Genomic DNA, 57,446 nt, shown 5'->3' with positions numbered 1-57,446 from the left:
CTCCTCTTTCAGATTCCATTTGCCGGCGTCGCCGCCTTCCTTTTGCCCCCACCGAAAGCCGATTGATCCGATTGGCGTCACGAGCCTGCCGCTCAATTCGTCGAACGCCACGGTTTTCCAGGCGGCGTTGTTCCCCTGACCGGACGGATCATCGAGTTCGTCCGCTCTCAAGAGTCTTTCGGGCACGTAGTGCTCGCCCTGTCTGACGATCCGCACGAGCAGCGGCATGTCCGTATAACGCCGGCAGTAGTCCGCGAAATATTCGCTCTTGCCTTCGACGTGAAACTCTTTGAGCACGACGTGACCCATCGCCAGACCGAGCGCCGCATCAGTGCCTTGCTTGGGGTGCAGCCAGATGTCGCCGAACTTCGCGCCTTCGGCATAATCGGGAAAGATCGATACGACCTTTGTGCCGCGATAGCGCACCTCGGTCATGAAGTGAGCATCGGGGGTGCGTGTTTGAGGTACGTTCGACCCCCACAACATAATGAAAGTGGAGTTGTACCAGTCGGCCGATTCCGGAACGTCCGTTTGTTCGCCCCATGTTTGTGGGGAAGCGGGCGGCAGGTCGCAGTACCAGTCGTAGAAACTCAGGCTGACGCCGCCGATCAATGACAGATAGCGGCTACCTGCTGCATAGGACACCATCGACATTGCGGGTATCGGTGAGAACCCGATGATCCGGTCCGGGCCGTGTCGTTTGATGGTGTGGATGTTTGCGGCGGCAATGATCTCGTTGACTTCATCCCAACTGGAGCGAACGAAGCCACCGAGTCCGCGCCGGCGCATATACGAGGCGCGTGCTTCCCGGTCATCCATGATCGCGCTCCACGCTTGCACCGGGGCGAGCGTTAGGCGCTTTTCGCGCCACTGCCTCGCCAGTGCGCTGCGAATCAGCGGATATTTAAGGCGATTTGCGCTATAGAGATACCACGAATAGGACGCGCCGCGAGCGCAGCCACGGGGCTCGTGATTCGGCATATCGGGACGGGTGCGAGGGTAATCGGTCTGTTGGGTTTCCCATGTGACGATCCCGCTCTTGACATAAATCTTCCACGAACATGAGCCGGTGCAGTTGACGCCGTGAGTCGAGCGCGCAATCTTGTCGTGCTGCCATCGTTGCCGATACGCGTCCTCCCATCCACGGTCTTCATGGGTTGTCATCCCATGGCCTTCGGAGAACGTTGGCCTCGACGTGGAAAAGTATTTCAGGCGGTCGGCAAAATGGCTCATCTGATCGACTCCCTCGCACTCGATGCAGGGAGTCTACGCTTCTTGTCCGAACTTGTGCACGTGTCGATTTGCTCGACAGCACGGGCAAAATATTGCGTTTGAAAGCCCGCCGAGGGGAACTCTCAATCGAAAAAAATCATTTCCGCCACGGCGCTGGGTTGAGGGCTGCTTTTGCGGCTTCCAAAAACACGCGCTGACGAATCGTCAGGCCCTGGCGCGTGGGCGTGAGGGCGATTACCGGTGCAGGTTCGAGGCGCCATGTCGGCAACACGCGCCTCAGCACCCCTTGTTTGATCAGCCGCGCGCAATCCCATTCCGATCGCGCGACAACGCCGAGGCCGTCGACCGCCCAGTCTCTGACCACGGTGCCGTCGTTGGAAGACAAAGCGCTGTTCAACCGAACCGTTACGGCTTTGCTTACGCGTTTGCCCGCGGCATCGTGTTGAGTGAAACGCAGACGGCTCACGTCATCATCGTTTTCTCGCAAGGTCACGTACGGGTGCCGAGTGAGTTCGGACGGATGCTTGAGCTTCGCCAGGCTGCGCGCCAAGGCCGGACTCGCACAAAGGAAGCGGTCGTTGTGCGCCAGAAAATGTCCCACCCAGGAGGACCCCTTGATGTGACCGATAGAAATCGCCACGTCTGCGCCCGCCACGGCAGCGAGGGGACTTTCGACCAAGATGAGCGAAATCGCTAGATTCGGATGCGACCGGTGCAGGTCCCGAATCAGCGGCGCAACGTATTCGCGGCCGAACCCGAACGGGGCCACGACGCGCAAATGGCCGCTTACGCCACTCGACTCCCCGGAGATGCGCGACGCAATGGACTCGATTCGCTCGAGGATATCGATCGCTTCCTGAACCAGGCGCTGGCCCTCGTCAGTGAGGGAAATCCCTCGAGCCGCACGCGTGGCAAGACGTACCCCAACACGCTCTTCGATGCGCTGAAGCCGGACCGTGACTGCGGGCGGGGTTAGATCCAATAGTCTTGCGGCAGCCGCAAGCGATTGTGATCCGCCGAGCGCACGCAGCAGCTGCATGTCTTCCAACTGAAGCATTAAGGCCTCGTTAACGATGGATTCATTAGATATTAAACACGACATAGACATTATTTCCTATAGTCGGTTGCGTGAGCTTCACCCCCTTTCTACTTAAAGTGGTCTTCGTGGATCAGCATGAACACGGTGCGCAGTATCCCCAGACGGTGAATCCCGCAGGACTGGCGACGCCGGGTGGTCACTACAGTCACGTTTCGATTGCCAATGGGATGATTTTTGTGTCGGGTCAACTTCCGATCGACGCGTGCGGACGAAAACTCACGGACTGTCCGTTTGAAGTCCAGGCCGAGCAGGTGTTGGCCAATCTGGCTTCCGCGCTTGCCGGTGCGGGGAGCGACGTCACGAAACTGGTTCAGGTCCGTGCCTATATCGTCGATGTCGGGCATTGGGCGAGTTTCAATGAGATCTATGCGCGTTGGGCTGCAGATGCGAGACCCTCTCGCACCGTGGTCCCGGTTCCCGCGCTGCACTTCGGTTTAAAGATTGAGGTGGAAGCGGTGGCAGTGGTGTAGCCAGCTCGAGTGTCGATGGTGCCAGGGAACACCGGTCCGCCAGCTTTGGAGTGTGTGATGCATTTCAGTTCTTATTGGCTGGATACGTCCGAGCCATTCGTTAGCGTTTCACCTGACATGCACGGCGGAAGTTGCGACGTGGTCGTGGTGGGTGGGGGGATCACAGGCGCGGCGGCTGCATTGGCGCTGGCAAAGAAAGGCGCGCGCGTCATGGTCTGCGAGGCAGGAACCGTGGGGCAGGCGGCGTCGGGCCGCAACGGTGGCATGTGTAACAACGGCTTCGCGCAGGATTATGCTTCGCTGTCGCAGCGAATCGGCACGGAATTGGCCAACCGGCTGTATCTTGCGTTCGACGCGGGTGTCGACACGGTCGAGCGGCTGGTCAGGGAAGAGTCGATCGATTGCGATTTCGTTCGCAGGGGAAAGCTCAAGCTCGCGGCGAAGCCCGACCATTTCGATAAGCTTGCGCGAAGCCAGGCGTTGCTTGCCGCGAGTGTGGATCCTGATACGCGCCTTGTGACGAAGGCAGAGCTTCGTGATGAGATCGGCTCGGACCGTTATCACGGCGGATTGATCTTTAAGAAGAGTGCCGGGATGCACGTCGGTCGCTATGTGCGTGGTCTCGCGAAAGCTGCGCAAGCACGTGGCGCGCATATTCTGGAGCACGTGCCGGTCCTGGGATTACAGCGGGAATCACGCGGCGTCTATGTGGTGCGAACGCCGCGTGGAGAGATCCGCGCACCGCAGGTGCTTCTGGCGAGCGGCATCTCGCAGGTGGGACCGTTCGGCTGGATTCGGCGCAGAATCGTGCCGGTTGGGGCTTTCATCATCGTCACCGAGCCTTTGCCGTTGGAACTGCTCGACCAGTTGCTGCCGACGCGCCGGATGGCCACCGACACCAAAAACTTCGTCAATTTCTTTCGTGTCACGCCCGACAATCGGATGCTTTTTGGGGGGCGTGCGCGTTTCGCGACGTCGAACCCCCGTTCGGACGAAAAAAGCGGGCTGATTTTGCGACAGCAGATGGCCACTGTGTTTCCCGAATTGGCCAACGTGCGCATCGACTATTGCTGGGGCGGCATGGTCGATATGACGGCCAACCGCCTGCCGCGCGCGGGCCAGCGAGACGGCGTGCACTACTCGATGGGCTATAGCGGCCACGGCACGCACATGGCCACCCTGATGGGCACATTGATGGCGGAGATCATGGACGGGCGTGCCGATCTCAACCCGTGGAAAGACTTCGACTGGCCCGCTATCCCCGGCCACTTCGGCAAGCCATGGTTTTTGCCGTTCGTGGGCGCATGGTACCGACTCAAGGACACGCTGCAATGACTTCACCTGTTCATCGCTTGATGCAAGCGGGAAGGCTGGATCGGTTCTTTATCGACGGCGAATGGGTCGCCCCCGAGGGCGCCGATCGAATCGCCGTCGTCTCTCCTTCAACTGAAGCCTCGCTCTGCGAGATCGCGCTCGGCAACGAACGCGACGCCGAGCGAGCGATTCGCGCCGCGAGCAGGGCTTTCGTGGGTTGGTCGAGAACGTCGCCGCAAGAGCGTGCGGCCTTGCTCGACCGCGTTCATACCTTGATGCTCGAGCGGGCCGAACTCATCGCCGTGGCGCTGGCGACGGAAATGGGCGCCCCCATCGCCTACGCACGGGCTGCTCACGTGCCGCTTGCGGCGGAACATATTCGAGTCGCGCGCGACAATCTGACGAGCTACGCATTTCGGACTCAGCGGGGCACGACTGCGATCGTGCGCGAGCCGATCGGCGTGTGTGCGCTCATTACGCCCTGGAACTGGCCCATCTATCAGATCACGGCGAAGGTAGGGCCGGCCCTTGCGGCCGGCTGCACGGTGGTGCTGAAACCTAGCGAGCTCTCGCCGCTCAGTGCCTTGCTGTTTGCGGATGTAATTGCCGATGCGGGCATTCCCGCAGGCGTATTCAACCTCGTGAGCGGCACGGGCGCGGAGGTCGGGACGGCACTTGCGTCGCACCCGCAAGTCGATATGGTGTCGATCACCGGTTCGACGCGCGCCGGCGTGCTGGTCGCGCAAGCGGCTGCGCCAACGGTTAAGCGCGTCGCGCAGGAGCTAGGCGGCAAATCCCCCAACGTCGTGCTGCCCGATGCCGATTTGTCCCGGGCCGTTTCGTTCGGCGTTGCCGCCGCGTTCCGGAACATGGGCCAGTCGTGCAGCGCGCCGACGCGCATGATCGTACCGCGCAGCCTCCTGGGGCAGGTCGAAGCGCTGGCCGTCGCCGCAACGGAGCAGATGATCGTTGGCGATCCATTCGACGAACGTACGACGCATGGCCCGTTGGCGAATCGTGCGCAGTATCGTCGGGTGCAGGAGATGATCGAGGCCGGCATCGACGAGCGAGCAAAGTTGATCGTGGGCGGGCCCGGAAGGCCAGCGGGATTCAGCAACGGTTTCTATGCACGGCCGACCATTTTTTCCGCCGTCCGCACCGAGATGAGGATCGCTCAGGAGGAAATCTTCGGCCCGGTTCTCGCCATTCTGCCTTACGACTCCGTCGAGGAAGCCATCGCCATCGCGAACGATACGGTTTATGGCCTCGGTGCGCATGTTCAAGGCGCGGATAAGACGCTCGCGCGTGCTGTTGCCGCGCGCATCCAGTCGGGCCAGGTTCATCTGAATTATCCGGCCTGGGATCCGCAGGCACCGTTCGGCGGGTACAAGCAGTCGGGGAATGGCCGAGAGTATGGGGTGGAGGGAATGGAAGAATACATGGAGGTGAAGTCGATCCTCGGCTTCTACGATTGAAGCAGTCGCCGCGTATGACGCGGCAATGCTGAGAATTTGACGTTCCGAACGGCGTGCGGCCCCTCTCTAAAAATCCGCGACCTTGCCCCATGCAGAGTGGGCGAATCGGCCAGGACGATACGGAGCGGGGTCTACGATCGGGTTCGCACCGGTGGCGAGATCCGCGACCAAGTGACCCGCGCCGGGCCCGATGCCGAAACCGTGGCCGGAAAAGCCCGCAGCCAGGATCAATCCGGGCACGCCGGGCACCTCGCCGACACCCGGAACGCCGTCGGGCGTGCTGTCGACGAAACCGGCCCACGCGTGCGTGATTTTCGCTTCGCGAAGTTCGGGCAGCAGCTCGACGGCGCGGCGCAGGGTTTCGGTAATCGTCGGCTGATCGGGCTTCGGATCGAGAATCCGCACCCGCTCCATCGGAGTCGGCGCATCGAGCCGCCACCGCTTCAGCGTTTCATGGCCGCCGCGAACGCCTTCCAGGCCGCCCGGAAGAAGACTGCGCCAGCGCTTGGCGAACATGGGCAGGAAATGCGGAGCGAACCGCAGGAATTGGGGTGTCACATCTACGCGCGCCCGCCCGCTGATGGCCAGCGCGTAGCGTCCGTCGTTGCGGCGAGTGATGGACACGCCGGACGTGAATAGCGCGTCCGGCAAGCGATGTTCCACAGGAGACACACTCAGAATCGATTGGCGGATCGAGGCTTGAGGAAAACGGATGCCGAGCTGACGGCAGAACGCGGACGCCCATGCGCCACCCGCGAGCACGACGGTCCGGGTCTTGATGACCCCGGCTTCCGTGACGACGCCGCAGACCCGTCCTCCCTCGAGTTCGATGCCGCGCGCCGCGCAGTTTTGGATGACGCTGCCGCCGAGCTTCATGAGTGCAGTTGCCACGGCCGGCGCGGCCTTCGCGGGGTCCGCCGTGCCGTCGCTGGGCGAGAACACGCCGCCTTTCCAGGCCCGGCCGGTCGCCTTCCCTCGCTCGGCGGCTTGACGGCTATCGAGCATGTAGGTTGTGACGCCTGCGGTCTTTGCGAACTCGCCCCAACTGGCCCACTGGGATAGCTCGGCGTCGTCGTTGCTGAGATACAGCAGCCCGCAGCGACGGAAACCCGTGTCTTCGCCGGATTCGACGGCAAATCGTTCCCACAGATCGAGGCTCTTGCTTGCCATCGGCAATTCGCGCGCGTCGCGGTTTTGCTGCCGGCACCAGCCCCAGTTGCGGCTCGACTGCTCGGCGCCGATCCGCCCTTTCTCGACCAGGGCGACTGAAACGCCACGCTGGGCCATGTAGTAGGCGGCAAAGACGCCGATGATGCCGCCTCCGATCACGACCACGTCGGCGGCGGCAGGCAACGTGGGCGAAGTTTGAATCTGAATCAGCGGAGGGGACATGATCAATCTCGTACGGTTTGCGTAACGTAAAACTTCGCCACTCGATCGCTGCTTTCCCAGCCGATCGCCGCACCCTTGGGCACGAAGAGCGCGTCGCCGGCGCCGAGCGAGAGCACGCTGCCGTCAGGCGCGCCGAACCGCGCGCTACCTGCCAGAAGATGCATGAGCTCGTTCGCGCGATGCGGGCGAACGATGCGATGGTAGGGCGTCGAGTCCCACGTACCCGAGTGAAACTCCGTACCGTCATCGGTGAAGACATCGTGCAAGCACCGATGGCAAGGCCGGTAGATGAAATTTAAGCGGGAACGACTTCGCGACTGCACTGAATTGATTGGTCTTAAAGACAAATTTTCACGCGTTTTTGTGGGGGTTGGCGGCAGTTTATGCCGTGTCGAATGGTGCGATGCGTGAGGCCGTGACCACCGCATCTCGTGACGCGCGCCGAGTCGAGCGGATTGGGTCGCTTTACCAGCCATAGAAGCGCGGCCAGGTTTCGACGCTACCGTCGGGACTGAGCGCCTGATAGGCCGGGTGTTGCGCGCCAGTCGCACATGCATGGTTGGGCAGGATGCGCAGGCGCGTCCCAATGGGAAACCGCTGCTCGATCTCGCGATCTGGTGTGCCGGATCGAGACACGATGCCGTGCTCCTGGTTCGCGCTGCTCATCAGATACTCGCCCAGCACCTCCCCGCTTTCGAGGCAGACGAGCCCGTAACCAAAATCGCGTTTTTGACGCTGGGTGCCGCGATCGCGGCTCATTGCCATCCAGCCTGCATCGACGATGGCCCAGCCTTTCTCACTCTGGTGGCCGATTACCGTAGTCAATACGCTCAACGCAATCTCGGACGTGTCGTTGACGCCGACGTTGTGCATGACGAGATCGAACATGACGTAGACGCCCGCGCGAACTTCGGTCACGCCTTCCAGATGTTCGGCGGCCAGTGCTGTCGGTGTCGATCCGATGCTGACGACGTCGCATTGCAGGCCAGCCGCCCGAATGCGCTCGGCGGCGCGCACGCAGCCCGAACGTTCCTGTTCGGCGATGCGTACGAGTTCCTCGTGGGTATCGTAGTCGTAGCTGGAGCCTGCATGGGCCAATACGCCGCCGAGATGCATGCCGCCGTTGGAAAGGGCCGTTGCCACGGCTAGCAGCGTGTCGTCGCCGGGCGCGATGCCAGAACGATGGCCATCCACGTCGATCTCGATCCAGACCTCGAAGCGTTCATTGTGTTCCCGGCCGAAAGCGACGATGGCCTCGGCGCATGTGACGCTATCGGCAACGATCTTCAGGTCGCAGCCTTGCCGGCGCAACGTGAGTGCCCGCGAGAGTTTCGGCGGGGCCATGCCCACCGCGTAGACGATGTCGCGGATCCCGCTTGCGAAAAAATGTTCGGCTTCTTTGAGTGTGGACACGGTGATGCCGCGTGCGCCGGCTTTCATTTGCGCCCTGACTATCTGCTCGCATTTTGTTGTCTTGACGTGCGGCCTGAAACTCACGCCGAGCGCGTTCATGCGTTGTTGCATCCGCTCGATGTTGCGGTTCATGAGTGCGACATCGATCAAGGCTGCTGGCGTGTTCAACGACTCAAAAGTCATCTATGGCTCCTCGCAATTCATCGCGCGATCGGCGGCGGGTGCCGACGTCGCGCGTGCGGAGAGACCACTATAGGAGTTCATCGAGAACTTGTGCTTAACGTCGAATAAAGCTGACGTTAAGTCAGATTGAATGCTGGTTCGCCCAGGGCGACGGTAGACGCTACGGCAGCCGGCGGGTCTTTAACGTCGGCGTCGGCTGCCCGGGCGAGACCGCGAAGTTCAATCGGCGAAGAACTGCCGATCAGCGAACGACGCTCATTAGGGATTCACGATCTGCTGCAGATAGTTGGTAATGATCGATTGCGTGAACCCGCACATCTGATCCACCTCCCCGACGCCTTGTGACGAACTGACATACGCCCGGCCATAGCTATCGGTGTGGCCCGCCACCATCTGCGCCATGTCTTCGCCGAACACCGTCGCGCTGACGATCACGCCGGGCTGGTTGTATGCCCATTGCTGTTGATAGCTTCCATCGAGGCCGATTTGAGTCTGCGGCACGAAGAGTTGCGTGTAGTACTGCTGCTTCGTGAAAGGGCCGGCCCAACCGCCTGACGTCACGCCGAAACCGTCGTCGGAGAACAGGTTGTAGACGAGCGAAGTGGGCGGAAACGAGGGATTGCCGCTCGTGAGGGTCTGCATCCACCATTCGTTGAGCGTCACGTAATCGCCCACTTGCTGTGCGCCGTTGTACCACACGGATAGATCGTCGTCCCGATCGGCGACGTATTGCGAACAATCTCCGCCGGGCCCTGTCACCGATGCAATCGTCCCATCCCACCATTGCTTATCGGGCGCGCGATTCGGATAGGTACGCGACTGGATTCCATAAAGCTGCGAGCTGATCTGGATCTTGAGATTGTCCGTATAGCTCTTGACGAGCTGTTGCGACAACAGCGCCCAGTACTCGTCACCGTTGACGACCGTCTGCGGCGTATAGGCCAGCATACCGAGCGCCACGCTGCGTCCGGAGAGCGGATCGGCGTACGGTGATTGCCAGAGGTTCTGTAGATCGTCTCCGCTCGCTTGTTGGAGATTGTCGTGCATCTGCGTGACGTAATCGATCGTCGCGTTGGTCGCATCGACGAGCATGTTTTGATATTGCTCGAGCGAGAACGTCCCGCCGCTGCTCTTGGTAGCGTCGATCGCCACCTGTACCCCGGTCGACACGAGTGCAGCCAGTACGCCGCCCACGCCCGGGATGGCGTTGAGGCAGGCCTGCACGGCGCCGAACAAGCAGTCGACGAGGATCTGCATGGTCGGATCGGCGATCGGCGCGGCGGTGAAATCGACGAATACGCCCGCCGTCAACGACGATGCAACGTTCTCGCAGTTTTGCAGTGCCAGATACGTCTGGTGCAGGACCGCGACTACCGTATCGACGTTATCCGGGCTCGCCTCCGGCAACGGCCCAAGATCGTATTCGGGAATGCCGATCAGCCCGCGCGTGGTGGCCCATTCCCATGTCGGCCAGCCTGCCGCGTACCCGAGGTTCTGCGCAACACGCATCACGGCGTTGGCCCACACGGCGGGGTCCGTGAGATCGACGAGCTTCGCCGGCTGCCCCAGTGAGAAATACAGCTGCGTGTTCGGCGCGTCATAGAAGGACAGCGGCGGATAGCTCTGCGTGAAGACGAGGGCCGATGCATTGACGCCGTCGCTGACGTAGGTCGGAATGGCGAGTTGATTCGCGCCGTTCGCTTGCGCGGTTGCCCAACGCATGATGGCTTGCCCGCAGGCTTGGGGATTGTTCGAGTCGTATCCGGGCAGGCTGGCGATCGGAATCTGCACGACGCTGAGCCCCGGACGGCTGACAAAGCAAATGACGCCCCACGTGCCGTCGCCGACCTCCCAAGTTGGAACGGCGCCCGCAAAACCTTGTGCTTGCGCCCACTGCATGACGGTGTAGACGGCGTATTGGCCCATCGGCACGGAGGCATTGGGCGGCGCATACGGTGCGAGATCGACGGTGCTGACGTCCTGCCATTGGACGAGCTGCGTGGCTTGTGAGGGAGGCGGGATTTCCCTGAAGGCGGAACGAAGGGCTTTCGATGCGGCGGTCACGATAGGTCTCCTACGCGAAACGTCGGTGAAGTTAGCCGCCGCGGATTTCACGGCGGCCGGGGGATGCGCCGGATGGCGCGAAATCGTTTTCTTTTTTTGCGACTGTTTCGTTCGGCTTTTTGTGCATTAACACAGCATGCGCGTGTTCGTTATTGCCAACGCCCGGTTTTTCGTTCTGCCGATGGATATATGGTGCGAAAGTCCTGTGCGCGCCAGGCGCATTGGGCGAGGTTATCGTCGGTAATTGAAGCAGGTATGCGTGGGGAATGCAATCTGCCTCACTCTGACGCATCGGTGATGCAGCGACGTGCCAATCAAGATTGGCCAATTGAACATTTAGTAATTTGGTGTTTAGTCGACGGGATTGCGGCATCGAATTAGCGCGCAAGAGCACCTCTGCGTTCATCTTCGAAGCCACGTCGCCGGATCTGGCGATAGAATGCGCCGATGACTACCTATGTTGCTCTCTTGCGAGCCGTGAACGTCGGCGGCACAGGCAAACTCCCTATGTCAGAACTGCGGGCGATGTGCGAGTCCCTTGGCTTTGCCAAGGTACGCACGTATATCGCAAGCGGCAACGTCGTCTTCGAAAGCAAGCTCTCTGAAACTTCGGTGAAGAGCAGGCTGGAGCGTTGCCTGGAGACACACACCGGCATGCAGGTAGGCGTTCTGATCCGAACCGGTGCGGAACTGGCCGCGGTTCTCGCGGAAAATCCTTTTCGGTCCGCTGCACCGAATCGGACAGTCGCTATATTCCTCGATGCGCCTCCGCCACCTGATACCCTCGCCGACGTGAGCGGCCAACAGACGGAAGAGATCGCGCTCGGAAAGCGGGAGATCTACGTGCATTATGGAGACGGAATGGCGAAATCGAAACTGAAGATTCGGGCCGCCAAGTCCGGAACCGCCCGCAACATGAACACAGTGGCAAAGCTTGCCGAGTGGGCGGCAGCGTAGATCGATCGTCCTCAGGTGTCGTCGTTCGTCGAGGGGCTCGTCACGCATCAAAACCCGTTAGGCCGCGTTCGACCAGCCGGCATTCGGCCGCATCCAGGCGCCTTGCGGCCGTTCACGATCCCCCGTGCGCGAGCCCGCCGCCGTGCCGTGGCGCCAAGGCGCCAAATCTGGCTCAGGCGCCTCAAGTACCGCGCCGTCAGGCCGTATACGCGTTTAATCCCCGCTGTTCTGACAACCTTTCATTTGTGAAAGCTTAATTCGTCCTCGGAGCCGCAACGCATGAACGACGTGGTGTTTTTTGATGAATCGACTGCGACAGATGAAGGCCGGGCTCCGCCCTGGGTCGTGGCGATCATCGACGACGACAAGTCGGTTCATGATTCGACTCGGCTTGCTTTGCACGGTCTGGAGTTCGAAGGGAGAGGGTTTCACTTCCTGTCGGCCTATTCCGCAGTGGAGGGGCGTGTCTTGCTGGAAAACACCCCCGACATCGCCTGCGTTCTGCTCGACGTGGTGATGGAAAACAGCCAGGCCGGCCTCGATCTCGCCGACGAGATCAGAGGGCGGATGCGCAATCGGGCGATTCGAATCATCCTACGCACGGGGCAACCGGGTTACGCACCGCCAATGGAGGTCCTGGCGCATTCTGATATAAACGATTACCGAGAAAAGACGGAATTGACGCGCTCGCGGCTATGGGCGTCAGTCGTTTGTGCCTTGAGAGGCTATAGACACATCCGGGCCCTGGAAAGAAATCAGGAAGGTCTGGAAATGATGATCCGCTCCTCCTCGCGGCTCATGCAACGGCGCCCCGTCGAGGAATTGGCGCAAGAGGTCGTCACCTGTCTCGCGGCCCACCTCGGTGTCGAACCGGAAGGCCTCGTTTGCGTACAGCACAAGTCCGAGCGCCGCGCGGCAACCATCGTGGGCGGAGCCGGGCAGTACGCGGAACTCACCGGACAACGTCTCGATGCGTTGCGCGATGACGATCTGCGCGCATCGATCGGCGAAGTGTTGAAACGGAAGGTCGACGTCATCGGCGACGATTCGACGGCGTTCAGTATCGACACGCCGGATTGGAGCGGCGTGATTTATCTGCGGGGACGAATCGAACCCGACGACGAACAGAAGCGCATTCTCAGCCTGTTCTGCCGCAACGTTAGTTTGAGTTTCGAGAATATTAGGCTGTTCGACGTTATCGCCGGTATTGCCTTCACCGACAGCGTCACCGGCCTCTCGAGTCGGGCTCGCCTTGATGAAACGGTTCGGCCATTGGTCGAAGCAGGCAAGCGACCGCTAGCGCTAGTCATCGATATCGATCATTTTCACTTCTACAATCAATACTTTGGTCGCGCGTTCGGCGACGCGATCTTGGCGGGCTTCGCCGATCGGCTACGCGGCTTGTGCCCCAACGCATCTCGCATTGGCCGCCTATATGGTGATATCTTTTGCCTGATTCTGCCCGAGCAGGAGTTCTCTTCCGAGGTCATCGCACGACTGTCCGGTCCGCTCTTGATCAACGGCAATCCGATGCGTTTGGGTTTTACCTTCGGGCAAGCTCGTTATACGCACGAACACGACGATGCCGGCGGCGCGGGAGAACTGATCCAAAAGGCCGAGATCGCCCTGAAGGTCGCCAAGGCGCGTTGCCGGGGTACGGTCGTTCAGTTCTCCGACGATCTGGAACGTGCCGAGCAAGACCGTGTGGCGCTCGCCAACGAGCTTCGCGAGGCCCTCGTGGAAGAGCGCGGAATCTCGCTGGTCTATCAGCCTCAGGTGGACTGCCGCTCCAATCGCATCAGGTCCGTTGAAGCACTGATGCGTTGGAACAGCCCGCAGCGAGGCATCGTGCCGCCTTCTCTGTTCATTCCCGCCGCCGAGGCGACTGGGCTCATCGTCGAGCTGGGCTTCCTGGCCTTGCGTCGGGCATGCCGGGAGATGAAGCCGTTTTTGGACAAAGGGTGGATCAATCACATCGCGGTTAACGTATCCGCCTTGCAGTTGCGGGAGCCGGGATTGTTGACCAACTTCGGCCGGATTATCCGGGAAGAAGGCCTCGACGAAAGTCAGATCGAGATCGAGATCACCGAGAGCGCAGCCCTGACCGAAGAAAATACGATTGCGTTGTTCACCGAAGCGCGGAACAAGGGCCACAAAATCGCGCTCGACGATTTCGGAACCGGCTATTCGTCCCTTTCCATCTTGCGATGGCTGCCGCTCGATCTCGTCAAGATCGATCAATCGTTCTTGCCGAGGGATACGGGTTCCCGCAACAGCAGCCGCTCGATCATCCCGTTGATCACGGAGATTTGTCGCCAACTCGGCTTCGAGAGCATTCTGGAAGGCGTCGAAACGCCGGCCCAATTGGCGATGGCACAGGAAGCGGGGACCGATTTCGTCCAGGGTTATCTGATTGCGCGCCCGCTGCCGCCGGATCAATTGGCGGTTTGGTTGCGTGAACGCGGCTAAAGCCGCGCTGCGCGAGTGCCCATGAGTGTCGTAATCACACGATGATATCGAGGCGACAAAGGAAAGGGGCCATGCGACGACCCGAAACGCTTTCAATACGCCTGATTCTCACTGTGCTCGTCTTTGCCATTGGCTGCTTGCTGATGATCAGCAGCGCGACACAAGTACTCGAGGCGCTACGGGAGAAGAAACAGGCGGCTCAGGTCAAGGTCATCGCCAATACCAGCCGCACCCTTTTCCAGACATTCGTCAGTACTCGGAACGAGCGGGGCACGTTCATTGCCGCGACCCTGTCCGAGCAGCCAGCGACTCCGGTGGAAAGGAGGCGCATCGCGGTCAATCGGCAGATTTCCGAGCGGACCTATCAGGAGATCGTGGCTCAGCGAATCGATGGCGATATTCCCGGCTTGGCGCAGGCGCGCGATCGTTTACTGGCGACACATGCTGCGATGCAGGCGGTGCGTGAGCGAATCGATGCAGGTATCTTGAAACCGAAGGCGGAACGAGACGCGTCTCTCGTCGGGGATGCTCCCCGCATCGCCAATGACTACATCGGAGCGCTCAATGCAGTGGACGATCTGCTGGAAGCGACCATCGCCACGACAAACCCGGTGGTGGCCCGTCTCCTCGCCGTCAAGCAGGCGGCCTGGGGCGTGCGCAATTACGGTGGCTTCATCACCTTGCGGATCGAGCGGGCGGTAGCGCTCGGGCAGCCGTGGACCCCGGAAGATGTTGCCGCTGCCAACCAGGATGCCGGACGGGTCGACTACGCTTGGAAGCAGCTCCTCGAGGCAGTCCACCATGCGCCTATGCCGCAATCGCTCATTGATTTGATCGCGCGCGGTGAACGTTATTTCTCGGGGCCCATGGCGAAGGAGCGTACGCGGTATATCCATATCCTGGCGACCGGCGGCACGATCGCGATACCGGCGACCGATTTGCAACGCGGCTTCATACTCGAACTCACGCCCATGGTCGACATCGCCAACGGCGCACTCGACGCAATGGTTGCCGAAGCCGAAGAACAGCTCGTCAATGCCAACAAAGCGTTGCTGTTCAATTCGCTAGAGGGGGCGGCCGCGGTTCTGCTCACCATCTCGGGTTTCGTGTTCGTCTATTTCAGGATCAGTCGCCCGTTGGCGCGAATGACCCAATCCATGAAACAGCTCGCGAACCGCCGCCAGGAAATGGTCGTTCGCGGGGATGGGGACGCCACCGCGCCGCTGCTTCAGTTCGCCATTCCCTATATCGAACGACACGACGAGATCGGAGCGATAGCCCATTCGCTGGAACTTCTGCGCAAGAGTTTGTTGGAGCAGCAGCTATTGGCCCAGCGGGAGCGGGAAAGCATTGAACATTTGCGTCGGGCCGAGAAGGATTTGATCGATTCCGAAAGACTAGCGGCGCTCGGCCGACTGGTTGCCGGTATCGCCCATGAAATCAATACGCCGCTAGGTAGCGCGTTGATGGTGGCGACGACGCTCGAGGCGCAGGAAGCGGAGTTTCGGGAAAAATTCGAGGGTGGGCAGGGGCGAATGCAAAAACGCGATCTGGAACAATTCCTGTCGACGATCAGAACGGCGGCCGAGATTCAGGTGCACGCGCTCTCGACTGCCGCCAACCTCATCGGGGATTTCAAACAGGTTGCGGTGGATCAAGCCGGCGAGCAACAACGTCCCTTCCTGCTAGGAGAACTGGTGGAGCAAGTCATCTCCACGTTGCGGCCGTCGTTCAAGCATGTACCCCATCGCATCGAATCCACGATCACGGAGGACATCGCAATGGACAGTTTTCCGGGGCCTCTGGGTCAAGTCATCACCAACCTCATCGCCAACGGCATGATTCATGGTCTCGCCGATCGCGCCACCGGCACCGTCACCGTGAGCGCGGTGCGCAACGGGGACCGCGTCAAGATTGCGATCGCCGACGATGGCATCGGAATCGCCTCGTCGCATCAGTCGCATATCTTCGAGCCCTTCTACACCACGAAATTGGGACAGGGAGGCAGCGGGTTAGGCTTACATATCGCCCGTTCCATCGTCATCTCTGTCTTAGGCGGTTCGATCGACATGGTGACGGCCGAGAGTGTGGGCACGACGTTTTTCGTCGACTTGCCCTGCATCCTCGATCGGAAGGCGAGTGCGGTTCAAGGTCCGGCGGCTTCGGTGGCGATCTAGGGATCATCCGCTCGATTCTCGGCGTTGCAGGCCGCCGATGCGTGCCGCACGCTTGTTCAAATGGCGTGCGAATGGATGAGCGGATACGCAGCGAGGCCGATGAGCGCGGCGGCGATGATGATGACCGGCTCCTGCAACTTCTTGAACCGCCATAGCAACAACACGGTCGCAAGTGCGAGCAGAACAGTCGGCCAGTCGACGATCGAGCGCCGCGCGATCACGATCACCGAGCCGGTAATGGCGCCAACGGCCGCAGCCGTGATGCCGTTCACGAATGCCTTGACCGCGGGCAGCTTGCCGTACTTCTTGAAGTATGGCGCGGGCAGCACCGTGAAGAGGTAACAGGGCAGGAAGGTGCCGAGCGCGGCTACGCAGGCGCCGGCCAGTCCCGCGACCAGATAGCCGATGAAGCCGACCGTGATCACGACGGGCCCTGGCGTGATCATGGCGACGGCCACCGCATCGACGAACTGCTTGTCGTTGAGCCAGTGATGCGTGGTGACGACACCGCCGTAAAGGAACGGGACGATTGCCAGTCCCGAGCCGAACACGAAGGCGCCCGCTTTCGTGAAGAACAGTCCGATCTGACCGAGCAGAGGCCAGTCGAGGCCGCTCAGCACGCCGCTCGCCGCCGGCAACTGCGCCGCCGCCACGGCATTGAGCCCCCCTTTGTTGAACCATTTCGGCGGTGCGACGGCAAACCAGTTGACTAGGCCACCCGCAATGAAGAGCCACGCGATCTCGGATTCGGTGATCACGGTCACCGCCGTAAGTGTCAGGTAGATCGCCCAGAGGAGCCGGTTCTTGCCGACGGTTTTCGTCGTGAGCTTGTACGCGCTCATTGCGATGATCCCGACGACGGCAGCACCCACGCCATAGAAGGTCGCCTGCATCCAGGGCAGTCCGCCGAAGTGCGCATACGCCCAACCAAGGCAAACCACCATCAGGAATGACGGGAGAACGAACGCGATGCCGGCGAGCGTCGCGCCCACGACTTGATAGTGCACGTATCCCATGTAGATGCCGAGCTGTGCCGCCAGCGGTCCTGGCATCATCTGCGCAAGCGCAAGGCCCTCGCGGTAGTCCGAGTCGCTGATCCACTTGCGCTGCTCGACGAGATCGCGATGCATGTAGCCCACGAGGGCTACAGGCCCTCCAAACCCGAAGGTGCCGAGCCGGAGCATGTAAAGGACCAGTTGACCGAGCGTGTAGCTCGGCGCCGCTGCTGTAGTGGTGTTCACGATCGCTTCCTCTCGTCCCGATCTTTCGTTGTCGATACAAAATGCGTATAGAGCGAATCCAGCACCCGGCACATTTCGTCGAGCAGTTGATCATCGTTTGCCACGCGCTCCCTGGTGCCGGCCATCACGGCTTCGAATCCGATGGCCTCTGGAACGAGGGCGCCGCCCACGTCGAGCGCATGGACCATCTCGCCTAACCGAAGCAATGCGGGATCGTTGTCGAGACCGAAGCTCGCGATCAGCACCTCGAACGTCACGCGCTCGCCGACATGGGTGAAGGCTGCACCGTCGAAGTCGAATCCAAGCGCATTCGAGGGGCAGGCGCTGGGCGACGTGAGCCAGATGAATCGAGCATCGCGATCGATGAAGCGCCGGATCAGCCATGCGCTCGCAACGCGATCCACCCACATGTGCTGCCGTGTGGCCCATGTGCGCCCCTGATAGTCGCCGGCCGACAGGCTTCGGATATGTCGTTCGGCGCAATGGGGTTCGCCGGGGGAAAGCACCGTATCGACCAGACCAATGAAGTCCTGCCATGCCGCCCCGGCACGTATTGCGGCATGACCCGGGAAGTAATCGATCGCGACGATGGTTTCGTAGTCCTTACGCAGCCGCCGAAGCAGCTTCGTCAGATCAGCCGCCGACTGGCCCGAGACCGTCTTGCGGGCGTCTTTCAGCGCGTGCATGAACTCAGCGTAATCGTCGGTTCGGTCGAAGAGCGCCCGCAATTGCGCTTCCTGTGCGACGTCGAGACTCGGCGCGCGCAGCAGATGCGCGGTGCCGCCGCTATCGGCAATGGCACCAGCCAAATCGCGCAGCAGCGCCTCGCGTTCAATCGTGTAGGGCAGCAGATAGATGCCGTCGCGCAGCACGGCGCACCCCTTTGCTTTGAGCGCGCGCCAGAACCGCATGCGGGCCGTGGCATTTTCAGTCGGAAGCGTCAGGACCAGGAGCGACCAGATAGTTAAGGTATCCATGTCGCGTAAACTACATCTGTGTCGCGTAATCTACAATAGATTTCTGACGCTACTGGCGTCAGCGCGGCACGCTGGACGTGATCGGGCGCATACGACGGAGCTGGAATAGCGGCTTCGTAGCTTCAGCGATGTCCGTAAAGGAGATTTGTTCGTCGAGTGCCTGCTCGAACCGGCCGCACGACTTTGCGCAGCACACCGCTGCGCCCCGCTAACCTTTGCTGCGGCTCTTGGCAGGCCGCTTGCGCTCCACCCGCAGCCGATATTGAAACGTATCGCCCTTGAAGTACAAATATTCGAAATCGACCGGGCGGTTCTCGCTGTCGTGCGTCAGCCGTTCGACGCGTAGGACCGGGGCGTCACGTTTGATTTCGAGCGCGCGCGTGACGGGTGGCCGAGCGGGCATCGCGGTGATGCTCAGGTCGGCGCCGCCCAGCGCGATGCCGCAGTCGTTTTCGAGAATGAGGAAAATGTCGCGCGTGGCCAAATCGGCGCGCACGAGCTTCTTGCCAAGCGCTTCGGGAAGATAGGTGACTTCATAAGATGTCGGCTCGCGATTGAGTAGGCGCACGCGCTGAATCTCGGCCACCGTCGTGCCCTCGTCGAGCTTTAGCCGCGCGGCGACTTCTGCGTCGGCCGGCACGAAGTTGAACGAGACGACGCGATTGACGATCTCGTGTCCTTCGCCCGCCATCGCCTCGGCAAAACCCTGCAATGACGTGATGTTCTGCACGGCCTTCGGCTGGGAAACGAAAGAGCCCTTCCCATGCACCTTAAAGATCAACCCTTCCTTTTGTAGATCGCCGAGCGCCTGCCGAATCGTGATGCGACTCACTTCGAACATGCCCTGAAGCTCGCTTTCGGAGGGCATTCGGCTGTGCGGCGGAAACTTGCCGTCGAGAATGCCGCTTCGCAGCGTCTCTTTGATTTGTTGATACAGCGGCACGTGTGCGTCGGGTTCGAAGGCGGTTTGGCGAGTGTGCATGGTCGGCATGTTCACTTGGCGAGCGGGCACGGAAGCCGCGATCGTGCAGCGGAAGGGCGAACGATTATACCGCCGGACGGCGCACGAAGCGGCCAAATTCGTGACTCGTCATGACATGAGATGGCATGTCGCTTCTGCATTGCTTTCCGCTTGAACGCGGCGGGTATCGATAACGACGGCAGTGCACAGCCCCGCATATTGAGCGCACCGGCTCGTGGCGCCGTCGCACCCGCTTGTGCCTCGCACATCGCTCGAATTCCCGCAGGCGCCTTGCTTTTCACATGGCATCTTCCTTGCATAGTGGCAGCTGTCATATCTTGTCATAACGAGTGGGCGCCGACAGGCGAGCAACGAGTGGCAGGCGCGGTTTTATGCAACGAGAGGGAGAACCGATTGGACCCATTCCCGGCTTTGATCGTCACTGCCACGGTGGCGTACGCGTCGACCAACGTCGACGGCTATGTGCTGCTGCTCGGCTTCTTCAGCCACCCGCGATACCGTCCCTTGGAAGTCGTCTCAGGGCAGTTCGCGAGCGTCATGGTGCAACTGGCGATCTCGATCGCGATCGCGCAGTGGGGCCGGCTGGCAACCGGGCCGCTCATCGGTCTCGTGGGCATCGTGCCGCTGATCGCGGGCCTCGTGCGTATCGCCCAGTGGCGCAGAGAAGGCGGCGCGGCCGGCGAGGCGTTATCACACTCGCCGCGCTCGACGAACCGCCGGCTCGGGCGCGCTGTGACGGTATGCGCCGTCGCCACATCGGGCGCGGTCGACAACATTTTTGTGTACGCGAGTGTGCTGATGGGCCGCACGCTCTTCGACGCCATTTTCACGGCGTGCGCATTCGCCGTGCTGACCGCGGGGTTGTGCCTCATCGCCTATGCGACGACGCATTCGGGCGGCGCCTTCAGCAGGCTGCGAACCGTGGCGGCGCGCGGCGCGCCGCTCGTCACGACGGCAATCGGGCTGTCGGCGCTGATTCGATTCGGCACGTTGCGCTGGTTGTGCTCCCTCGGATAGCGCGTAAAGCGCATGCACCAAGCGCAACGGATTTTGCACCACGGGCCGCAGCCAAGTTCAGCAATGAGGCGAACGGAACGCTAGAAACAGCGAAAAAACGACGGTTTAGACCAAAAAATGCATGGCACACCTCTTGCCTTATCGATGTCAACTTGTAATGACGAGTTATATCTACTGACATGCGCATAGCCGATTTCACCTCGCCTGCGACGAACGCGATGCCCGAGTCTTCGATGCCGATTCAGCTCGGCGGACCGAGCCCGCTTTATCTGCAGATTGCCGAGATTTTGCGCAGCCGCATCTTGCAGCACGTCTATCGCCCGAATCAGCAGATGCCGTCCGAAAGCGAGCTGATGAGCGCATTCGACGTGAGCCGCATCACCGTGCGGCAGGCGTTGGGCAATCTGCAAAGCGAAGGGCTGATCTTCCGCATTCATGGCAAGGGGACTTACGTGTCTCGTCCGCGTGCGTTTCAGGACCTGGGCAGTCTGCAGGGCTTTGGCAGCGCGATGCGGGAGATGGGCTACGAGGCGCATTCGAAGGTGCTGTCGGTGCGAACGATCACTCCGCCCAAGCACGTGCGCGATCGGATCGAAAGCGGCGATCGCGTAACCGAGCTCAAGCGTTTGCGGTTTTTGAACCGCGCGCCGATATCGCTGGATGTCTCTTACCTGCCTTCCACAATCGGCGCGCGCGTCGCGCGAGCCGATCTTGCCAATCGAGACGTGTTCGCCGTGCTCGAGAACGATTGTCAGATTGCGCTCGGCCACGCCGACTTGCGCATGTGCGCGATGCCCGCAACCGAGGAAATGCGCGATGCGCTCGCGGTGGACGAGGGCTCCCCCGTCCTGTTCATCGAGCGGGTGATCCATACCAGCGACGGTGCGCCGATCGAATACGAAGAGTTGTATTACCGAGGAGACGCTTTCCAGTTCAAGGTGCGCGTCGCAAGGCAGCCAGTCGTTGTCAAGCGTTGACGGTCCGGGCGGGAGCAAACGCGGGTGCCGGTTCGGCGTCCAGGTTGTCACGGTCTGACATGGGCGGAACTGCGAACCGTTTCATGCCACTCAATCTTAGGGTTACATCATGCGAATCAGAGCTTTGGTAGGCCACGCGTTGTTGGGTGCATCGTTCGTCGCACTGGGCTGCTTGCAGACGATCGGGAGTACGGCCCGCGCGGAAACGATCGACATCGGCATCGGCACGCAAGATACGACGACGAATACGGTCACAGGCGGGATCGTCATCAAGAAGCTGAACTTGCTCGACAAATTCTTGCCGCATACGGGCAAATATAAAGACGTCACGTATCGCGTGACTTGGCAAAACGCGACGTCCGGGCCGCCGATCACCAACGGCATGATCGCGGGCAAGCTGCAGATCGGGATGATGGGCGATTACCCGCTGCTCGTGAACGGCGCGACGGGACATGCGACGAACAACGACACCGAGCTGGTAGCGGTGATCGCGTATAACGCGCACGGTAGCGGAAACGGCGTCGTCGTGCCGAAAGATTCGCCTTACTACGACCTGAGAGACCTGAAGGGCAAGCGCGTGTCCGTGCCGTTCGGATCGGCCGCGCACGGCATGTTGCTCGCCGCGCTGCAAAGCCGTCATCTGCCGAGCGACTATTTCTCGTTGACGAATCAATCGCCCGAGGTCGGGAGCACGAGCATCGAAGAAAAGCGGATCGATGCCCATGCGGATTTCGTGCCGTTCGCCGAGTTGCTGCCGTTCAGGGGCTATGCGCGGAAAATCTTCGACGGTGCGCAAACGAACGAGCCGACCTTCCATGGCTTGGTGGTGCGCAAGGATTTCGGCGAGAAGTATCCCGAAGTCGTCACGGCCTATATCGAGGCCTTGATGGCGGCCAACGACTGGGTGCGTAAGAACCCGGAGCAGGCTGCGCGGAGCATCGAGGAGTGGACGAAGATCGACAAGGAAGTGGCCTACATTTTCCTGGGCCCGGACGGCATCGACACGCTCGATCCGACGATCAAGCCGCGCTGGATCGCCGCCTTGAAAACCGATTACGGCGTGCTCAAGAAATTGAACATGATCAAGGACCTCGACATTGACAAGTGGGTCAACGATACGTTCGTCCGTGCGGCGTTCAAGAATGCGGGCCGAGACTACGACGCACAGCTCGCGAGCTTCTCCAACTACGGCATCAAGGGCGAGGACACCGTGTGCAATGCGCCCATCGACGATCCGTCTCGCGCCGGCCAGATCTGGGTCGAGGGGAGCGGCATCGTCTCTTTCAGTTCGGCGGCGTGCACGCTCGAGGGCGTCAATCGCTATCGCGCCCACGGCGAGAAGGTCGACGCGGTCTATCTGATGGACAAGAAGCTCGGCATCAAGGTCTTCGCGAACGACGCGTTCTTCACGGTGGCCGATGGGGTTGGCAATAAGGTCGAATTGGAGCCGTTCCTACTGAAACGCGACGCAGACGCGGCCGCAAAGGCGTCCGGCGCGAAGGTGGTGAGCTATCCGCAGGCCTTGAGCGCCGTGGGCAAGGGAGGGAAGTGACATGGAGCGGTCTCTCGAAATGGAAATCGAGCGCGGCGCCCCGGTGCTTTCCGATCAGAGCGTTTGCGTGCCGCATAAGCGCCGCCGGCCGAAAGCGCCGACGCTCAACGGAGTGCAACGGCTCGGCATGCGCTTGGCTTTGACGGTCGTGTCGATCGGCGTGCCGCTGATGTTGTGGTACTTGGGCACCCGCTACCGGGTGGAGTTCTATATCCGGTTTCAGAGCGTGCCCACGCCTATGGACGTGTTTCATACGGCGGTGCAGGTTGCCGGTTCGGACGCGTTCGGCGCGAACATCGTCAATAGTTTGCGGCGCATCTTTCTCGGATTTCTGATTGCGCTCGCACTCGGCGTCGCGATGGGCCTCGTGATTGGGCGATACCGAATCGTCAATCAACTCGTGATGCCGGCCATCGAAGTGCTGCGGCCCATTCCGGCCATTGCCTGGGTGCCGCTGTCGATCATGCTGTGGCCGACGACCGAATCGTCCATCGTATTCATCACCTTCATTGGCGCGTTCTACCCGATCCTGCTCAACACGGTGGACGGCGTTCAATCGCTCGACGGCGTGCTACTGCGCGCGGGGCGCTGCCTCGGAGCCAGCGAGGCTCAGCTGTTTTGGCATGTGATCTTGCCGGGCGTGTTGCCCAACGTCTTCACGGGCCTGGCGGTGGGGATGGGCGTGGCGTGGGTGTCGCTCATTGCAGCGGAAATGATCTCGGGACAGTACGGCGTGGGCTACTACACGTGGGAAGCGTACTCGCTCGTGAACTACCCGGCCATCGTGCTCGGCATGATCACCATCGGCGCGCTCGGCCTGCTGTGCAGCGGCGCCATTCGGGTGGCAGGCCGGTTGTCGATGCCATGGCTCGCGTACGTCAACGGAGCGCGCAAATGACCTATACCAACAAGGGGCGAATCGAGTGCCGCGACATCGGTGTCGTGTTCGGCGCGGGCGATGCCCAGACTGAGGCGGTGAAGGATGTTTCGCTGACGGTCGAGCCGCACGAATTCGTATCGCTGATCGGCCCTTCGGGGTGCGGCAAGTCTTCCTTGCTGAGCATCGTCGCCGGCTTTATGAAGCCGACGAGCGGTATCAGCACTCTAGACGGCGTACCGATCAAAAAACCCGGCGCGGAACGCGGCGTCGTGTTTCAGCAGTATTCGCTCTTCCCGTGGCTGCGGGTGCGCGAGAACGTCGAGTTCGGTTTGAAGATGGCCGGCATCTCGCGCGCCAAGCGCGAGGGCAATGCGCGCACGCTGCTGGGCCTGGCGGGACTGCTGGCTTTCGAGAACCACTACCCGGACCAGCTATCGGGCGGCATGAAGCAGCGCATCGGCATCGTGCGGGCGCTCGCAGCCAATCCGCAGGTGTTGCTGATGGACGAGCCGTTCGGCGCGCTCGATACGCAGACGCGCGCCGTCATGCAGGAGATTCTGACGAACATGTGGCAGCGGTTTCGCCTGTCGGTGCTGTTCATCACGCACGACATAGAGGAAGCCGTCTTTCTTTCCGATCGCATCTATGTCATGACGGCGCGGCCTGGACGGATCAAAGCGGAAATACGCGTCCCGCTGCCTCGCCCCAGAACGTCGGCGATGTTCGATCTGCCGGAGTTCGCCGAACTTGTCCATCGCCTTAAGGGGCTCATTCGCGAGGAGTCGCTCGCGGCGATGGGTTCCGAGCTCGGATCCGGGGGCACCGAGGGCTTCAGCATCGAAATGGGTCCGAACGGTGTCGAGGAGCTGCTCTGAGTCTATCGAAGCCCGCAAAACAAGCAGCAATAAGCAATAAGCAATACGCAAGAAGCGCAGAAACATTACGGCATAACGCGGCTGCGCGTCCCTAACCGAGAGCGGGGGATAACGTTCTCGATCCGATGGAGTTTTGCAATGAGCAAGAAACCGAACATCCTGTTCTTCCACGTCGACAACTTGGGCATGGGGGAGCTGGGCTGCTACGGCGGCGGCAAGCTGCGCGGCGCCGATACCAAGCGCATCGACGCGTTCTGCAAGGAAGGCACCAAGCTCACGCACTACGTGGTCGAGCCGCAATGCACGCCCACGCGCTCCGCTTTGATGACGGGCCGTTACCCGATTCGTTCGGGCAATCATACGATCGCGCTGGGCGGCAATGGCGGCGGCCTCGTGACGTGGGAGATCACCATCGCCGAATTGCTGGCGCAAGGCGGCTATAAATCTTCGTGTCTCGGCAAGTGGCACATCGGCGCGGAGGATGGGCGCTTTCCGACCGATCACGGCTTCGACGAATGGTACGGGCCGCTGCGGACCTATGACGAGTGCATGTGGCTGGAGGATCCGCATTACGTTCCCGAGCGCGACGGTTACTCGCACATGCATGAGGGGTTCAAAGGCAAGGGTACGAGGCCGCTGCTCGACGAACAGCTGACGATGGAGACGAAGAAGACCTGCGATCTGGAGTACCAAAAGCGCGGCATCGACTTCATGCAGCGCTGCGTCAAGAACGACGAGCCGTTCTTTCTTTACTTCAATCACTCGTTGATGCACTTTCCGATGTCGCCGCGCGACGAATTCGTCGGCAAGAGTACGAACGGCGAGTGGGGCGATTGCCTATTGATGCTGGACCACGACTTCGGCGTGCTGCTCGACGAACTCGATCGCCTGGGCGTGACGCAAGACACCATCGTCATCCTCTGCGGCGACAACGGAGCGGAAGACCATCTGGCGGGCCGGGGCACGGGTGGCTTCTTCGACGGCTCGTATTTCAGCTCGGCGGAGGGCGGAATCCGTACGCCGCTGCTCGCGCGTTGGCCCGGGCGCATCCCGTCCGGCGTGGAGAGCAACGAGATGGTGCACGTAACCGATCTTTTCACGACCCTGCTCAAGTTCGCGGGCAGCGAGACGCCGAAGGACCGTTTGATCGACGGCAAGGACCAGACCGCCTTCTTCCTCGGCGAACAGCCGACGTCGAATCGCGAGTCGTGCATGGTGTGGCTCAAGGACGAACTGCATGCCGTGAAGTGGAAGGACTTCAAGATCAATTTCAAACGTCAGCAGCATTTCCACGATCCCGAATTGCCGCTTGGCTTTGCACGCATCACGCATCTTCAGGAGGACCCGAAAGAGCGCGAGGCGGTCAATCAGCGCTACGTGCGCTGGTGGGTCATGCAGCATGCCCACCGCGTCGTGCGGGAGTTCGAAGATAGCGTGAAGCAGGAAGAGTTGATCCCGCCGGGCTCCGCGTTGGAGTTCGTGCCGAAGTCGGTCTTCAACGCTTAATGCCATGGACGCGCCGATGACGGACGCACAGCCCGCGAAGCGTGCATGCTGCTGCTCTTCCACGAAGACGGCGGCGCAAGCCCCCTCGACCCGCCCCGCGCGTACCGATGGCATGGTACGGATTGCGGGCGGCGAATTCACGATGGGTTCGAACGACTTTTATCGGGAGGAGCGTCCGGCGCGGCGCGCCACGGCACCGAGCTTTTGGATCGATGTGCATCCGGTCACGAACGCGCAATTCGCCGCGTTCGTCGATGCCACCGGCTTTCTCACGCTGGCCGAGCGCCAGCCCGACCCCGAGTTGTATCCCGATGCCGATCCGGCGCTTCTATGCCCGGGGTCGCTCGTGTTCACTCAGCCCCCGTCGCGGGTCGGGCTCGGGGATTATCGCCAGTGGTGGGCGTATGTGCCCGGAGCGAATTGGCGCCATCCGCAGGGACCCGGCAGCAATCTCGCGGGCCTCGAGGATCACCCGGTCGTGCACGTCTCGTTCGCCGATGCGAGCGCTTATGCGCAGTGGTCGGGCAAGGCGCTGCCGACCGAAATCGAATGGGAATTCGCGGCGCGAGGGGGGCTCGACGGCGCGACCTATCCGTGGGGAGACGAATTCGCGCCAGGGGGCCGTCCGATGGCGAACACCTGGCAAGGTGAGTTTCCGTGGCAGAACAAGGCGCTCGACGGTTACGAACGCACATCTCCGGTGAAGTCCTTCCCTCCCAACGGGTATGGGCTGTACGACACGGCAGGCAATGTTTGGGAATGGACGGCCACGCGTTATGGCGGCACGCCCGACAGTTCCCCGGGAAGCGAGCCGCCGAAGTCCTGCTGCATTCCGTCGGGGGGCACTGACACGTTGAATGTCCGCCATGTGGTGAAGGGCGGCTCGCATCTTTGCGCTCCAAGTTATTGCTTTCGTTATCGGCCCGCGGCGCGGCAGGGGCAGACGCTCGATACCTCGACGAGCCATATCGGGTTCCGGTGCGTCGCGCGTGACTGATGGGCGTGGCGGGACTGATGGGGACCGAGGTGACCGGGGCGAAGCAGTGCCTTTGCAAGGCAGCGCGGTGAGCATTGCCGCCCTTCGAGTTTTAAGATCGAACGACACGAGTACCGTTATGGCAAATGCAGGAAGCAAGGTGGAGCCGGCGCGCATGGCATTGTCGGCCCTGCGCCCGAGATTGGCGCGCGAAATTCTCGCGGGCGTGGTCACGAGCCTGGCTCTGATTCCCGAGGTGATTTCCTTCGCCTTTATTTCGGGCGTCGATCCGGGTTCGGCGCTGTTTGCGTCGGTCGTCCTGCTTGTGGTCACATCGCTGTTCGGCGGCCGGCCGGCGATGGTGACGGCCGCGGCCGGATCGGTCGCGCTCGTCGTGGGGCCGATGGCGAGCGCCCATGGGGCGGGGTACATTCTGCCAGCCGTATTGCTTGCGGGGATGATCCAGATTGCGTTCGGCGTGTTGGGACTCGCGCGCATCGTGCGGTTCATCCCGCGCTCGGTGATGCTCGGTTTCGTGAATGCCCTCGGGATCTTGATCTTTAGCGCGCAACTGCCGCATCTCATGGGCAAGCCCTTGCAGGTCTACGTGCTCTTCGCGATCGCACTTGCGGTCGTCGTCGTCGGTCCGCGCTTCACGCGCGCCGTGCCGTCGCCGCTCATCGCGATCGTCGTTGCAACCGGTCTTGCGCTCGCGCTGCAATGGAACGTGCCGACCGTCGGTGCGGATCAGGTCTCTCGAGCGGGTTTGCCCGGGATCACGGCATGGACGGTGCCGTTCAATCTGGGCACGCTTCAGATCGTATGGCAGACGGCCGTCAGCATCGCATTCGTCGGCTTGCTCGAAACCTTGCTGACAGCCAAGCTCGTGGACGAAATGACGCAAACGCGTTCGCACAAGACTCGGGAGTCATGGGCGCTTGGGCTTGCCAATCTGTGTGCGGGCGCCTTCGGCGGCATCGCCGGTTGCGCGATGATCGGCCAGACGGTGGTGAACGCCGGCATTGGCGGCGCACGCACACGCCTATCGACACTGGCGGCGGCGGTCACGCTATTGCTGTTGATCACGAGCCTGAGTTCGGTCATGGCCCGCATTCCGATGGCCGCGCTCGCCGCGGTCATGATGGTGGTCGCGGTCAAGACGGTCGACTGGCACAGCCTGCGTCCGGATACGCTCAAGCGCATGCCGTGGATGGAAACGTCGGTTATGTTTCTATCGATCGTGCTCACGGTCTACACGGGCAATCTGGCGGTGGGCGTGGTGGCCGGCGTGCTGCTGGCGACACTCCTGTTCGCACGGCGCGTGGCACACGTCGTCGGCGCGACGCGCAATGTGTCCGCCGACGGACAGAGCGTGCACTACGAGGTGCAGGGTCCGCTTTTTTTCGGCAGCAGCGAGGATTTGGTCGAGCGCTTCGAGTATGCGAGCGATCCACGCGTGGTGACGATCGACTTCTCGAAGTCGCAGATATGGGACGCCTCGACCGTGGCCGCGCTCGATGCGATCGAAAGGAAGTATCGCCAGCACCATGCCGTCGTTCATTACACGGGCCTCGACGAGCGTAGCCGTGCGTTTCACGCGCGGCTGACCGGAAACTTGAACGTCAACTGAGCCCCGCCGTTAGGTCGCCTTGCTGTTCGTGCAACACGCGGCCCACCCCGTATCGCGCGCGAGTTCGGGCCTGCCCGCCTTCGCGCCGTCGTAGATTCCTCCATGAGCGCGCCGTGCTCCCGAGCCGAAGGAGCGCGCAAAGAATCCCGCACGCATCGAATGCCCCCTCTGGCCGGCCCTGAGCCTCGGCTTCGGGTCGACTTGTAAAAAGCCGGACACGAAGTGCGCCGGGTCGTGGAAGCGGGCAAGAGTCGATTCATCAAGACGCCGAAACGGTGACGATGAGATAGGGTTATCCCCAATGAAAATATATTTTCGTCCTCTATATCGTTGCGAAAAATTATTTTCACATCCAAATCCTCAACCGAATTCGGAGAGCAATGAGCAAGTCAGAGGCGTCCGTCGTCGACCGTATCGCGCAGATGTTGCCGTCGTTGAGCGACGCGCATCGGCGACTTGCCGACTACGTGCTAGCGAAGCCGTTCAAGGTCGCGGTCATGACCATCGACGAATTCGCGAGTGCCTGCGAGGTGTCCAATGCGACGGCCAATCGCTTCGTGCGTAAGCTCGGTTTGCCGGGCTATCCGCAGTTTCGCGCGCTGCTTGCACATGGCTTCGAGCAAGCACTCGCGCCGGTCGAGCGCCTGCGCCTCGAGCGCACGCGGGCGGCATCGGCGGCCGATATCTTTTCCGCGTCTTTGTACGAGGATCAGCGCAATTTCGAGCTGACACGCATGTCGCTCAGCGCCGAAGAGTGCGAGAAGGCCGTGCAGGCCGTGCTTAGCGCGCGCCGAATTTTCATCGTCGGCTTCGGGTCGAGCGGGTTCCTCGCCGGCTTCCTGCAACGCAACCTCACGGTGCACTGCGACGTCGTGAAAAGCCTGGCGACGCTAGGCGGAGTTTCGGAAGCGGCTCGCCAGATCTCGCGTGTGCGCGAGGGCGATCTGCTGATCTCGATTTGCTTCCCGCGCTATCTCGCCGACACGGTCACGCTGACGAAGTCCGCTGGAGCGGCCGGCGCCCGCGTGCTCGCGATCACCGACAAGCCGACCTCGCCGATCGCCAAGCACGCCGACGTGTGCCTCTATGCATCGAGCGAACGCCAGTACCTATCCAACTCGGAGACAGCGGCGCTCGGCATGATCGAGGCGCTTTCTGCGGCGGTTGCGCATCGCTCCGAGAACTCGCTCGACGACGTGGCGCAACTGACCGAAGCCGTGATGCCGTGGCTGAGCAACCAGGATGAAAACCATGACTGACGCTGTATTGGCAATCCACGGCGGTGCGGGTGCGATGGCGCGCGCGGACGCCTCTGCCGAAATGCGCGAGGCGTACGAAAGCGCGCTCGCGCGGGTCTTGCGAGATGCGGGACGCGTGCTCGAGCAAGGCGGCAGCGCGCTCGACGCAGTGACCGAAGCCGTGCGGCTGCTGGAGGAATGCCCGCTTTTCAATGCGGGGCATGGGGCAGTGTTCACTAGTGGCGGCACGCACGAGCTCGACGCGTCGATCATGGACGGCTGCACGCTGCGCGCCGGCGCCGTCGCCAATCTGCGCACGGTGCGCAATCCGGTGCTCGCGGCGCGCGCGGTGATGGAGCACAGCCAGCACGTGATGTTCGTCGGCGAAGGCGCGGAAGCGTTCGCCCGAGAGCAAGGGCTCGAATGCGTGGACCCGTCGTTCTTCTCGACACCGTTGCGGCGAGAACAGCTCGAACGCGTGCAGCAGGGCGATGCGCAGCAAACGGCGCTGGATCACGACTCCGGTGCTTCCGACGCGGTGCCGTTCTCGTTTGCCCGCGCACCGCAAGGCGCGGCGCCGCTCGACGAAGATCGCAAGCTCGGCACGGTCGGCGCCGTGGCGCTCGACGTGCGCGGCAACCTGGCCGCTGCGACTTCCACGGGCGGCATGACCAACAAACAGCCGGGCCGCGTCGGCGACGCGCCGATCATCGGTGCGGGATGCTATGCGGACAACGGCACCTGCGCAATCTCGACCACGGGCAGTGGCGAGATGTTCATCCGCATGGTGGTGGCGCACGACATTGCGGCACGCATGCGATACATGGGCGCGTCGCTGGAGGAGGCCGCACATCACGTGGTCCACGAAGCGCTGCCACGAATCGACGGGCGCGGCGGTTTGGTGGCCGTCGATGCACACGGCAACGTGAGCATGCCGTTCAACACGGAAGGTATGTACCGGGGCTTCATTCGCGCAGGACAGCCCCCGGTCGTCGCCATCTACAAGTAGATCGACCCAGGGCGTTCGCAGTGCGAAGGCCCGATTCTTTTCGGCGGAAGAAAGACGATGAGCGAGAAATTTGCCGCCTTCGCGGACATGGCGCCCGAGCGGGTGGTGCAGGTCGAAGAACTGAGCGTCGAGTTCAGAGGTCCGGAACGCACCGTCGAGGCAGTCAAGCATCTGTCGTTTCATGTCGATCGTGGCGAGACCCTGGCGATCGTCGGCGAATCGGGCTCGGGCAAATCGGTCACGTCGCTCGCGTTGATGCGGCTCGTCGAATACGGCGGCGGCCGTATCGCCGGTGGCCGTCTAGGGTTTCGCCGGCGGGGCGGGCAGACCGTCGACATCGCGCAGTGCTCGGGGCAACAGCTGCGCACGATGCGCGGCGCCGATCTGGCGATGATCTTCCAGGAGCCGATGACCTCGCTCAATCCGGTGTTTCCGGTGGGCGAGCAGATCGCCGAATCGATCCGCCTGCACCAAGGGCTCGGCGCCGGAGCAGCGCGCACACAAGCGCTGCGCATGCTCGATCAGGTGCGCATCCCCGACGCGCGAAACGTGCTTGGACGCTATCCGCATCAACTGTCGGGCGGCATGCGCCAACGCGTGATGATCGCGATGGCGCTCGCTTGCAAACCGGCGCTTCTGATTGCGGACGAGCCCACTACGGCGCTGGACGTGACGGTGCAGGCACAGATCCTTCAATTGATTCGCGAACTGCAGCGCGAGATGCAGATGGGCGTAATGTTCATCACGCACGACATGGGCGTGGTGGCCGAAGTCGCCGACCGCGTGCTCGTGATGCTGCGCGGCGAGGCGGTCGAGACGGGCGCGTCGCAGCAAATCTTCGACGCACCTTCTCACCTCTATACGCGTGCGCTGCTCGCGGCGGTGCCACGGCTCGGATCGATGCGCGGCACCGACTTACCGGCGCGCTTTCCTCTGCTCGCAGGCACGGACGTAGCGCCAATGGCGCCGACGCCGCCGACCGCTTGGAATGCGCCCGATGCTGCGCCGCATGAGCGCGGGCCGATCCTGAGCGTGCGCGAGTTGACCACGCGCTTCGATATCCGCACCGGGCTCCTGAGCCGCGTCACGCGTCGCGTGCATGCGGTGGAAAAGATCAGCTTCGATCTGCATCGCGGCGAGACACTGGCGCTAGTGGGCGAATCGGGCTGCGGCAAATCGACGACTGGCCGCTCGCTACTGCAACTCGTCAAGACCCAGAGCGGTCGTATCACGTTCGACGGTCAGGACATCAGCCGCTTGCATGGCGACGCGCTGCGCGGCCTGCGCCGCCATATCCAGTTCGTGTTCCAAGATCCGTTGGCCTCTCTCGACCCGAGGCTGACGGTCGGCTACTCGATCATGGAGCCGATGCGCATCCATCGCGTCTACCCGGCGGGCGAGGCCGAAGCGCGTATGCGTTATCTGCTCGAGCGAGTGGGCTTGCCCGCCGATGCGGCGCAGCGCTATCCACACGAGTTTTCGGGCGGCCAGCGTCAGCGTATCTGCATCGCGCGGGCGCTCGCCACCCACCCGAAGGTCGTGATCGCCGACGAATCGGTATCGGCGCTCGACGTATCCATTCAAGCGCAGATCGTGAACTTGCTGATCGACCTTCAGCGCGAGATGGGCATGGCGCTGCTGTTCATTTCGCACGACATGGCCGTCGTGGAGCGCATCAGCCACCGAGTGGCGGTCATGTATCTCGGCCAGATCGTCGAGATCGGCTCGCGCCGCGATATTTTCGAGAATCCCCAGCACCCCTATACCAAGCGGTTGATGGCGGCAGTGCCGGTCGCGGACCCGCAGCGGCGTCATCTCGACCGGAAGCTGTCGTCGGGCGAAATTCCGAGCCCTATCCGCGACGTCGGCGACGAGCCCGTCGTTGCACCGCTGAAGCAGATCGGCAAGGACCACTACGTCGCGCAGCACGCCATTGCCGCGCAATTTTGATGCACCCACCCGCAACGAGGAGTAGAACCATGCGAACGTTTCGCGCCAAACAATGGATCGGGGCCATCGCGCTGGCCTTCGGGGTTTTCACCGCGCCGTTGGCGATGGCCGCGAAGGACGTGACCGTCGCGGTGCCGATCTCGCTCGATTCGCTGGATCCGTACAACACGAATTCGACGCTTGCGCAGGCGGTCGGCAAGTCGTACTACGAGGGGCTGTTCGGGTTCGACAAGAACCTCAAAGTCCAGCCGCTGCTGGCGGAAAGCTACACGGCGAGTCAGGACGGTCTGACCTATACCTTCAAGCTACGTCAGGGTGTGAAGTTCCAGGATGGGACGGACTTCGATGCGGAGGCGGTCAAGGTCAATCTCGACCGCGTGCTCGACAAGAGCAACGGGCTTGCGCGCTACAACCAGTTCAACCGCATCAAGTCGGTGACCGTGGTGGACCCGCATACGGTCAAGATCGAACTCAACGAGCCGTTCTCTGCCCTCATCAATGCGCTTGCACATCCGTCCGCGATGATGATTTCGCCGACCGCGCTCAAGAAGTGGGGCAAAGACATTGCGTTGCACCCCGTCGGCACCGGTCCGTTCGAATTCGTCGAATGGAAGCCGGCCGAGTCCCTGAAAGTGAAGAAGTTCGACGGCTATTGGCGTAAAGGCTATCCGAAGATCGATACGCTGACTTTCCGCACCGTGACCGACAACAATACCCGCGCGGCGGTCGTGCAGACGGGCGAGGCGCAGTTTGCGTATCCGGTGCCGTACGAGCAAGCGGGCCTGCTGAAGGCGAACCCGAAGCTCGACTTGATTGCGACGCCGTCGATCACGACACGCTATATATCGATGAACACGCTGCAAAAGCCGTTCGACGATGTGCGGGTGCGCGAAGCCGTCAACTACGCGATCAACAAGGATGCGCTGGCGAAGGTCGCGTTCGCCGGCTACGCGTTCCCGGCGCAGGGCGTGGTGCCGCAGGGTGTGGCGTTCGCGGACAAGATGTCGCCGTGGCCGTACGATCCCGCGAAGGCGCGCGCACTCCTGAAAGAGGCGGGGTATCCGACGGGTTTCTCCACCTCGCTGTGGTCGGGCTATAACGACGGCACGTCGGCGAAGGTCGTGCAGTTTCTGCAGCAGCAACTGGCGCAGGTCGGCATCAAGACCTCGATCGAAATGCTCGAGTCCGGGCAGCGCGTGCAGCGAGTCCAGACCGTGAAGGATCCGAAAACCACGGCGGTGCGCATGTACTACGGTGGCTGGTCGGCTTCGACGGGCGAGGCCGACTGGGCGCTGCGTCCGTTGCTGACCACCAACGCTTGGCCGCCCGTGTTCTACAACACCGCGTATTACTCGAACAAAGACGTGGATAAGGACGTTTCCGATGCGTTGCTGATCACCGATGCCACGAAGCGGCAGCAGCTCTATACGGACGCACAGCAACGTGTCTGGAAGGACGCGCCGTGGGCGTTCCTCACCACGGATCGCAATCTGTCGGTCGAGAACAAGAGCCTGACCGGTTTCTACGTGATGCCTGATGGTTCGTTCAACTTCAGCGACGTCGATCTGACGCAATAAGCGGATCGCGCATGCGATAGCGGAGCGCGGGCGGGAGGACCTGCTCGTGCTCGTCAACACGGACTTGCCATGTTTGTCTATATCGTCAAGCGGCTTCTCGGCGCTCTCCCGACCCTGGCGTTCGTCGCGGTCGCCGTGTTCCTGTTCGTGCACGTGCTGCCTGGCGACCCGGCTCGCCTAGCGGCCGGCCCCGAGGCGGACGAAGCGACCGTCGCACTCGTGCGCCATCAGCTTGGTCTGGACTTGCCGATGCCCGAACAGTTCGTGCGCTACTTCGATCACGCACTGCACGGCGATCTGGGGCAGTCGCTTCGTACTAAGCGCCCGGTCTCGCGCGAGATCGCCGACCGCTTCATGCCCACTTTCATCCTGACGCTGACCAGCATGGTGTGGTCCGTCGTATTCGGGCTCGTCGTCGGCGTCGTATCAGCCGTCTGGCGCAATCGCGCGCCGGACGCTATCGGCATGACGCTCGCGGTCTCGGGCATCTCGTTCCCGGCGTTCGCGCTCGGCATGGTGCTGATGCAGATCTTTTCGGTTCAGCTCGGCTGGCTGCCGTCGATCGGCGCCGGATCATGGCGGCACTACATTCTGCCGTCGATCACGCTCGGCGCCGGCGTGGCCGCTGTCATGGCGCGCTTCACGCGCGCCGCGTTCGTCGAGGTGATGCAGGAAGACTATGTGCGCACGGCGCGGGCCAAAGGCCTGTCCGAGTGGTTCGTGGTCGTCAAGCACACGTTCCGCAACGCGTTGATTCCGGTGGTGACGATGATGGGCCTGCAGTTCGGCTTTCTGCTGGGCGGCTCGATCGTGGTGGAAGCCGTGTTCGCGTGGCCGGGTATGGGCAGCCTGCTGGTCGATTCGGTGAACATGCGCGACTACCCGGTGATCCAGGGGCTGATTCTGCTGTTCTCCGTCGAGTTCATCGCGATCAACATCGTCGTCGACGTGCTGTACGGATTGATCAATCCGACCATCCATTATCAGTAAGAGCAAGGGGAGCCGCCATGAATCGAATCGAAGCCCCCGCGTTGCGCGTCAACACCGCGCCGGCGGGCCGTGTGCGTACGCCGGCGCGCGAGTTCTGGCGCAAGTTTCGCAAGCAGAAGCTGGCGATGTGGGCCGGCGTGTTCGTGCTGCTGCTGGTGCTCTGCGCGATCGTCGCGCCGTGGATCGTGCCATTCGATCCGGAAAGCTTCTTCGACTACGACGCGCTGAACGCCGGCCCGTCGTGGCAGCACTGGATGGGCGTGGATGCGCTCGGGCGCGACGAGTTCAGCCGCATCCTGATGGGCTCGCGCATCTCGATGGCCGCGGGCTTCGTATCCGTGGCGCTGGGCGCGTTCGTCGGCACGGTCATGGGATTGCTGGCGGGATACTACGAAGGCTGGTGGGACCGCATCGCGATGCGGATATCGGACGTGCTGCTCGCGTTTCCCGGCATTCTGCTCGCGATCGGCGTGGTCGCGGTTCTGGGCTCGAGTATGGTCAATGTGATCATCGCGGTCGCGGTATTCAGCGTGCCGGCGTTCGCGCGGCTAGTGCGCGCGAGCACGCTGTCGATCAAGCACATGCTTTACATCGAGGCGATGCGCAGCATCGGTGCATCGGACTGGGTGATTCTGGTCCGGCACATCCTACCCGCCACGATCTCGCCGATCGTGGTATACGGGACGATGCGCATCGGTACCTCGATCATCACGGCGGCGAGCTTGTCGTTCCTCGGCATGGGTGCGCAGCCGCCGACGCCGGAGTGGGGCGCGATGCTCAACGATGCGCGCTCGGATATGATGCTGGCGCCGCACGTGGCGATCTTCCCCGCAGTGGCGATCTTTCTAACCGTGCTGGCCTTCAATCTGCTTGGCGACGGCCTGCGCGACGCGCTCGACCCCAAACTCGACCGGTGACGCGCACCGGTATCCGCCATTCAATCCAAGGTATCGAATGCTTGTACAGCAACCCGGTGTGACCGGCGCAGCCGCCTCCGAAGCTAGTCCGCGGATCGGGGTTCTGCCGTCTGGGCCGAACGATCTCATCAGCGATGTCATGGGCGTGACGGTCGGCCATTCGACGCTCGACGACGGCGACGTCCAGACGGGCGTCACCGTCGTCATGCCCCATGACGGCGACACGTTTCTACGAAAGGCGCCGGCGGCCGCAGCGGTCATCAACGGCTTCGGCAAAAGCATCGGCCTCGTGCAACTGCAAGAATTGGGTGTGCTCGAAACGCCGATTGCTCTCACGAATACGTTTTCCGTCGGGGCGATTGCAGCGTCGCAGATACGCGCGGCGGTGAGCCGCCATCCGGAGATCGGCCGGGAATGGCCGACGGTCAACCCGCTCGTGTTCGAGTGCAACGACGGCTATCTGAATGACATCCAGGCGATGGCGGTGTCGGCCGAGCACTATGCGAAGGCTTGCCGCGAGGCGACGGTCGAGTTCGCTCAAGGCTCGGTAGGAGCGGGGCGAGGGATGTCGATGTTCGGCTTCAAGGGCGGCATTGGCTCTGCCTCGCGCGTCGCCACTTTGCCGGACGGACAATGCTATGTCCTGGGCGCGTTGGTGCTGGCCAACTTCGGTCGCATCGAGAACCTCACGGTGGCCGGGCAGCCGCTCGGGCGCCGCATCGTCGCGCAGGGGTTCAATGCGGATACCGAACGGGCCGAGCCGGAGAAAGGCTCGATCATCATGATCATCGCGACCGATGCGCCGCTCGATGTCCGGCAACTCGGGCGCGTGGCGAAGCGCTCGGCGGCCGGACTCGCTCGCACGGGTTCGGTGTATGGCCACGGCAGCGGCGACCTCGCGCTCGCGTTCAGCTCGGCGTGGCAGGTTCCGCATCTCGCGAGCGAGCCAATGCCCGCCGTGCGGATGGTGCACGAATCGATGCTGGACCCGCTGTTCGACGCATGCGCGGAAGCTGTCGAGCAGGCCATCGTCCATGCGCTGTGGCGCGCTACGACCGTGACCGGGCGAGACGGCCATCGGCGCCAAGCGCTAGCGGACGCGGTGCCGAACTGGCGCAAGCTACTCGCGCTTGCGCCTTCAAGCGAGCAATCATCGTGAAGATTCTGATCTCCACCGACATCGAGGGCGTGGCCGGTGTCACCCACGCCGAGCAAACGCGCAGCGGCAACCCCGAGTACGAGCGGGCGAGAGCTTGGATGACCGACGAGGCGAACGCGGCGATCCGCGGCGCATTCGCTGGGGGCGCGACCGAGGTCCTCGTCAACGATTCGCACGGCGGTTTTCGCAATCTGTTGCTGGACCGCCTCGACGCACGCGCGCAGAGCATCACCGGCAAGCCGCGCTACCTGGGCATGATGGCAGGCGTTGAGCAGGATTGCGATGCGGTCTGTCTGATCGGCTATCACGCACGATCGCAAACCACCGGCGTGCTTGCCCATACGATTAATAGCTTTGCGTTCAGAAGTGTGCGCGTGAACGGTGCCGAATTGGGGGAGGCGGGTCTATACGGTGCGCTCGCAGGTGAGTTCGGCGTGCCGGTGGCGTTGTTCTCCGGCGACGATGTCTTTCTGGCCGAAACGGCGCCGATCTTTTCCGGTGCAATTGGCGTGGAAACGAAGCGTGCATACGGCAACGCTGTGTGCACGAGCCTCGCGCCGTCGCTCGCGTGCGCGCTGATCGAAGAGGCGGCAAGAACCGCGGTGTCCAACGTAGGGGACTTGCAGCCGTTCACGATTGCCGGGCCGTTGGAATGCGAGTTGACGACGCAGACGCCGGGACAAGCGGATTTGTTTTGCCAGTGGCCGGAGACGCGGCGGGTGGACGGCAGCACGCTGCGCTTTGGCGCAGACAGTATGCAGTCGGTGGTGCGGGTGCTCAACTGTTTTTCCGCCATGTCGTTCATGCTGCGCTGAGATCGCGATCTCGCTTGGTGCGAGCAAAAGCGACAGCCACTCGCAGGCGCAATCGAGTACGGCCGTGGGCAGTAGCGCCCGGCGCTTCAGACAACAGCACCGAACAACGCGCCGACGCCAGAGGACACGCCCATTGCCAGAGCGCTCCAGAACACGACGCGGATGACACCGGGGCCAACTTTGGCGCCGCCCGCTTTAGCGGCCAGACCACCTAGCGCGGCTAGCGAAACGAGAGCAGAGACGACTATGGCCGGAAGCAACACCGATTCGGGCGCAAGCGCAGCAACGACGGCCGGCAACGTGGCGCCAACCGCAAAGCTGGACGCCGAAGCCAGCGCGGCTTGAAGAGGTCGGGCAGACGTCACCTCGGAAATGCCCAGCTCGTCACGGGCATGCGCACCTAGTGCGTCGTGCGCCATCAGCTTTTCGGCAACCTGCTTGGCAAGCGACACATCCAGGCCCCGACGCACGTAGATCGCAGTCAATTCCCGACGTTCGCGCGGGAAGTCGGCATTGAGTTCGGCCTGCTCCTGGACGAGCGAGGCCTTTTCGGTATCCGCCTGCGAGGAAACCGAAACATACTCCCCGGTCGCCATTGACATCGCACCAGCCACCAGGCCGGCCACGGCCGTGAGCACGACGCTTCCATGAGGCGTTTGCGCAGAGGCCACGCCGGCGACGAGGCTCGCCGTCGAGACAATGCCATCATTGGCGCCCAATACAGCGGCACGCAACCAGTTCATGGAACCGAGACGATGCCGTTCGAGATGGCGCAGCAGCATAGTGCCTCCGTAGGATGCCAGCGAGTTCAAGCTGCAGTATCGTTCAACCGAAGCAACCCGTGCCATTCTTCAAGGGACGCGTCGCGTGCTGGCCGCTGCGCCACTTTCGACCTGCATCGCGCTATTAGGTCGTCGCGGTTGTTCGCAAGAAATGTGTGAATGACGGTGCCGCCTGCACCGGTGCATACCAGGTACTGAACTTATAGTATGTGGTGCGTCGCGTCACGTTGCACAACACGGTCTGCTTCACCGGGGCGCGGCCCGGTGCAGCGGGCCGCGCGGACAAGCCTCATATAGACATCCACATAGTGCTGCGCCATCGATTGAGCGCTGAAACGGCTGGAGAAATGCTTGCGGATGATCGGGCGCGAGAGCGCATCGAGTCGTGTCAGAGCATCGACGGCCCCCGCAACATCGTCGACGACATAGCCCGTTACCCCGTGCTCGATCACTTCGGGAACCGAGCCGCGGTTGAACGCAATCACCGGCGTGCCGCACGCCAGTGCCTCTATCATCACAAGGCCAAACGGCTCCGGCCAATCGATCGGGAACAACAACGCCTTGGCGCCTGACAGAAATGCGCACTTCTGTGCTTCGTCGATCTCACCGATGAATTCGACATGCGGCTTCGACAGCAGCGGCTGGATCACGTTTGTGAAGTACGCCTGGTCAGCTTTGTCCACTTTGGCGGCAACTTTTAGCGGTAGACCGGCGAGCGCTGCGATTTCGATGGCTAGATCCGGGCGCTTCTCCGGGCAGATGCGACCGAGGAATGCGAGATAGCCTGGCTGCGGTTCGGGCTGCGGCGTCAGCAGACTGTCGGGTAAGCCGTGATAGATCGTGGCGAGCCAGTTTGCCTGCGGTAATGGCAGGCGTTGTGCATTCGAAATGGACACGAGCGGCGCATGGGGGAAAGCATCGAACACCGGTTTCAGCTCCGGTAGATCGAGGCGCCCGTGGAGCGTCGACAGAAACGGCACACCTGGCTCGGAAAAGAACGGGAAAGGCAGGTAGCTCAGATGGAAGTGCAACACGTCGAACTCGTGAGCGACGCGGCGCACCTTTTCAAGCAACAGCAGATGCGGGGCGAAAGTGTCGCTGATGGTTGGGTCCAGGCGCAACGCGCGGGGCCATGCCGGCTCGAGGTGCGCGGTCGTCTTCGAGTCGCCGCTGGCGAAGAGAGTGACCTCATGGCCGAGCGCTACGAGGGCGTCCGTGAGGTACGACACGACGCGTTCCGTTCCACCATAGAGTTTGGGCGGAACGGCTTCATAGAGGGGAGCGATCTGTGCGATACGCATCGACGAAGCTTTCCTTCTCGCGCCACGCGAGCGCATTCGGCGCGAACAGTGGGGGCAGGACCGCCGACAGTATTGGGCAGATGTTTCACCGCATTCGTTGCGCGATCGTCTCGCCCTGGCGCTTCGCATGCATTCGTGCGCCGCACTGAAGACCCTCCCTCGAGGATGCCCATCTTCTTGGTACGCTCCCCGGTCGTCTTCAACCAGCATCCCGGATGCCCGGGACGCTGTCCGACCAATTACCCGTCACTTGAGCCGCATCGCGGCGTGGCTCGACGACCTCGACGCGCTTACAACCTCCCGAGCAGAAGCAGGACGACGACTATGACGAGGATGACACCGAGAATGCCGCTCGGTCCGTAACCCCATCCCCTGCTGTGTGGCCAAGTCGGGATCACTCCGATGAGCAGCAGCACTAAAACGATCAGAAGAATTGTTCCCAGCGACATGTTGTTTCTCCTTGATTGGCCCGATGCCGGAATGCCACATGAACGAAGCGTCTCTACGAGCCATTTTCACCGACGGGAGGCGGCAGGTATGTTGCCGAACACCCCATATATATTTTTGTAGTGCGCTCAAAAAGGGGGCTGTTTGATCTAAGGCAATGCACGCACCTGGTACGGTCAATGACAGGATGGGGACGCTGCGGTCGGGCGACCGGCGAAAGTGCCGATTCGCCCGGCAGGTCCTTACGGGCACAACTTTGACGTGTGTCAATAACGAACGAGGCCTGTAGCCAATACTTTGATGGCTACGTTCATGAACTGAACGAGGTTCCCATGAGATTTGAGCTGGCGATTCCCGCTGCGACAGTCGCACTCGCAGTCGCACTCGCGCTGCCCACTGGTACCTTGCATGCGCAAGGAACTGCGCAGTCAATTACGGCGAGCCGGACCGACGTGGTTCAGTTGGCTTCCGGCTATCGAGCGTCGAAGATGCTGGGTGCCCCTGTGTACGACGACAACAAGCACAAGCTCGGCACGATAGACGATTTAATCGTCAGTCCGAAAGACAGCGTCACCTATGCAATTCTGTCGATCGGCGGATTTGCCGGCATCGGAAAACATCTCGTCGCGATGCCGTTCAGCAATCTAAAAGTCGTCGACGAGCAGGTTCAACTGAGAGGGTTGACTAGTGACTCGCTGAAGGCGATGCCCGAATTCAGGTATGCGACACCGTGATGCGCAGAGCAACCATGCGGCATGACGTGCTGCCGACAATGTTCGTGGCGTGCACGTTGATTGTCGCTTCCCTCATGGGCGAGAAGAAGCATGCCATCTCAGTCGACCCTTAAACCAGGCGCATGCCATCGAAACGTGCGTGCATGCCAGTACGAGACGTGCTCGAATCGAGCGCGTTAATTGGCCCGTATGACGGCGGGCGATTGCAGGCGAAGCGCTCGGCGATCTGGCCCGCAGTCGTGCCAGATCGGCACGCGCGTCGCACCGTCAAGGATGGCCGGCGAGGCTCGCCGGCATATCGCGAAATGCACACAGGAGTTGATCATGACACCCGTTTCTCCCATCTATGAACCGTCGAGCGATGGTGGTGGCGCCCGAATCATCGGTCATGCCACCAGCAGTGGCGGACCCGGCCCGGATTTCATGTTGGCCGACACGCTGATCGGTGACAAGGTGCTTTCGTCTGACGGCAAGGGTATTGGAAAGATCGACGACATCATGCTGGACGTACGCAGCGGTCGGATCGCGTATGCCGTGCTGTCTTGCGGGGGTTTTCTTGGGATGGGCGACAAGCTTTTGGCCGTGCCCTGGGGTGCACTCACTCTGGACACCGACGAGAAATGTTTCCGGCTCGACGCGACGGAAGAGCGGATCAAGAGCGCATCCGGATTCGACAAGGACCATTGGCCCACGATGGCCGACTCGCAATGGAGCCATGTGGCTGATCAGCACACGCCACCGCTGCAAGGGTGAGTCAAAGAAGCCGAGTTGGTTTCCGGCATTGTCGTCCCAGCGTGGGCGCGGAAAGCGGCGAGCGGCGGTTGTTTCTCAAATCCTGCCGATCGCGGCGTGCATCAGGTCGTGCGATTGGCAGTTGCATATGGAGCGTTCATCATGAACAAGGATCAAGTCAAGGGTGCTGCAACGCAGGTCAAGGGCAAGATCAACGAGGTGGTTGGCCACGCGACGGGCGACAAGAAGCAGGAGGTCAAGGGCGATCTCCAGCAGGCAGTCGGCGGAGCGCAAAAGAAACTCGGCGACGTCAAGGAAGCCATCAAGGGGCAGACGAAAAAGTCGCGTTGACCGCTGCCAGATAAGACAGAGCGATGCCGAGACAGCGGCATCCGCGCGGAGCGCGATCACCACTGTCTGGCGCGACGCCGGCGTGCGAGCCACGACCACCCACCCCCGGGCAGATGTCCAAGCGACGCTGACGAACGAAGCATGACGCGATCGATCAGCACTATCCGTCTGCCGTCAGGAGTCGGAGCATGTTCATGCATGCATCTGTCGCAGGCCTAGCGAGCCGCCGGCTATGCAAGGCGGCGCTCATGGCGTCGGTGCTGGTGGCGTTTTGCTTGCCATGCCCGGGCGTGCTGGCCAGCAGCGCGGACGATGCGGCCAACCTGCGCGAGGCGTACCAGAAGTTAATGCCCCGGCTTGAGCACAATCAGTTTGAGCGTCCGTTGTATCTGGATTCGGAGGAATCACCGTCCACGCTCAAGGGGGAAGTCTACGCGGTGATGGCCTACCCATTCGCGACCTTAAACGAGGTGTTCGACGACCCAACGCAAGGCTCGAAGAACTGGTGCGACGTCATGATTCTGCACCCCAATATCAAGTATTGTCGTGCTACCAGCGGTGAGGACCGCAATACGCTGCTCGTCAACGTCAGCAAGAAGGAAGTTGCCGAAGAACTCGGCACGACATACGTGGTGCAATTCGAATACGACGCAGCGACCACCGGCCCGGGATACTTGCAGGTGAAACTCCGTGCGGACCGCGGACCATTGGGCACCCGGGATTATCAGATCGTTGTGGAAGCGGTGGAGCTTGGGGGCGGCCGTACGTTCGTGCATCTGACGTATGCCTACAGCTACGGCGCGATCGGGCGTCTCGCGATGAAGGCCTATTTGGCCGCCTTTGCTCATGGCAAGGTTGGCTTCACCGAGATTGCCGATCCGTCGGCTGCCAAGCCCGAATATATCGGCGGCATGCGCGGCCTCATGGAGCGCAATACGATGCGTTACTACCTGGCGGTCGATGCCTATCTCGGCGCGTTGTCTGCGCCGCCCGACAAGCAATTGGCCCAACGCTTGACCAACTGGTTCGACGCCAACGAACGATATCCACGGCAACTGCACGAATTGGATCGACGAGAGTACATGCAGATGAAGTTCGACGAATACCAGCGCCAGCAGACAGAGCAGGCGCTCGGGAGATAGGGTGCGCCCTTAGCCGAGCAGGTCGTCGATGACGTGCGTTCGATTTTTTGCATCGAACAATCTCGCGGCAGTGTTGGATTATTATCTCCGCCGTAATCTTCGAGCGATTTTCAACACGCTTGGCATAACACCGCTTTTCAGTGACGGTCACACACGGATTCGCGGCAAGCGCCCGGTTACGTCGCGTGCGGTGATCTGCCACGGCCAACATGAGGTATGGGATGACAACAACATTCGACGAGGCAACTACGGTGGCGATCGCCGCGTTTTCCCAGTTGGATTTTCACACGGCTGTGCAGGCAATGCGCGCCGAGGCCGACTATGACCACGAACAGGACCAGTGGATTGCGCGCTACATCGACGAGCACGGCGGCGGCGCGGACGATGCGGAATACGACGCTTTGCACGCGCAGGCCCAAGCAACCCCGGAATACGCGCAGTTCGTCGATGCTGCTCGCAGCGAAATCGTTGACTACTTTGGCGTGACCGTCGATCAACTGAACTGGGTGGTCCTGCTGCGCGCCGACGACAGCGATGAGCTTTGGTCGGAGGTCAACCGGCGGCGAACTCTGCTCGGAACGGGCGAAGTGCGCGGCGATCTCTGATCATCGTCTTCCATCCGTTTGCGCCGATGACGGTTATGATCGCACTTGCCGAAGTCATCGTGGCAGGGTACGTAACTCCATTGCGTCCTCTCTCGGCCGGCAGCCAGGCAGAGCGCGTTTCGATGCCGTGATGGAGGTCTATTGTGCAGCGAGCTTTTTGCTGTGCCTGCGTATACCTTCGAAGATTTTGTCCGAGACGTCTTGGGGAAAACCATCCGGCAACCGTGCCGCGACGTTATCGATTACCGTCTCTGTCATTCCGGTTAGTGAGTCGATCATCTCCTCGACCTCGCCGGCCGCCAGCGTGACGCGCTGGCCTTGCGCAACCCAATGACGTCGACCGATTTCGCTGATGAGGTAGTGCGCATTCGTGCTGCGCACGGCCATGGCGAGCTTGACTCGGCGGGCAGAGATCTGGTTCCGTCCGTTCCCGATGATCGGGTGGGCGGAGAGCACATCGTAGAACGGCGTGGCTACGTAACGGTTCGAATGAAGATGAGCGATGCTGAAATTCTTTGTGTGGCCGTCGGTCGCCGCGAGGATCCAAAAAATGATCTGCGCCTTGAAGAAATTGGTCTGGTCGATTCTGGCCTGTTCGGAGCCCGCAAGAATGCCCATAATCTGTCGGATACCTGGGCCGCCATCCGCCTCGTATTTACTATTTGAGGACGTACCCGTGGCCTGGCACATATCCTCCTGCGGAAGGCGCAGGATCCAAGAACCGTCACTCGCCAATCTCCGATCGAATCTCGCCACCACGAGCACTTTCTGATCCTCAAAAGTACCGATTTCGCAGTTGGCGATCGGCAATCCATAGGTGGCAACGATTTTCGAGCACAGCCACTCGTTCTCGATTGATGAGCGCATGTCTGCTCGCATGTTTCCTACCAGCCCAAGCGGGAGTTTCAGGATATGCGTTGTGGGGGTGCTGCCCTCCGGCCGGAACCACCGGTTGTCATGCCACAAAAGCGCGCTTTTCTCCTGTGCGCCTGCGATGGAGAGTCGAAGATCGTCGATGGGTTCGTGCTGCCCGAGCGGTGCAGCGGTGACATCCCGCAGCAAGCGCGCGATGTCCGCCTCGTTCATGGGCTTTCCGCTGATCTGCTGAAGATCGACCGGCTGCTCGCCGGGCGGGAGCATTTGGATCGCGCCGGCGCAGTCACGTCCCAATGCGGACAACAACTCGAAGGGAGAAATGCCCCCGGTTTTGTGTCGTATGGCGATACGCTCGCGGATCGTCCTGCTGTCGGGAAGCAGGTTGTCGAAAAAGTCCGACACGATCTTTCCTCGGTGCGGCTGGTTGCCGGGAGTGAACGGCAGCGAGAGCGAGAGGGGGCGCCCTTGCTCGTCCTCGACCCAAGACTCCAAGTAGGTGAGCTTCTCACCGTCACGCGTGGTCTCCCAGGTTCCGACGGGAATACCATTCATCCACAATGCCAGGCTTTTCGTGTGTGCTTTGCGACCCATCGTTACCAATTCTCCCGCTTCTTGATGACCGGAGCCGTAGGGAGAGGCTCGCTGGCGGGACTTTTTGGCGGCGGTTTGGCACGACCGGTCGCTCGTTTTGCGCCGGTCTTGGCCGTGCCCCGCGTGCCCGATTTAACGCCGCTCTTCAGCCCAGCCCGCTGCTTCGCGGGGGCGGGTTCCTCAGCGCTTTTGACATGTTTCGCAACACGACCCTCGGGTTTCGCTGGGCCCGACGCCTGCGTCAAAACGAGGCTGACGTTGAGCAGACTCAAAACGAGATAAAGACGATCGAGACTCGTCGACTCGGGTTTTGCTTCGAGTTGGGCGTATGTCTGCTGGGTTACTCCCAAGCGTGCCGCCAACTGCGCCTGCGTCAAGCCTGCCGCCTTGCGAAAGCCGACCAGCAGCGGGCGCAGTTGCTGAGGAGTTTTGACGGGATAGTCCACGGTGCGTGTCGAGAAAAACAGGAATTTGACTGTAAATGACAAAAACAGTATAGCACCTGTATCGGGTGGATTTACAAGAGATTGTTTGTAAATGACGAATACAGGTAAAAATCTGTAGAGGTGTGCAGGTGCGGCGGGTGCTGAACGAGCCGGCGATCTCCGGCCGGAATGTCGTATCCGCCAGCGCAGGTCACTCACGCGCTCTCAGCGCGCAACCAATCGACATCATTGAAGCAGGAGTTCAACACGCTCAGAGGAGTCAAGGAGGCGTCGCTAGACGCGAACGAAGTGCACGGGGACAGCAGTGCATTACCGCTCCTTTCGACCAAATGATTTGCGTGCGCCTCGGCCACGGAGCGTTCATAAGGCAAGGTGTCGACCCGCACGTTTCAGCTCCTGTCGTTTTGGTCGGCGCTAATTTATCCAAGAAAGATCCGTAAGTTCGTTGCTCTTCGAAATGTTGCACTTGGCGCAGTACGGCCTTAGGTTGAAAGCGGAATGCATGCAGGCATTCAGGACCGGCTGAAGGCCCGTCGATTCAATCAGAACGCTGAGCATCGTCATGCCCTTGGCCGTGAGCGTATAGCGCCGTTCCTTTGCGAAATCCGAAGAGAACGACGCACCGGCTCTGCCAGCCCTCGTAGGCAACGGGTCGACCGCCCCCGTTCGGTACGCATTCACGAAGTGTCCACTGCCCGGCATCATGGTCAGGTAACAGGATAAGCCGCGAAAGACCTTCAAGATCGACTGGTCTTGCCCTCCCGCCTGCGGTTTCGTATGGTCGATCGTTATATGAGAAGCAGGCAGCACCAAGCCGCAGTTGTAGCACGGTAGCGATGCCTCGGTGCTCGTACGCGGCGTAGTGCCTTCGATGTAGTTGAAGTCCCGATCTCGAACGTTGAAAAGCTGCATCCAGTACGGGTCCCGAAGTACGCGCCGATAATCCGTGGTCATGTAGGCATCCGCCAACGACTTTGCGATCTTGGCAGCCTCATCCAACTCGAGCGAATATTCGATCTTGGGGGGAGCGAACGGGTTTGTTCGTTCTACCAGCTGGAACCTCTCCAGCTTCTTCGGGAAAAACTTCTTCTCTACAACGACTCTCGCGCGGCCTTCCAGTTGAATTTGGCTACCGATACTGGTGTAAGCATCGAATGCCGCGCCATCGGCGTTTTGAGTAAAAAGCTGTCTGACTTTCGCTTCGAAATTGGCCATGTCGTCCCCCGCTCGGATATTTTTTTCAAGAAGATCGTCCGTGCGCGCGTCGGCGCCTTCGGAAGGGGAATTATCGGCGATACCAATTCGAGCGTCGAGTGGTTGCCCCCAAAACTCACGGCAGCGGATTCGACAAACGCGTGATTTCCACCCGTTGCTGTCATTGAATATTCCTGAAAGCAAAACCGCGGTTTATCTGCTTCGCGGACAACCATGGAAAAACGGCACGCCCAGCTGACTGTCGCTCACGCCTGGCGGGCCCTCGGGCTTTTTTTCCCTTTGCTCGAGACGGAGCGCTGGCTGCCATCCTTTGGCAAGCGCTGAGACTTGCCAAGGAGCGCGACCAATCGTGTCTCGCATGCGGAGAACGCGTACCCGCGCCGCTGCGAGATCATGAACGTGAGGGGGCGCATGTGCCACGCGCGCCGTTGGAGTTCGACAAGTGTTCCCTTCGCCAGGTCTTGCGCAACCATATGACGCGGCATGTGTCCCCAGCACAGGCTTCCCCTGAGCAGATCGTGCTTCGCGCCGAGGTCATTGACCCACCACTGGCGTCCACTGGCGACCCCTTGTTGTGTCTTTTCGGCATTGGGCTGGTTGTCGGTCACGACAAGCTGGATGTGCCGGCCAAATTCCTCCCGAGGGATCGGTCCCGTCATCGCGGCCAGCGGATGCGATGACGCACAGACGGTCACCATTTGCGCGTTGCATAGATGCTGCCTCTCTATGGTGCCGGGGCTCAGCTCCGGCACGTCCGTGATCGTCACCGCCAATGCGCACGTGCCGTCGAGAACCAAACGCTCGCCGCCCTGCATGGTCGTCATGCGCAGATTGATTGCAACGGTTGGAAAGTCCGCTTGCAGGGTGCGCAGGCATTCGATCAGGTGCGCCCGCGAAAAATAAGTATCCACGGCAATCGAGACCTGTGGGACCCCGGCCTCGGCAATCGAAACCGCGCGCATCTTCATTTCCTCGGTGCGTGAGATCACCGCACGCGCATCGGGCAGGAGGCTGCGGCCCGCAGCCGTGAGCGTCGCTTTGCGAGCGTTGCGTTCGAACAGCGTCACATCGAAGGCACGCTCGAGCGCGCTGATCGCGTGACTGATCGCCGACTGCGCACGCCTTAACTGCCTTGCAGCCCCGGAAAAGCTGCCTTGGTCACACACGGCGACGAAGGCTCGAAGCTGATTGATGGTGACGTTATCGAGCATAGGTATCCAAAGATTAGATGGTATCGATACATATTTAGTCAATTGGCTTCATGAATCAAGTGGCCCAGAATCGTGTTTGTCGCTTTTCGTTTCGAAGGATGCATGACATGAACAGACTGACTGGAAAGACCGCGGTGATCACCGGGGGCGCCACCGGCATCGGTCGTGCCGCAGCAAAGCGCTTCATCGAGGAGGGCGCCTTCGTCTTCATCTTCGGCCGCCGGCAGGAAGCGCTCGACATCGCTGTAGCCGACCTTGGGCCTAATGCTCGCGCGGTGAAGGGTTCGGTCTCCGATTTGGCCGACCTCGACCGACTTTTCGCGGCGGTGAAGTCCGAGCGCGGAACCCTCGACATCGTCTTCGCCAATGCGGGGGCGGGAAGCCAGCTTCCGCTCGGCAAGATCACCGCCGAGCACATCGACGAAATCTTCGACACCAACGTGAAGGGTACGATCTTCACGGTTCAGAAGGCGTTGCCCCTGATGGGCGAGGGCGGTTCGATCATCCTGACCGGATCGAGCGCGGGCGCCACGGGCGCCCCCGCATTCAGCGCCTACAGCGCGAGCAAGGCGGCAGTGCGCAACCTTGCGCGGACTTGGGCGGAAGACCTGAAGGGCACCGGCATCCGAGTCAACGTGCTGTCGCCGGGGCCGACGGCAACCGAACTAGCGGTGGAAGCGCTAGGCGAGGAAGGCATGAAAGTGTTCGCCTCGCTCAATCCGCTCAAGCGCATGGCCGATCCGGCGGAGATCGGAGCGGCGGCGGCTTTTCTCGCGTCGCAGGACAGCAGCTTCATGACCGCCAGCGAGGTCGCCGTCGACGGCGGCCTAGCGCAAATCTGATGCACTACGCCCGGCCGGTCGCTCCATTCGATATTCGGAGCCCGTAGGGCGTGTACCCCCAAGGAAAATCTATGAGCTACGCAATTATCGGCTTCGGCAAGATCGGCCAGGCGCTTGCCAAGGCGTTCGCCCGCAGTGGCATCGAAGTGTCCGTTGCAACCACTCGCGACCCGGAAAGCTTCGCATCCGCTGCGGCCGCGATCGGACCCAAGATCACTCCCAAAAAACTGGCGGACGCCGTCAAGGCGGACATTATCTTTTTGGCTGTCCGTTTCGAGTCGCACCCGGATGTCGCGAAGGCGCTCCCCAATTGGCGGGGAAAAACCATCGTCGATGTGACCAATGCCTACGGCGTACCCCCTGAGGAACTTGGAGGACAACCGTCTTCCAAGTTCGTCGCACAGGCGTTCACTGGTGCGCGACTGGTCAAGGGCTTCAACCATTTGGGCGCCGCAGTCCTTGACCAAGATCCGGCCGTGCATGGTGGCAGGAGAGTCGTGTTCCTGGCGAGCGACGATGACGGGGCCGCAGCGGAGATTGGCGCGCTGGCGGAAAATCTCGGCTTCGCTCCTGTCAAACTGGGTGGGCTCTCTGAAGGCGGGCTGCTAGTCCACGCGCGCGGAAATAGCTGGGGTCAACTGATCTTTAAGGACTTGGTCACGTTCGACCGATGAATCGGACGAGCCGGCAAAGAATTTCTCGGCGTCTTTCAGCGTCGAAACGGTAATCTCTCGTGCACCGGCCGTTAGTTGTTCCTGTACGACCTAGAGGCATTTCGAGGTTCTCACGTGCGGCCGAAACTTTACGTCGAGCCCATCCATCCGCTGCCGCATCGACGCAATGTTCTGCTTCATCCGGCACACGTTGATGATGGCCGCAGGGGTGTCCAGCGAATCGAGAGTCGTAGGTTCTCGCGTCATGGTTGAATTCCGGCGCCGAAGTTGCCGGCCCACGCTACGAGCGCATCGAGTGTGGGCGATTCGATCTCGGGCGCCCGCGCCCCGGAGACGAGCGGTAAGCCGATTCGGTTATGCCAATACGTCCGCAATCCAACGGCATGGGTACCGAACATGTCATAACTGGAGCCCGCCACGAACGCAGCTTCCGTAGGAGAGACCTCCAATTGTTCGAGCGCAAGTTGGTAGGGGCGGGGATCGGGCTTGTAGGTACCTGCTTCTTCCGCGGTGACCACGGCATCCCACTGCACCGGCAAAAGCGCAGCCGCTCGTCGTCCGAGCCGATCTGAGCAATTCGTGACGACGGCAAGCTTGCAATGAGGCTGCAACTGCTGCAACGCAGTCACGGCTCCATCCCAGGGGGCGAGCTCGAGCCAGTTCGCCTCGAGCGTGTCCGCCGCGGACGGAGGGAGGCCGACCTGTTCCGCGGCCTGCTTGACCAAGGTTTCGTATTCAACGTATCGACCACAGCCATAGGTGAGCCGTAGATACTCGGCGCGCCAGGCTCGGCCTGCATCTTCGGATCCGGCGGAACGATTCCAGAGTGACCACGAATCGAGCAGCGCGGTTAGCAGGTCGAACAGGACAGCTTTCGGATAGCGAGAAGGGGGCGATGAGTCATTCACGGTGACAGGCCTTGACGATCGGAATCCAGAGGTGGATTCGATTATAGGTTTCGTCGACCTGCCATGAGTTAAGGCAAATTAACTTGATACTTAAGCAAATCTAAATCTCGCGTACTTCGCGCCGGGGTTCGTCTACCTGAGCCACGCCGTGCTTCATCGCGGCTGACGAGCCATCGAGCACCGTTACCGGCCAGCGCTCAATTCCTGCTGTCGCCGCACTCGTGCTTCTTCTTCGAGACGCGTCTCTTCGAGTTCCTGCAGCACGCCATCGAGGTCCACGGGTCGTGTGTCGACTTCGATGCGCCCGGTCAGTTCGACATCGACATGCAGCCGCCCGGCTTCGAAGAGCGCCCAGATCTCGGGGCCATAACGCGCGGTGAGTATTTGCGGCGCAAACCGTCCGAAGTACGCGGCCAGGTTGTCGACGTCCCGCGTGAGCATCGTGGCGGCTTCGTTGTTGCCGGCTGCGTCGACGGCCTGCGGAAGATCGATGATCACCGGTCCATCGGCAGCCAGCAGGATGTTGTATTCCGATAGATCGCCGTGAATGACGCCCGCGCAAAGCATGCGGACAACCTGGTTCAGCAGCAGCGCGTGCAGTTCGAGGGCTCGCTCTTCGGTCAGATCGACGTCGTTGAGCCGAGGTGCGACGTCGCCCGCTTGGTCGATCACCAGTTCCATCAGCAATACGCCGTCGGTACAAATATAGGGTTGCGGCACGCGTACGCCTGCGTTGGCGAGCCGGAACAGCGCGTCCACTTCAGCGTTCTGCCATGACGCTTCTTGCATTTGACGGCCGTAGCGCGTTCCTTTTTCCATGGCTCGCGCTTGCCGGCTGTTCTTGACCTTTCGACCATCCCGATACGACGCGGCTTGCCGAAAACTGCGCTGCTTCGCGTCCTTGTAGACCTTGGCGCAACGTGTCGATTCGCCGACGCGAACGACGTAGACGGTTGCCTCCTTGCCGCTCATCAACTGGCCGATCACTTCGTCGATAAGTCCTTCTTCGAGAAGCGGTGCAAGGCGTTTGGGGATCTTCATACGATGGTTGGCCGTAGCGCGTGGAGCGTGCATTGCACGCGCGTGGACGGTGAGTGACCGGCCGAGGTTTGTGCGAGCGACAACCCGATGAATCGAGCAGCCTGAGCGCGCGGCGGGAAATTCGCGGCGTGGGAGATGGATGGGGTCATGCCGGATTATACGGGCAGCAGAGTGGCATAACCTTCGATTGCGAAGACGATGCTCTTGCAACTGACCGAGTGCGGGGCGACCGGAGCGCGCTCTCCGAACGGATTTACATCCGTGCAGACCTGCGCTGAAAGCCAGGCCATCGAGTAGCGCAGCGATGCCTATTAGACGTCATACCGGGATAATCAGTAGACTTTCGTGCCAAGCCGCATGAGCGGAAACTACCAATATGCCGATCCAGGATATTTGCCGTGGACAAACAGACCGTCGAAACCTACTCCACCCACGCGAGCCGCTTTGCGGCCGAGTGGCGCGAGCAGCCCCCGCCGACCGACATGTACGCACTCTTGCAACGCCACTTCGCACCAGGCGGCACAACGGCAGACATCGGTTGCGGCGCTGGACGCGACGTCGCGTGGCTCAACGAGCATGGCTTTCCCACTGTCGGCTACGATGCCGCCGAGGGATTGCTCGCCCAAGCCACGGCCAATTTTCCTGCGCTCGTTTTCAGGCGCGCGGCGCTTCCCGCGCTGGACGGTATCGCGAACGGCTCGTACGACAACGTGCTGTGCGAAACCGTCGTCATGCATTTGCCGTCCGATGAGGTTACCCAAGCCTGTGCTCGCTTGTTCGAAATTCTGCGGCCGAAGGGGACCCTGTATCTGAGCTGGCGAGTCGCAGACTCGGCCTCGACTCGCGACGCGGCGGGGAGACTCTATGCGGCATTCGACGCCGCGCGGGTTAGGGAGGGCCTTCGCGATGCAGAACTCCTGCTCGACGCCGAGGCAGTCAACTCGTCTTCCGGCAGACGGGTGCATCGACTTATCGCGCGGCGACGGTGATAGAAGACAGCGATCGTGCAGGCATGCGGAGCAACATGCTACGCTGCGGTTGCACTCCCTTAGGAAAGCAGCAATGACAGCCCAACCGCTAGAAATCGATTTCGTTTCCGATGTCGCGTGCCCATGGTGTGCGATCGGACTTTCGTCGCTCCAGCAGGCGCTTGCGCGCGTGGGCGGCGATGTCGATGCGCGAATCGCCATGCACCCGTTCGAGCTGAATCCGGAGATGGCGCCTGAAGGCGAAAACGTCGTCGAGTATCTCTCGAAGAAATACGGCCGTACGCCAGAGCAGATCGCCGAGACGCAAGCGACGATTCGCGAGCGAGGCGCACAAGTCGGTTTCCGTTTCGGCGAACGCAAGCGCGTCTACAACACGTTTGACGCACACCGTCTACTTCATTGGGCGCAAAGCGAGGACAAGCAGGTTGCGCTCAAGCTTGCCTTACTGCAGGCCTACCATACCGACGGAAAAAATCCGAGCGACCGCGCTGTGTTGATCGATGTCGCCCGGTCGGTCGGGCTCGATGCCGAGAAGGCGCGCGACATACTCGAAAGCGAGCAGTTCGCGGACGAGGTTCGCGCCGAAGAGCAGCAATACCAGGCCATGGGCATTCATTCGGTGCCTGCGATCATCTTCAACAGGCGCTATCTCGTGAGCGGCGGGCAGCCGGCGGAAGTTTTCGAGCAGGCGATCAGGCAAGTCATCTCCGAAACGCAGTGAACCCGCGACGCGCTTAGCCGCCGTTCGCCGCGACGAGGCCCTAGAGCTGGTTTGCTGGTTCGTGAGTTGTCGGGGCCGCAGCCGAATCTCAACTTGCTCATTCGCGCTCGGTTTGCCGACGATTAGCGGCGCCTGTCGCAATGCCTTCTAATTCGACGAACCGGCCTTGAAAGGCAGGGGATGCCTGCTCGCGTCTTGACGCTCGATCATCCAGTCCGGATAGGCGGGCTCCAACGCACTGACGGAGTCAAGACGCGCAAGCTCGTCCTCCGTAAGCGCCACCTCGACGGCAGCGAGGTTATCTTCGAGTTGCTCGACCCGTTTGGCGCCGATGATCACACTCGTGACATGCGGCTTGGCGAGCAGCCACGCGAGCGCGATCCGGGCGACCGAGACACCGTGCGCGTCGGCAATGACGCGCATCTGCGCGACACACGGCCAGGCCCGATCGAGATCGACCGGCGGAAAATCGAAGTGGGTGCGCCGCGAACCTTCGTCGGTTTGCGCCCCGGGGCCAAATTTCCCCGACAGCAATCCGCCGGCGAGCGGCGACCACACCAGCAACCCCATTCGTTCCTCGATAACGAGCGGCACGAGTTCGCGCTCGACGTCGCGTCCGGCGATCGAGTAGTAGGCCTGGAGCGTCTCGAAGCGCGTGGCGTGCAATGCCTCACTCACGCCGAGCGCTTTACCGATCTTGCCTGCGCGCCAATTAGACACGCCGACATAGCGAACCAGCCCCTGCCGCGTGAGATCGTCGAGCGCTCGCAGGGTCTCTTCGATCGGCGTAACGGGATCGTTGGCGTGAATCTGATAAAGGTCGATATGATCGACTTGAAGCCGTTCCAAGCTTCTCTGCACGGAATCCATGATGTGGCCGCGCGACGCCCCTTGCTGATTGGGTTTCGCGCCCATGGGGCCAGCGGTTTTCGTCGCCAGCACGATCTCGCTGCGCGGCACCCCGATGTCTCTGAGCGCTTGCCCGACGACGCGCTCGGACTGCCCGAAGGAATAGATGTCGGCGGTGTCGATGAAATTGATTCCCTCGGCAACCGCGCGAGCGATCAATTGGTTCGCCTCTTCCTGCTTCAGTGCGCCGATCGCCTTCCACATACCCGCGTCGGCGTTGCCGCCCAACGTCATCGTGCCGAGGCACAGCTCGGAGACATACAGGCCGGTGCGGCCCAGTTGCTTATATTTCATGGCGATGCCCTTCAAGATTGGCTGAATGAAATGCGCAGGTGTCCGGGTTGTCGCGTCCCGTGCGGCAGGGAGTCAGTTGTTTCGAGCTTTGCCGGACCGGAGCTGCCCGGCGATCGCCGCCACGCGTGCGCCATAGCGACGGGCTGTCTCGAGATCCCCTATCGACATCTCTTCGGGAGACGCATCGGCAGGCGTTTGTGCCATGGGCGCCATATAGGAACCCATACGATTCAGGTCGTCGCGCACCGAGGCTTTCGTGTTGGCCGGCTTGATATCCATGCTGACCCAGATGCCGCTGTGCTGCGCGGCGAGCAGAAAGAAGTATTCGAGCGTATTGAGCTTGTCGCCATTCATGCTCGCGCTATTGGTGAAGCCGCCGAAGACTTTGTCTTTCCACGCGCCTTCGAACCACGGCTTGGACGATGCGTCCGCGAACCTCTTGAACTGCCAGCTGGGGCCGCCCATGTAGGTCGGCGAGCCGAGCAGGATCGCATCCGTGGCGGCTAGCGTTTCCCAGGCGTGTGCGGCGAGGTTTCCCTCGCTGTCGATGGCAAGGAGTTCGGCGCCGGCGCCCTCGGCGACAGCCGCCGCCATGCGGGCGGTGTGTCCATAGCCGGAGTGGTAGACAACGGCCGCTTTAACCGGCGAAGTGAGCTGGGGCATGGTTGTTCCCTTTCGTTGGATTCGTCACGACGGATGACATGGGAACGCACTCTACTGAGTCGTATCTGAGTTATAAATGACGGCAATTTGAACGTTCCGTTACTCCCGGGAAGAACAATGCAAAACCTTGACGCGCTTTTGATCTTTGCCCGCGTGGCAGAAATGACGAGCTTTACGCGTGCGGCCGAGAGCCTGGGTGTTCAGAAGGGACGCGTGTCGATGGTGATCCGTGAACTCGAGCGTGAAGTGGGTGTTGCTCTCCTGCATCGGACTACGCGCACTGTTCAACTGACCGAGGATGGGCGCGCATTCTATTCCCGCGCTCGCGACTTGCTGGCCGAGGTAGAAGAGTTGCAATCGATGTTCGCCGCTGAAGGGGCGCAGCTACGCGGACGATTGCGCGTGGACATGTCGACCGAACTGGCGCACAGCGTCGTGATTCCCGCGTTGCCGCAACTCATCGCAGCGCATCCACAGTTGGAACTCGAGCTATCCAGCACCGATCGTCGTGTCGATCTCGTGCAAGAGGGGTTCGATTGTGTAATCCGTCTGGGTCCGATCGTCGACGAAACGCTCATCGCCCGGCCGCTAGGCAAGCTGCGCATGATAAACGCGGCGAGCCCGAGCTATTTGGAGCGGTTCGGCACGCCGCAAACGCTCGATGACTTGCGCAGCCAGGGGCACCAGATGGTTCATTACACACGAACACTGGGCGCCAAGCTTGCCGGATGGGAATATCCGGACGGCGACGGCTACTCATCGCTTCCGCTGCCCGGCGCAGTGCAAGTGAACAGTGTGCAGACCTATCATGCTGCGGGGCTTGCCGGCATCGGGTTGATCCAAGCGGGATATTCGGGCCTTGCGCGTCACCTGGAACGCGGCGCGATGGTGGAGATTCTGCCGGACCTACGCCCCAAGCCCCTCGACGCGTGGCTCGTCGTGGCCCATCGGCGTAACTTGTCGCAGCGCGTCCGGGCGTTCATGAATTGGATCGAGGCGGTGTTGAAACCGTATTTTGACTAGCGGGTGGCTGTGCGGCTCAAAGAGCAGCCAATGATGCTCGGCTCAGCCGTCCGTCGAAACGGTGGTAGCTTCCCACGCGTCGATTTCCGCATTCAACGCGGACAGCTTGTGTCGAACGAGCCCAAGTGCGTCGCTACCGAGCAAAAGATGCCTGGGAGGATGATCCGCTGCAATGGCGGCCAGCATTGCGCATGCGGCTTTCTTGGGATCACCCAATTGCTGGCCGCTTTTTTCCTCGCGGGCTTGGCGAATGGGATTGAAAATATCGTCGTAATCCGAAATCGAGCGGGGAGTTCGTGTCATCGAGCGGCCCGCCCAGTCAGTGCGAAACGAGCCCGGCGCCACGGCTGTCACGGCGATACCTAGTGGCTCGACCTCTTTGCCGAGCGCCTCGGAGATGCCCTCCAGCGCGAACTTGCTCCCGCAGTAATACGC

Annotated in this window: 53 protein-coding genes and 2 pseudogenes (2 of these 55 cut by a window edge); 32 read left to right on the top strand and 23 right to left on the bottom strand. The window is 61.4% G+C overall.

Annotated features, from left to right (window positions below; translation table 11 throughout):
• Positions 1-1,233, bottom strand: partial view of a nitrate reductase subunit alpha gene (locus QQS38_RS21110; RefSeq protein ID WP_479647305.1) — the 5' end (the start) only. It extends 2,592 nt beyond the left edge of the window; the window shows 1,233 of its 3,825 coding nt (coding positions 1-1,233); the start codon lies at positions 1,231-1,233; its stop codon lies beyond the left edge, outside the window.
• A 136-nt stretch (positions 1,234-1,369) separates the two neighbouring features.
• Complete coding sequence (locus tag QQS38_RS21105) at positions 1,370-2,290, bottom strand: LysR substrate-binding domain-containing protein (RefSeq protein ID WP_479647304.1); 921 nt, start codon at positions 2,288-2,290, stop codon at positions 1,370-1,372.
• Positions 2,291-2,397: 107 nt separating this feature from the next.
• Here QQS38_RS21105 and QQS38_RS21100 point away from each other — a divergent pair, with 107 nt between their 5' ends.
• From QQS38_RS21100 to QQS38_RS21090, 3 genes are read left to right on the top strand one after another with little or no spacing between them, the layout of a single operon-like run.
• Positions 2,398-2,802: a RidA family protein gene (locus QQS38_RS21100; protein WP_479647322.1), complete on the top strand. Its 405-nt coding sequence runs from the start codon at positions 2,398-2,400 to the stop codon at positions 2,800-2,802.
• 57 nt (positions 2,803-2,859) lie between these two features.
• On the top strand, positions 2,860-4,137 hold the full coding sequence (locus tag QQS38_RS21095) for an NAD(P)/FAD-dependent oxidoreductase (protein ID WP_479647303.1): 1,278 nt from the start codon (positions 2,860-2,862) through the stop codon (positions 4,135-4,137).
• On the top strand, positions 4,134-5,591 hold the full coding sequence (locus QQS38_RS21090) for an aldehyde dehydrogenase family protein (RefSeq protein ID WP_479647302.1): 1,458 nt from the start codon (positions 4,134-4,136) through the stop codon (positions 5,589-5,591). Before QQS38_RS21095 ends, QQS38_RS21090 begins: the two co-directional genes overlap by 4 nt.
• 66 nt (positions 5,592-5,657) lie before the next feature.
• Here QQS38_RS21090 and QQS38_RS21085 read toward each other — a convergent pair whose 3' ends face one another.
• The 5 genes and pseudogenes from QQS38_RS21085 to QQS38_RS21065 all read right to left on the bottom strand — a co-directional run bounded on the left by QQS38_RS21085 (position 5,658) and on the right by QQS38_RS21065 (position 11,049).
• Complete coding sequence (locus QQS38_RS21085; RefSeq protein ID WP_479647301.1) at positions 5,658-6,983, bottom strand: NAD(P)/FAD-dependent oxidoreductase; 1,326 nt, start codon at positions 6,981-6,983, stop codon at positions 5,658-5,660.
• 2 nt (positions 6,984-6,985) lie between these two features.
• Positions 6,986-7,246 (bottom strand): annotated as a pseudogene (locus QQS38_RS21080) (cupin domain-containing protein); the annotation flags it as partial.
• Between the two features lie 202 nt (positions 7,247-7,448).
• The gene (locus tag QQS38_RS21075; RefSeq protein ID WP_479647300.1) at positions 7,449-8,579 is read right to left on the bottom strand and encodes a DSD1 family PLP-dependent enzyme; all 1,131 of its coding nucleotides are present in this window, start codon (positions 8,577-8,579) and stop codon (positions 7,449-7,451) included.
• Positions 8,580-8,837: 258 nt separating this feature from the next.
• Positions 8,838-10,643, bottom strand: coding sequence for a hypothetical protein (locus tag QQS38_RS21070; protein ID WP_479647299.1), 1,806 nt, complete (start codon positions 10,641-10,643; stop codon positions 8,838-8,840).
• 31 nt (positions 10,644-10,674) lie between these two features.
• Positions 10,675-11,049, bottom strand: a complete 375-nt coding sequence (locus tag QQS38_RS21065; protein ID WP_479647298.1) for a hypothetical protein — start codon at positions 11,047-11,049, stop codon at positions 10,675-10,677.
• Positions 11,050-11,090: 41 nt separating this feature from the next.
• Between QQS38_RS21065 and QQS38_RS21060 the strand changes: the two genes are divergently transcribed.
• The 3 genes from QQS38_RS21060 to QQS38_RS21050 all read left to right on the top strand — a co-directional run bounded on the left by QQS38_RS21060 (position 11,091) and on the right by QQS38_RS21050 (position 16,246).
• The gene (locus QQS38_RS21060; RefSeq protein WP_479647297.1) at positions 11,091-11,600 is read left to right on the top strand and encodes a DUF1697 domain-containing protein; all 510 of its coding nucleotides are present in this window, start codon (positions 11,091-11,093) and stop codon (positions 11,598-11,600) included.
• A gap of 279 nt (positions 11,601-11,879) precedes the next feature.
• Entirely contained in the window at positions 11,880-14,069 is a 2,190-nt protein-coding gene (locus QQS38_RS21055; protein ID WP_479647296.1) for a putative bifunctional diguanylate cyclase/phosphodiesterase, read from the top strand.
• Between the two features lie 71 nt (positions 14,070-14,140).
• Positions 14,141-16,246, top strand: coding sequence for a sensor histidine kinase (locus tag QQS38_RS21050; RefSeq protein ID WP_479647295.1), 2,106 nt, complete (start codon positions 14,141-14,143; stop codon positions 16,244-16,246).
• A 56-nt stretch (positions 16,247-16,302) separates the two neighbouring features.
• On the opposite strand, the gene QQS38_RS21045 is transcribed toward QQS38_RS21050, so the two are convergent.
• The 3 genes from QQS38_RS21045 to QQS38_RS21035 form a co-directional block, all read right to left on the bottom strand.
• Positions 16,303-17,487 (bottom strand): chromate transporter, encoded by a 1,185-nt coding sequence (locus QQS38_RS21045; RefSeq protein ID WP_479647294.1) that lies wholly within the window; start codon positions 17,485-17,487, stop codon positions 16,303-16,305.
• The gene (locus QQS38_RS21040; RefSeq protein ID WP_479647293.1) at positions 17,484-18,464 is read right to left on the bottom strand and encodes a chromate resistance protein ChrB domain-containing protein; all 981 of its coding nucleotides are present in this window, start codon (positions 18,462-18,464) and stop codon (positions 17,484-17,486) included. The genes QQS38_RS21045 and QQS38_RS21040 overlap by 4 nt, the downstream gene beginning before the upstream one ends.
• Before the next feature lie 208 nt (positions 18,465-18,672).
• Positions 18,673-19,446 carry a GntR family transcriptional regulator gene (locus QQS38_RS21035; protein WP_479647292.1) on the bottom strand — a complete coding sequence of 258 codons (774 nt, stop codon included), beginning with the start codon at positions 19,444-19,446 and terminating at the stop codon, positions 18,673-18,675.
• 393 nt (positions 19,447-19,839) lie between these two features.
• Between QQS38_RS21035 and QQS38_RS21030 the strand changes: the two genes are divergently transcribed.
• The 16 genes from QQS38_RS21030 (at position 19,840) to QQS38_RS20955 (ending at position 38,514) form a co-directional block, all read left to right on the top strand.
• Entirely contained in the window at positions 19,840-20,463 is a 624-nt protein-coding gene (locus QQS38_RS21030; protein WP_479647291.1) for a cadmium resistance transporter, read from the top strand.
• 233 nt (positions 20,464-20,696) lie between these two features.
• Positions 20,697-21,440 carry a GntR family transcriptional regulator gene (locus QQS38_RS21025; protein WP_479647290.1) on the top strand — a complete coding sequence of 248 codons (744 nt, stop codon included), beginning with the start codon at positions 20,697-20,699 and terminating at the stop codon, positions 21,438-21,440.
• 109 nt (positions 21,441-21,549) lie between these two features.
• A complete protein-coding gene (locus tag QQS38_RS21020; RefSeq protein ID WP_479647289.1) occupies positions 21,550-22,992 on the top strand; it encodes an ABC transporter substrate-binding protein in 1,443 nt (480 codons plus the stop codon).
• 1 nt (position 22,993) lies between these two features.
• Positions 22,994-23,890 carry an ABC transporter permease gene (locus QQS38_RS21015; protein WP_479647288.1) on the top strand — a complete coding sequence of 299 codons (897 nt, stop codon included), beginning with the start codon at positions 22,994-22,996 and terminating at the stop codon, positions 23,888-23,890.
• Positions 23,887-24,747, top strand: a complete 861-nt coding sequence (locus tag QQS38_RS21010; RefSeq protein WP_479647287.1) for an ABC transporter ATP-binding protein — start codon at positions 23,887-23,889, stop codon at positions 24,745-24,747. Before QQS38_RS21015 ends, QQS38_RS21010 begins: the two co-directional genes overlap by 4 nt.
• Positions 24,748-24,885: 138 nt before the next feature.
• Positions 24,886-26,253, top strand: coding sequence for an arylsulfatase (locus QQS38_RS21005; protein WP_479647286.1), 1,368 nt, complete (start codon positions 24,886-24,888; stop codon positions 26,251-26,253).
• Positions 26,254-26,269: 16 nt separating this feature from the next.
• On the top strand, positions 26,270-27,250 hold the full coding sequence (locus QQS38_RS21000) for a formylglycine-generating enzyme family protein (RefSeq protein ID WP_479647285.1): 981 nt from the start codon (positions 26,270-26,272) through the stop codon (positions 27,248-27,250).
• Positions 27,251-27,368: 118 nt separating this feature from the next.
• Positions 27,369-28,859, top strand: a complete 1,491-nt coding sequence (locus QQS38_RS20995) for a SulP family inorganic anion transporter (protein WP_479647284.1) — start codon at positions 27,369-27,371, stop codon at positions 28,857-28,859.
• 380 nt (positions 28,860-29,239) lie between these two features.
• Positions 29,240-30,118, top strand: a complete 879-nt coding sequence (locus QQS38_RS20990) for a MurR/RpiR family transcriptional regulator (protein ID WP_479647283.1) — start codon at positions 29,240-29,242, stop codon at positions 30,116-30,118.
• On the top strand, positions 30,111-31,106 hold the full coding sequence (locus QQS38_RS20985) for an isoaspartyl peptidase/L-asparaginase family protein (protein ID WP_479647282.1): 996 nt from the start codon (positions 30,111-30,113) through the stop codon (positions 31,104-31,106). Before QQS38_RS20990 ends, QQS38_RS20985 begins: the two co-directional genes overlap by 8 nt.
• Before the next feature lie 57 nt (positions 31,107-31,163).
• A complete protein-coding gene (locus QQS38_RS20980; protein ID WP_479647281.1) occupies positions 31,164-33,056 on the top strand; it encodes a dipeptide ABC transporter ATP-binding protein in 1,893 nt (630 codons plus the stop codon).
• Between the two features lie 29 nt (positions 33,057-33,085).
• Positions 33,086-34,633, top strand: a complete 1,548-nt coding sequence (gene gsiB, locus QQS38_RS20975) for a glutathione ABC transporter substrate-binding protein GsiB (protein WP_479647280.1) — start codon at positions 33,086-33,088, stop codon at positions 34,631-34,633.
• Positions 34,634-34,702: 69 nt separating this feature from the next.
• Positions 34,703-35,623: a glutathione ABC transporter permease GsiC gene (gene gsiC, locus QQS38_RS20970; protein ID WP_479647279.1), complete on the top strand. Its 921-nt coding sequence runs from the start codon at positions 34,703-34,705 to the stop codon at positions 35,621-35,623.
• Between the two features lie 17 nt (positions 35,624-35,640).
• On the top strand, positions 35,641-36,540 hold the full coding sequence (gene gsiD / locus QQS38_RS20965; RefSeq protein WP_479647278.1) for a glutathione ABC transporter permease GsiD: 900 nt from the start codon (positions 35,641-35,643) through the stop codon (positions 36,538-36,540).
• A gap of 37 nt (positions 36,541-36,577) precedes the next feature.
• A complete protein-coding gene (locus QQS38_RS20960; protein ID WP_479647277.1) occupies positions 36,578-37,699 on the top strand; it encodes a DmpA family aminopeptidase in 1,122 nt (373 codons plus the stop codon).
• Positions 37,696-38,514, top strand: coding sequence for a M55 family metallopeptidase (locus QQS38_RS20955; protein ID WP_479647276.1), 819 nt, complete (start codon positions 37,696-37,698; stop codon positions 38,512-38,514). Before QQS38_RS20960 ends, QQS38_RS20955 begins: the two co-directional genes overlap by 4 nt.
• 86 nt (positions 38,515-38,600) lie before the next feature.
• Here the strand turns inward: QQS38_RS20955 and QQS38_RS20950 are convergent, their stop codons facing one another.
• From QQS38_RS20950 to QQS38_RS20940, 3 genes are all read right to left on the bottom strand, one after another.
• Positions 38,601-39,296, bottom strand: coding sequence for a VIT1/CCC1 transporter family protein (locus QQS38_RS20950; RefSeq protein WP_479647275.1), 696 nt, complete (start codon positions 39,294-39,296; stop codon positions 38,601-38,603).
• 200 nt (positions 39,297-39,496) lie between these two features.
• Positions 39,497-40,597, bottom strand: a complete 1,101-nt coding sequence (locus QQS38_RS20945; protein ID WP_479647274.1) for a glycosyltransferase family 4 protein — start codon at positions 40,595-40,597, stop codon at positions 39,497-39,499.
• A 290-nt stretch (positions 40,598-40,887) separates the two neighbouring features.
• On the bottom strand, positions 40,888-41,046 hold the full coding sequence (locus QQS38_RS20940; RefSeq protein ID WP_479647273.1) for a DUF3309 family protein: 159 nt from the start codon (positions 41,044-41,046) through the stop codon (positions 40,888-40,890).
• A gap of 330 nt (positions 41,047-41,376) precedes the next feature.
• On the opposite strand from QQS38_RS20940, the gene QQS38_RS20935 reads away from it, so the two are divergent.
• The 5 genes from QQS38_RS20935 to QQS38_RS20915 all read left to right on the top strand — a co-directional run bounded on the left by QQS38_RS20935 (position 41,377) and on the right by QQS38_RS20915 (position 44,608).
• The gene (locus tag QQS38_RS20935) at positions 41,377-41,778 is read left to right on the top strand and encodes a PRC-barrel domain-containing protein (protein ID WP_479647272.1); all 402 of its coding nucleotides are present in this window, start codon (positions 41,377-41,379) and stop codon (positions 41,776-41,778) included.
• A gap of 324 nt (positions 41,779-42,102) precedes the next feature.
• Positions 42,103-42,531 carry a PRC-barrel domain-containing protein gene (locus QQS38_RS20930; protein WP_479647271.1) on the top strand — a complete coding sequence of 143 codons (429 nt, stop codon included), beginning with the start codon at positions 42,103-42,105 and terminating at the stop codon, positions 42,529-42,531.
• Between the two features lie 141 nt (positions 42,532-42,672).
• Positions 42,673-42,861 (top strand): CsbD family protein, encoded by a 189-nt coding sequence (locus QQS38_RS20925; RefSeq protein WP_479647270.1) that lies wholly within the window; start codon positions 42,673-42,675, stop codon positions 42,859-42,861.
• Positions 42,862-43,055: 194 nt separating this feature from the next.
• Positions 43,056-44,003 carry a hypothetical protein gene (locus tag QQS38_RS20920; RefSeq protein ID WP_479647321.1) on the top strand — a complete coding sequence of 316 codons (948 nt, stop codon included), beginning with the start codon at positions 43,056-43,058 and terminating at the stop codon, positions 44,001-44,003.
• A gap of 221 nt (positions 44,004-44,224) precedes the next feature.
• Positions 44,225-44,608, top strand: coding sequence for an ATP-dependent protease (locus tag QQS38_RS20915; RefSeq protein WP_479647269.1), 384 nt, complete (start codon positions 44,225-44,227; stop codon positions 44,606-44,608).
• A gap of 138 nt (positions 44,609-44,746) precedes the next feature.
• Here QQS38_RS20915 and QQS38_RS20910 read toward each other — a convergent pair whose 3' ends face one another.
• From QQS38_RS20910 to QQS38_RS20895, 4 genes are all read right to left on the bottom strand, one after another.
• Positions 44,747-46,075, bottom strand: coding sequence for a type II toxin-antitoxin system HipA family toxin (locus tag QQS38_RS20910; protein WP_479647268.1), 1,329 nt, complete (start codon positions 46,073-46,075; stop codon positions 44,747-44,749).
• A gap of 2 nt (positions 46,076-46,077) precedes the next feature.
• The gene (locus QQS38_RS20905; RefSeq protein WP_479647267.1) at positions 46,078-46,719 is read right to left on the bottom strand and encodes a helix-turn-helix transcriptional regulator; all 642 of its coding nucleotides are present in this window, start codon (positions 46,717-46,719) and stop codon (positions 46,078-46,080) included.
• Positions 46,720-46,935: 216 nt separating this feature from the next.
• A complete protein-coding gene (locus QQS38_RS20900) occupies positions 46,936-47,736 on the bottom strand; it encodes a hypothetical protein (RefSeq protein ID WP_479647266.1) in 801 nt (266 codons plus the stop codon).
• Positions 47,737-47,981: 245 nt separating this feature from the next.
• Positions 47,982-48,947: a LysR family transcriptional regulator gene (locus QQS38_RS20895; RefSeq protein WP_479647265.1), complete on the bottom strand. Its 966-nt coding sequence runs from the start codon at positions 48,945-48,947 to the stop codon at positions 47,982-47,984.
• Positions 48,948-49,054: 107 nt separating this feature from the next.
• On the opposite strand from QQS38_RS20895, the gene QQS38_RS20890 reads away from it, so the two are divergent.
• Positions 49,055-49,789: an SDR family NAD(P)-dependent oxidoreductase gene (locus QQS38_RS20890; protein ID WP_479647264.1), complete on the top strand. Its 735-nt coding sequence runs from the start codon at positions 49,055-49,057 to the stop codon at positions 49,787-49,789.
• Positions 49,790-49,860: 71 nt separating this feature from the next.
• Positions 49,861-50,463 (top strand): NADPH-dependent F420 reductase, encoded by a 603-nt coding sequence (locus tag QQS38_RS20885; protein WP_479647263.1) that lies wholly within the window; start codon positions 49,861-49,863, stop codon positions 50,461-50,463.
• An 8-nt stretch (positions 50,464-50,471) separates the two neighbouring features.
• Here QQS38_RS20885 and QQS38_RS20880 read toward each other — a convergent pair.
• From QQS38_RS20880 to QQS38_RS20870, 3 genes and pseudogenes are all read right to left on the bottom strand, one after another.
• Positions 50,472-50,709 (bottom strand): annotated as a pseudogene (locus QQS38_RS20880) (DSD1 family PLP-dependent enzyme); the annotation flags it as partial.
• Positions 50,706-51,371: an HAD-IA family hydrolase gene (locus tag QQS38_RS20875; RefSeq protein ID WP_479647262.1), complete on the bottom strand. Its 666-nt coding sequence runs from the start codon at positions 51,369-51,371 to the stop codon at positions 50,706-50,708. The pseudogene QQS38_RS20880 and the gene QQS38_RS20875, both read right to left, overlap by 4 nt.
• A 183-nt stretch (positions 51,372-51,554) precedes the next feature.
• Entirely contained in the window at positions 51,555-52,412 is an 858-nt protein-coding gene (locus QQS38_RS20870; protein WP_479647261.1) for a PA4780 family RIO1-like protein kinase, read from the bottom strand.
• A gap of 398 nt (positions 52,413-52,810) precedes the next feature.
• On the opposite strand from QQS38_RS20870, the gene QQS38_RS20865 reads away from it, so the two are divergent.
• On the top strand, positions 52,811-53,401 hold the full coding sequence (locus QQS38_RS20865; protein ID WP_479647260.1) for a class I SAM-dependent methyltransferase: 591 nt from the start codon (positions 52,811-52,813) through the stop codon (positions 53,399-53,401).
• 73 nt (positions 53,402-53,474) lie between these two features.
• On the top strand, positions 53,475-54,122 hold the full coding sequence (locus QQS38_RS20860; protein ID WP_479647259.1) for a DsbA family oxidoreductase: 648 nt from the start codon (positions 53,475-53,477) through the stop codon (positions 54,120-54,122).
• Between the two features lie 147 nt (positions 54,123-54,269).
• On the opposite strand, the gene QQS38_RS20855 is transcribed toward QQS38_RS20860, so the two are convergent.
• Positions 54,270-55,325 carry an aldo/keto reductase gene (locus tag QQS38_RS20855; RefSeq protein WP_479647258.1) on the bottom strand — a complete coding sequence of 352 codons (1,056 nt, stop codon included), beginning with the start codon at positions 55,323-55,325 and terminating at the stop codon, positions 54,270-54,272.
• A gap of 72 nt (positions 55,326-55,397) precedes the next feature.
• The gene (locus tag QQS38_RS20850; RefSeq protein ID WP_479647257.1) at positions 55,398-55,988 is read right to left on the bottom strand and encodes a flavodoxin family protein; all 591 of its coding nucleotides are present in this window, start codon (positions 55,986-55,988) and stop codon (positions 55,398-55,400) included.
• A gap of 117 nt (positions 55,989-56,105) precedes the next feature.
• Between QQS38_RS20850 and QQS38_RS20845 the strand changes: the two genes are divergently transcribed.
• Positions 56,106-57,011 (top strand): LysR family transcriptional regulator, encoded by a 906-nt coding sequence (locus tag QQS38_RS20845; protein WP_479647256.1) that lies wholly within the window; start codon positions 56,106-56,108, stop codon positions 57,009-57,011.
• Between the two features lie 42 nt (positions 57,012-57,053).
• On the opposite strand, the gene QQS38_RS20840 is transcribed toward QQS38_RS20845, so the two are convergent.
• Positions 57,054-57,446: the end of an oxidoreductase gene (locus tag QQS38_RS20840; RefSeq protein WP_479647255.1), read on the bottom strand. Its footprint extends 441 nt past the window's final position; the window shows 393 of its 834 coding nt (coding positions 442-834); its start codon lies beyond the right edge, outside the window; it ends in the stop codon at positions 57,054-57,056.

It is taken from the genome of Trinickia sp. Z7, assembly GCF_056498045.1.
This window is presented reverse-complemented; position numbering and strand designations above follow the sequence as displayed.

Coding starts and splice junctions, on each gene's coding strand:
- QQS38_RS20925 (WP_479647270.1), top strand. CDS start 42,673: ATGAACAAGGATCAAGTCAAGGGTGCTGCAACGCAGGTCAAGGGCAAG.
- QQS38_RS20890 (WP_479647264.1), top strand. CDS start 49,055: ATGAACAGACTGACTGGAAAGACCGCGGTGATCACCGGGGGCGCCACC.
- QQS38_RS20895 (WP_479647265.1), bottom strand. CDS start 48,947: ATGCTCGATAACGTCACCATCAATCAGCTTCGAGCCTTCGTCGCCGTG.
- QQS38_RS20860 (WP_479647259.1), top strand. CDS start 53,475: ATGACAGCCCAACCGCTAGAAATCGATTTCGTTTCCGATGTCGCGTGC.
- QQS38_RS21095 (WP_479647303.1), top strand. CDS start 2,860: ATGCATTTCAGTTCTTATTGGCTGGATACGTCCGAGCCATTCGTTAGC.
- QQS38_RS20870 (WP_479647261.1), bottom strand. CDS start 52,412: ATGAAGATCCCCAAACGCCTTGCACCGCTTCTCGAAGAAGGACTTATC.
- QQS38_RS20990 (WP_479647283.1), top strand. CDS start 29,240: ATGAGCAAGTCAGAGGCGTCCGTCGTCGACCGTATCGCGCAGATGTTG.
- gsiB (WP_479647280.1), top strand. CDS start 33,086: ATGCGAACGTTTCGCGCCAAACAATGGATCGGGGCCATCGCGCTGGCC.
- QQS38_RS21060 (WP_479647297.1), top strand. CDS start 11,091: ATGACTACCTATGTTGCTCTCTTGCGAGCCGTGAACGTCGGCGGCACA.
- QQS38_RS21075 (WP_479647300.1), bottom strand. CDS start 8,579: ATGACTTTTGAGTCGTTGAACACGCCAGCAGCCTTGATCGATGTCGCA.
- QQS38_RS20920 (WP_479647321.1), top strand. CDS start 43,056: ATGCATGCATCTGTCGCAGGCCTAGCGAGCCGCCGGCTATGCAAGGCG.
- QQS38_RS20855 (WP_479647258.1), bottom strand. CDS start 55,325: ATGAAATATAAGCAACTGGGCCGCACCGGCCTGTATGTCTCCGAGCTG.
- gsiD (WP_479647278.1), top strand. CDS start 35,641: ATGAATCGAATCGAAGCCCCCGCGTTGCGCGTCAACACCGCGCCGGCG.
- QQS38_RS21035 (WP_479647292.1), bottom strand. CDS start 19,446: ATGCACACTCGCCAAACCGCCTTCGAACCCGACGCACACGTGCCGCTG.
- QQS38_RS21025 (WP_479647290.1), top strand. CDS start 20,697: ATGCCGATTCAGCTCGGCGGACCGAGCCCGCTTTATCTGCAGATTGCC.
- QQS38_RS21055 (WP_479647296.1), top strand. CDS start 11,880: ATGAACGACGTGGTGTTTTTTGATGAATCGACTGCGACAGATGAAGGC.
- QQS38_RS20910 (WP_479647268.1), bottom strand. CDS start 46,075: ATGGGTCGCAAAGCACACACGAAAAGCCTGGCATTGTGGATGAATGGT.
- QQS38_RS20900 (WP_479647266.1), bottom strand. CDS start 47,736: ATGGCCAATTTCGAAGCGAAAGTCAGACAGCTTTTTACTCAAAACGCC.
- QQS38_RS21090 (WP_479647302.1), top strand. CDS start 4,134: ATGACTTCACCTGTTCATCGCTTGATGCAAGCGGGAAGGCTGGATCGG.
- QQS38_RS21085 (WP_479647301.1), bottom strand. CDS start 6,983: ATGTCCCCTCCGCTGATTCAGATTCAAACTTCGCCCACGTTGCCTGCC.
- QQS38_RS20945 (WP_479647274.1), bottom strand. CDS start 40,597: ATGCGTATCGCACAGATCGCTCCCCTCTATGAAGCCGTTCCGCCCAAA.
- QQS38_RS20885 (WP_479647263.1), top strand. CDS start 49,861: ATGAGCTACGCAATTATCGGCTTCGGCAAGATCGGCCAGGCGCTTGCC.
- QQS38_RS21015 (WP_479647288.1), top strand. CDS start 22,994: ATGGAGCGGTCTCTCGAAATGGAAATCGAGCGCGGCGCCCCGGTGCTT.
- QQS38_RS21020 (WP_479647289.1), top strand. CDS start 21,550: ATGCGAATCAGAGCTTTGGTAGGCCACGCGTTGTTGGGTGCATCGTTC.
- QQS38_RS20995 (WP_479647284.1), top strand. CDS start 27,369: ATGGCAAATGCAGGAAGCAAGGTGGAGCCGGCGCGCATGGCATTGTCG.
- QQS38_RS20960 (WP_479647277.1), top strand. CDS start 36,578: ATGCTTGTACAGCAACCCGGTGTGACCGGCGCAGCCGCCTCCGAAGCT.
- QQS38_RS20940 (WP_479647273.1), bottom strand. CDS start 41,046: ATGTCGCTGGGAACAATTCTTCTGATCGTTTTAGTGCTGCTGCTCATC.
- QQS38_RS20950 (WP_479647275.1), bottom strand. CDS start 39,296: ATGCTGCTGCGCCATCTCGAACGGCATCGTCTCGGTTCCATGAACTGG.
- QQS38_RS21040 (WP_479647293.1), bottom strand. CDS start 18,464: ATGGATACCTTAACTATCTGGTCGCTCCTGGTCCTGACGCTTCCGACT.
- QQS38_RS21050 (WP_479647295.1), top strand. CDS start 14,141: ATGCGACGACCCGAAACGCTTTCAATACGCCTGATTCTCACTGTGCTC.
- QQS38_RS20985 (WP_479647282.1), top strand. CDS start 30,111: ATGACTGACGCTGTATTGGCAATCCACGGCGGTGCGGGTGCGATGGCG.
- QQS38_RS21105 (WP_479647304.1), bottom strand. CDS start 2,290: ATGCTTCAGTTGGAAGACATGCAGCTGCTGCGTGCGCTCGGCGGATCA.
- QQS38_RS20980 (WP_479647281.1), top strand. CDS start 31,164: ATGAGCGAGAAATTTGCCGCCTTCGCGGACATGGCGCCCGAGCGGGTG.
- QQS38_RS21010 (WP_479647287.1), top strand. CDS start 23,887: ATGACCTATACCAACAAGGGGCGAATCGAGTGCCGCGACATCGGTGTC.
- QQS38_RS21005 (WP_479647286.1), top strand. CDS start 24,886: ATGAGCAAGAAACCGAACATCCTGTTCTTCCACGTCGACAACTTGGGC.
- QQS38_RS20850 (WP_479647257.1), bottom strand. CDS start 55,988: ATGCCCCAGCTCACTTCGCCGGTTAAAGCGGCCGTTGTCTACCACTCC.
- QQS38_RS20930 (WP_479647271.1), top strand. CDS start 42,103: ATGACACCCGTTTCTCCCATCTATGAACCGTCGAGCGATGGTGGTGGC.
- QQS38_RS20915 (WP_479647269.1), top strand. CDS start 44,225: ATGACAACAACATTCGACGAGGCAACTACGGTGGCGATCGCCGCGTTT.
- QQS38_RS21065 (WP_479647298.1), bottom strand. CDS start 11,049: ATGAACGCAGAGGTGCTCTTGCGCGCTAATTCGATGCCGCAATCCCGT.
- QQS38_RS21000 (WP_479647285.1), top strand. CDS start 26,270: ATGACGGACGCACAGCCCGCGAAGCGTGCATGCTGCTGCTCTTCCACG.
- QQS38_RS20845 (WP_479647256.1), top strand. CDS start 56,106: ATGCAAAACCTTGACGCGCTTTTGATCTTTGCCCGCGTGGCAGAAATG.
- gsiC (WP_479647279.1), top strand. CDS start 34,703: ATGTTTGTCTATATCGTCAAGCGGCTTCTCGGCGCTCTCCCGACCCTG.
- QQS38_RS20935 (WP_479647272.1), top strand. CDS start 41,377: ATGAGATTTGAGCTGGCGATTCCCGCTGCGACAGTCGCACTCGCAGTC.